Raw genomic sequence first — 55859 nt, 5'->3', positions numbered from 1 at the left:
GGGTCAGCCCGCTGGCCTCGGCGAGCCGCCGCTGCACCTCGGCGGTGGGCACGGCCTGCCCGGGCAGGCTGGCCCCGACGGCGGTGATGCCCACCCGCCCCCGGGCCGGGCTCAGTGGTGGTGTGGGGTCGAACATGCGTCGAGCTTGCCCAACGCTTCCGCCGGGCGGATGAGTAGGGGTGCTCATGTTCGTCAGGTGGCACCGGCGGCGCGCGCTCACGGGGGGCGGGGTGACGGCGGATCCGCCCGCAGCGACGCCACGGTATGGCGGGAATCACGCGCCGCGGCGGCCCGGCGGGGGTCGCCGGGCCGCCGCGCGGCGCGTCGCCAGGCCCGCTACCTGCGGAAGGGGCCGGTGATCTCGAACGTCGTGCCGGGGGCGTAGCAGTTGACGTACATGGTCCGCCGATCGTCGGCGAAGCAGGCCCCGGCGAACTCGCCGTACGACGGCGCGGACTCCGTGCCGAGGTTCTGCCGGTTGCGGGCGAACAGGTACGGCTCGCCGTCGACGGTCGTGCCCATGAGGTAGCTGTCCCCGTCGCCGTCCTGGCAGAGCATCAGGCCGCCGGCCGGGGTCATGCAGATGTTGTCGGGCGTCTTGTACAGCTCCGCGCCCGGGTCGGTGCCGCGGAACACGACGACCAGGGTCAGCGTGTTGGTGGCCGGCACGTACCGCCACACCTGGCCCTGGTGGTCGGCCTGGGAGCCGTGCTCGCGCACGGCGAAGGAGGAGACGAAGTAGGCCGCGCCGTCGGCGCCCCACCACGCGCCCTCCAGCTTCTGGGCGTGGGTCACGCCGCCCGGGCCGTAGTCCTGCAACCGCACGGGGACGCTCGCGGCGAGGGGGTCCGGCACGTCGAGCCACTCGACGCCGCCGAAGGCGGCCCCGGGCTCTCCGACGGTGGACAGGTCGGCCACCCCGGGCACCCGCATCACCTGGAGCCGCCCGCCGGCGCGCAGGCTGCCGTGGCCGGCGAGCGGCCGGCGGGGCAGGAACCGGTAGAAGCAGCCGAACTTCTCGCCGTAGGCGTCCTCGGTCTCGTACACCACGCCGGTGCGGGGGTCGACGCAGATGGCCTCGTGCGCGAAGCGGCCCATGGCCGTGAGCGGCGTCGGGTCCACGTTGCGGTCGGTGCGCCACGGGTCGACCTCGAAGATGAAGCCGTGGTCCTTCTCGTGGCCGCCCTCGCCCCGGCGGATCTCCGTCTCCTCGCAGGTCAGCCACGTCCCCCAGGGGGTCACCCCGCCCGCGCAGTTGGTCGAGGTGCCGCCCAGGCTGATCCGCTCGGCCACCCCGCGCGGCCCGACGACCAGCGTCGTGGTGCCGCCCACGGCGACGGGGTCGTAGGTCAGCTCGGCGGGCGCGACGACCGGCGCGGCGGCGCCCACCCGGTTCTCGTGGTTGCGGACGAGCCGGACGTCGCGGCCGGGGCCCGAGAAGGCGGCCATCCCGTCGAAACTGCTGGGCGCCACGCCGGCCGGCGCGGTGCCGCGCTCCCGGGAAAGGACCCGGTAACGGAATCCGCGGGGCAGGTCCAACAGCCCGGCCGGGTCGGGCACCAGTGCGCCGTATCCGCCCCCGTGGCCCGCGAGGGCGGGGGCCGCCGTGAAGAGCGCGTCAATTGTGCCCGAGAGCGCAACCCCTGCGCCCATGATTCCTGTTTGCGCGAGGAAACGTCGCCGATCGAGACCCAAGACAGCTCCTTAGTACGAGAGGGCGAGCAATCGTAACCGCTCAATACCCCGGCTGTCGTTGCGCGTTACCCGTACATCGTCCGCGCCGCTGCCCCTATTCTCCCGGGCCCCCTGTGCCGGCCGGCGGGCGGCCGGCGTCGCCCCGCGCCGGGCGGGCGCTGCTACGGTGCGAGGCGTCGCGGACCCGGAGCCGACGGGCCGTCGCACGGGGAGGGTCGGGCCGGGATGCCGCTGCGCGTCGTCACGTACAACATCTGGGGCACCGGTACGCCCCACCGGTACTGGCGCGACCGGGCCGTCCTGCGCGGGGCCCGGGCGGACAGCCCCGCCCTCGGCGAGGCCGACGAACGCCGGGTGTGGCAACGCCGGGCCGCCCTGTTGACCCGCGCGCTGGCCGACGCCGACGCCGACCTGGTCGCCCTCCAGGAGGTGCCCGCGCCGGCCGGGTCGGGGGCCGGGCGGGCGCGGGAGTTGGCCGACGGGCTGCCCGGGCGGTGGGACGTGGCGCACTCCGGCCCCGGTCGGACGCCCGGCCTGGCGGTGCTGAGCCGCGCGCCGATCCGCGCGTGGCGGGTCTTCCCCGTGCCCGGCTTCGGCGGCTTCGGCGGCCACCCGGGCGTGCTGGAGGTGTCGACGGCCGCCGTCACGGTCTGGGTGGCGCATTTGCCGGTCGGGCCCGACGAGGCGAAGGAGGCGTGCCTGCGGGGCCTGGAGGCGGCGGCCGGGGCGGCGCCGCCGGGGCGTCCGCTGCTGGTCTGCGGCGACCTGAACTGCCCGGCGGACGGCGTCCTGATGGGCCGGCTGCGCGACCGGGGCGCGCTGGTCGACGCGTGGGCGGCCGCGGGCGGCTCCCCGGGCGCGCTGACCATGCCCGTGCCGACGCCGACCTGGCGGCTCGACCACGTCCTGTACCGCGCCGCCGACCCGGTCCGCGCCACCCGCCCCGCCCTGCTCGGCACCGCCTGCGACGACAGCGGCCAGTATCCCTCGGACCATTTCGGGGTCGCGCTGTCGCTCGACCTCGGTACGCCCGCGCCGGAGCCGCCCGACGTCGCCTCGCATTGACCGACGACAAAGCGATCAGGCCGCCGACACGCGCGGGGAGAACGGCGCCAGGGGTCGCCCCCGATCGGCAACGCTGGTACCTTGACCGCGATCCACGCCGATGCCCGATCGTGACACCGCCGGCCGGAAGGAGAAGCAGTTGTCTCATGGTGGCGTGTCCGTAGCCGTCATGACGCATCCGTCCCGGCGACACCTCGCGGAGGACCTCGCGCGGCGGCTGGCTCCCTATCCGGTCGAGATCGTCCTCGACCCCGAGCCCGACGGCCCGCCGCGGACGCTGCGCACCGCCAGGGCGGCGTGGGCCGCCGCCGGGCCCGGCTGCACCCACCACCTGGTGTTGCAGGACGACGCGGTGGTGTTCCCCGGCTTCCTGGAGCACGCCTTCCGGGCCGTGCAGGCCCGGCCGGACGGCGCGGTCGCCCTGCACAGCGACTGGGGGTCGCGCAACGGCGCCGCCGTCCGGATGGCCGCGCTGCTGGGCGCGCGCTGGGTGCGCGCCGTCTGCGACTACGTGCCGACCATCGCGCTGGCCCTGCCGGCCACGGCGGCCAAGGGGCTCGTCGACTACATGGCGGGGCAGGACCCGGACGAGGCCGACGACGTCGCCGTGGCCCACTTCGCGCGGGAGGTGGGGCTGCCGGTCCACCTCACGGTGCCGAACCTGGCGGCGCACCACGACGTGCCGAGCGTGGTCGGCAACAACGACCGGGGCCGCCGCGAGGCGTCCTGCTACGTGGGCGAGCCGCCGCCGGGCTGGTCGCCCGACCCGGCGCGCACGCTCGACGGCTTCGACTGCCTGCCGTACTTCAAGCACAGCGAGCCGCGCGTCGTGGTCGAGAACGACCGGCCCACCAACGACTGGAGCCCGGTGCCGCTGGAGGCGGCCGTCGACCGGTTCGGCGTCGACGTGCCGGCGCTGCGCGAGCGGTACGCGCGCGACGTGGCGGACCCGCAGCCCTGGCTGGCCGACCTCGCGGCCCGCGTGCCGGCCGACCAGCTGTGGTCGCTGTGGGTGACGGCGTGCCTGATGGGCCTGGCCCGCACGCGGGTGGAGCCGTTCCGGTCGTTGTGGGACTCGTGGGGCCGGCCGGTCGAGCCGGCGCTGCGCGAACGGGTCCTGGCCACGCTCGCCCTCGGCGGGATGTTCCCCCGGGTGACGCACCCCGAGGTGGAGCGGCTCGGCGCGGCGCCGGCGCGGCTGGCCGCGCTGGGGCTGGCCGCGGGCGACGCCTGGGGCCGTGACTGACCGTCGGGTCGCCCGCCCTCTTGTCGTCCGGCAGATCGGAGCACAGCGCCATGGCCCCCACGGCCGCACTGGTCGAGGCCACCGGCCTCGTCAAGGAGTTCCGCCGCCCGCGCAAGGCGCCGGGCCTGGCCGGCGCGCTCCGGCACCTGGTCACCCGGCGCTTCGACGTCCACCGCGCCGTCGACGGCGTCGACCTGCGCGTCGACGAGGGCGAGTCCGTGGCGTACGTCGGCCCGAACGGCGCGGGCAAGTCCACGACCGTGAAGCTGCTGACGGGCATCCTGGTGCCCACCGCGGGCGAGGTGCGCGTCGCCGGGGTCGTGCCGCACCGGGACCGGGTCGCCAACGCGCGCAACGTGGGCGTGGTCTTCGGCCAGCGCACGCAACTGTGGTGGGACCTGCCCGTGCAGGACACGTTCGAGCTGCTGCGCGACATGTACCGCATCCCGGCGGCCGACTACCGCCGGTCGATGGACCGGCTCTGCGAGGTGCTGGAGATCGGCCCGCTGCTGCCGGTGCTGGCCCGCAAGCTGTCCCTCGGGCAGCGGATGCGGGCGGACCTCGCCGCCGCCCTGCTGCACGAGCCCCGCATCGTCTATCTCGACGAGCCGACGATCGGGCTGGACGTCTCGGTCAAGGACCGGGTGCGCGCCTTCCTGCGGCAGCTCGTCGCCGACGGCACGACCGTGCTGCTGACCACGCACGACGTGGGCGACATCGAGGAGGTGTGCCGGCGCATCGTCGTCGTCGACGAGGGGCGGATCCGGCACGACGGCCCGGTCGACGTCCTGCGGGACACCCTGGCGGGCCACTCGACGGTGCGCTTCCAGCTGGCCGCGCCCGCGCCGCTGGAGCTGATCCGTCAGCGCCTGCCCGACGCCGAGGTGAGCACCGGGGCCGGCGAGCGCGACCTGGTGGTCCGCTTCGACCGGACGCTGCGCCCGGCGGGCGCGGTCGCGTCGGCCGTGATGGGGCTGGTCGAGGTGCGCGACCTGCGCATCGACGACGAGGGGGTCGCCGACCTGATCCGCCGGCTGCACGAGCGCGACGCCCCCACCGCCCTGACCGGCGCCGGCTGATGCGGCCCTACCGGGCCATGGCGCGGATCGCCTGGCGCAACGCCCTGGCCTACCGGGTGCCGTTCCTGATGAGCCTGTCCATGCTGGTGTTCAACCTGGTGGCCATGTTCGCGCTGTGGCGGGCGCTGCTGGCCGACGGCAACTCGCTGGCCGGCTTCACCTGGCCGCAGATGAAGGCGTACCTGCTGGTGTCGTTCTTCACCAACTGCCTGGTCTCGACGTTCACCGACTTCGCGATGGCCTCCCGGATCCGCAGCGGCGCGGTGGCCGTCGACCTGGTCAAGCCGGTGGACTACCAGAAGGGCCGGTTCGCCGAGGCGCTGGGCTTCGCGCTGCTGGAGACGGCGGCGGCGGCGACCGTGTGCGCCGTGGCCCTGGTGGCCTTCGGCGGGGTGCCGCTGCCGCCGCCGGGGCGGCTCGCGCTGTTCGTGGCGAGCCTCGCCGCCGTGGTGCCGCTGAAGTTCCTCATCGTCTACATGTGCGGGCTGCTCTGCTTCTGGACGCAGAACTACCTGGGCATCAGCCTGGCCCGGGTGGCGGTCTCCGGGATCCTGTCCGGGGCCACGGTGCCGCTGGCGTTCTTCCCGGCGTGGCTGCGGCACGTCGCCGAGGTGCTGCCGTTCCAGGCCGTCACCAACACACCGGCGATGCTGTTCCTGGGCCGGTCTCCCGGGCTGCCGGGCGCGCTGGCGGTGGGGGTGCAACTGCTGTGGATCGTCGCGCTGTGGTGGCTGGCCCGGCGGCTGTGGCACGTCGCGGTCCGCCGGCTCACCGTGCACGGGGGCTGACCCGTGCACACCCTGCGCGTCTACCGGCGCTGCCTCGGCGCGCACCTGCGGGCCACCCTGGAGTACCAGGCCGACTTCTGGATTCTGGTGGTCGCCGCCGTGCTGACCCAGGGCGCGGGCCTGCTGCTCATCGCGACGATCTTCGCCCGGGTCCCCCGCATCCACGGCTGGGGGGTGTGGGAGGTGGTGTTGATCTTCGGGATGATGGTGCTCGCGCAGGGGGCCAGCGAGCTGCTCGCCGAGGGCACGTGGGGGCTGGCGGGGCTGATCAACCGCGGCGAGCTGGACCGGATGCTGCTGCGGCCGTATCCGTGCCTGTTGCAGGTGTGCAGCAGCCGGGTGGGCATGAACGCCTTCGGCAACCTGACCGTCGGCGGCGGGCTGCTCGGCACCGCGCTGGCGCACCTGGACGTGGCGTGGACGCCGGGGCGGGTGGCGCTCGCGGCGGTGCTGCTGCCGAGCGCGCTGCTGATCAAGGTGTCGCTGACCGTGGTGGCCAACTCCACGTCGTTCTGGCTGCGGGGGGCGATCAACACCTTCGCCGCCGGCCTGGACCAGCTCGGCGAGCTGACGAAGTATCCGTTGAGCATCTACTCGGTGGGCTTGCAGGCCGTGCTGGCGACCGCCCTGCCGTTCGCGTTCATCGGCTTCTTCCCGGTGTCGGCGTTCCTCGGCCACGGGCGGCTGGCGTGGGTGGGCCTGCTGACGCCGGTGGTGGCGGCCTGGTGCGTGCTGCTCGCCGTCGCCGTGTTCCGCCGGGGCCTGCGTCGCTACGAGAGCGCCGGGAACTGAGCCGGCCCTGGCCGACAGACGCCCGTCTCAGCCGACCGACGCCCGTCTCAGCCGGCCGGCGCGCCCGGCCGACGCTCCTCAGCCGACCGACGCCCGGGGGCCGTCGAGCGCGTCGAGCGCGTCGAGCGCGTCGAGCGCGTCGAGGGTGAGGGTGGCCTCGCCGGCCCGCGCGCGGATCGCCGCGACGGCCTCGTCGACCGTCAGGTCGCCGTTGTCCAGCCAGAGGCCGACGCCGGCGAGCTCGCCGGCCATCTCGTCGGCCAGGTGCAGCCAGCCGCGCAGGACCGTCTTGTGCGGGCGGAGCTCGTCGCGTGCCGCCGCGACGGCCAGGTCGGGGCGGAGCATCACGAAGCCCAGCGGCGCGGGGTGCAGCAGCTCCAGGTAGTGCCGCAGCCGCTGCCGGGACGTCACCACGTAGTCGAGGACGACCAGGAAGCCGGCGGCGAGGAACGAGCGCGCCAGCAGGCACTGGTTGCCGACGTTGAGCAGGATCTGCCGCTCGGCCTCCTCGTCGTGCTGCGGCTGCGGCGGCCGGTTGCCGGCGACGATCAGCCGTTGCAGCGCGTCGCCCTCGACGTGCACGCCCCGGGGCACGGACCGGGCCAGCGCGCGGGCGGTCGTCGACTTGCCGGCCCCCGGGACCCCGGTGACCATCCAGACCCGGGGCCCGGCCTCATCCCCCGGCACCGGCCATGACCTCCTCGCGCACGTCGCGCAGCAGCCGCAGGGCCCGGGTCAGGTCGTCCGGGTCGGCGGACAGGGCGGCGAGCGCCGCGTCGACCCCGCCGCGGAACCCGGCCGGGGTGGTCGGGAAGGTCGCCGCCTCCGCCACCGCGCCCTTCTCGTTGACCAGGTAGCGGCCGGCGGTGGCGAAGAGCACCTGGGTGAGGCAGGCGACGGCCCGGTAGGCGCAGCCGGTGACGTACGCGACGTCGCCCCGGCCGGCGGCGGTGACCGCCGTGTCGAGGGCGAACTGCGACTCCCAGCCGAACTGCCCGACGAGCGCCTTCGCCAGCGGCTCGGGGTAGGGGTCGGTGAGCGAGCGCAGCTGCGCGAGCACGCCCTGCGGGTCGTGGAACGCGACGTTGTGGTGCAGCTCCCCGGCGTAGATGACGGTGCAGAACCCGTGCGGGTGGCCGGGCTGGTAGTGGATCTCCGGCCGCCCGGCGGCGCACGCCCGCACGACGGCGCGGACGCGGTCGACCTCCCGCAGCAGGACGTCGGTCTTCACCCCGTCGACGACGAGCCAGCCGCCGCCGTTGATCCACGGCCCCCACTCGCCGTAGTCGGTGCACCCGGCGTCGCCGCTGTCGTCGATGCGGGCGAAGGCGGCGCTCAGCTCCCGGATGTCGGGTCGGCCGTCGCGGTGGTAGTAGACGCCGACGTCCACGTCGGACTTCCGGTCGGCGGTGCCCCGGGCGCGGGACCCGCCGAGGGCGAGGCCCGCGATGCCGGGCAGCCCCGAGAGCGCGTCACGGATCTTGGCGAGGATCGCGTCCTGTTCGGCGTCACCCACGGGCCGCCACCCTTTCTGTACCGTCACCGGCCGCGTGCCAACGTAGCACATCCCGGGCTCGCGCCCGGCCGTCCTCCGGGGCCGGCAATAGGGGTTTCCAGCCGTTCTCGCCGTGTCGTATAAGGGCCTCGCATCGGCACCGGGAAATCAATTCTGGACCGGTCGAAGACATTGACGTACGCTGCGGTCTGGCGACACGATGGCGTTGCCATGGCATCGAACGCCATCGACGGCCACGACCGAACCACGAACCATTGCGGGGGCTCTCATGATTCGGCCTTTGCCGTGACGGATGCGCAACGCCGGGCGCTCGCCGAGAAACTGCGCCGCCACGCGGCGACGGCCGGGCGGCCGGTGCGGGCCTTCCTGCGCCGGCCGTACCCCACGGTCTTCCCGTCCACGGCGCGGCTGCGCCGCTGGCGGCACCGCGGCCACGCCCGGCTCGCCCACGGCCGCACGTTCTGGGGCGACCGGCTGCGGGTGCGGCTGCCCGACGAGATCTCCATCGCGATCCGCCGGCACGGCTTCATCGAGTACGAGTTGAGCGCCTTCCTGCTGCGCCACCTGCGCACCGGGGCGACCTTCCTCGACGTCGGCGCCCACCTCGGCTACTTCACCGTGCTGGGGGCGCGCTGCGTCGGCGGGTCCGGCCGGGTGGTGTCGTTCGAGCCCACGCCCGCGACGTACGCGCTGCTGGCGCAGAACGTGGCCGGCCTCGGCAACGTCACGGCGGTGCCGGCAGCGGTCTGGTCGTCGCCGGGGAAGCTGTCGCTGACCGACCACGGCGTCGGCTACAGCCCCTACAACTCGGCCTACCGCTCCCGGCTGCCGGCAGCGGTCCGGCAGCGGGTGGCCACCACCGTGCACGAGGTCGCCGCGGTCGCCCTCGACGAGTTCGTCGCGGCGCGGGCGCTGACGCCCGACGTGGTGAAGATCGACGCCGAGAGCGCCGAGAAGAACGTCCTGGAGGGCATGGGCCGCCTGCTGGGCACGGTGCGCCCGGTGGTCTCGCTGGAGGTCGGCGACCTCGACGTGCCGGGCGCGGCGCGCAGCGCGGAACTCGTCGAGTTCATGGTCGGCCACGACTACCGGGCCTACGAGCTGTCCGACGGAATGCCGCGACCGCATCGACCGAGGTCATCGTATGAATACGACAATCTCGTCTTCGTCGCCGCCGAGAAAGGACACCTGTTCGATGTATGACGTCGTCGTTCGGTCCGGCACGGTCGTGGACGGCACCGGAGACGCCGCCCGGACCGGTGACGTCGCCATTTCCGACGGCCGGATCGTGGCGGTCGGCAGGGTTTCCGGCAGGGGCCGCCGCGAGATCGACGCGGACGGGTGCATCGTCACTCCCGGATTCGTCGACATCCATACGCACTTCGACGGCCAGGTGACCTGGGACCCGTTGTTGACGCCGTCCTGCTGGCACGGCGTGACCACGGTGGTCATGGGCAACTGCGGCGTCGGTTTCGCCCCGGTGACCGAGCCCAACCGGGAGTGGCTGATCGGCCTGATGGAGGGCGTCGAGGACATCCCCGGCGCGTCGCTGTCCGAGGGCATCCGGTGGGCGTGGGAGAGCTTCCCGGAATACCTGGAGGCGGTCGCCGGCCTGTCCCGGGTGATGGACGTCGGCGCCCAGGTGCCGCACGGCGCCGTCCGGGCGTACGTGATGGGCGAGCGGGGCGCCGCCAACGAGCCGGCCACGCCGGAGGACATCGCCGCGATGACGGCCATCGTCCGGGAGGCGATGCACGCCGGGGCGCTCGGGTTCTCCACCTCCCGCACGACCACCCACCTGGCGATCAGCGGCGAGCCGGTGCCCGGCACGTTCGCGGCCGAGGACGAGCTGTTCGCCCTCGGCGGGGTGCTCGGCGAGCTGGGCGCCGGCGTGTTCCAGCTGGTGCCCGCCGGGGCCGGCGGCGAGCCGATGGAGGACCAGTTCCGCGAGGTCAAGTGGATGCGGCGGCTCTCGGCGCAGGTCGGTCGGCCGATCACGTTCGGCCTGTTCCAGAACGACCACGAGCCGCACCTGTGGCGGGAGATCGTCGACATGGCGCGCCGGGCCAACGAGACCGAGGGCGCGCAGCTACGCCCGCAGATCGCCGGGCGGCCGTTCAGCGTCATCGTGGGCCTGGAGAGCACCCACCCGTTCAAGCGCCGCCCCACGTACCAGGAGCAGTTGGCGCACCTGCCGCTGGCCGAGCGGGTGGCCCGGATGCGCGACCCCGAGATCCGGCGGCGGATCCTGGCCGAGGCCCCGGCCACCGTCAACCCCCGGGCGCACCTCTTCCCCGAGGACTACGAGAAGTACTTCCCGTTCGGCCGGCAGCCCGACTACGAGCCCGGACGCGACGACAGCGTCGCCGCCATCGCGGCCCGCGCGGGCCGCGACTGCGAGGAGGTCATGTACGACCTGCTCGTCGCCGGGGACGGCACGCAGACCTTCCTGCGTCCGCTGCTCGGCTACAGCGAGTTCAGCCTCGACCCCATCCACCAGATGCTCCTCGAACCGCACTGCGTGGTCGGCCTCAGCGACGCCGGCGCGCACTGCCGGCTGATCTGCGACGCGAGCACCCCGACGTCGCAGCTCACCCACTGGGCCCGGGACCGCTCGCGCGGCGAACGGCTCGGGCTGGAGTTCGTCGTGCACAAGCAGACCTGGCAGACGGCCGCCCTGTACGGGCTGCGCGACCGGGGGCTGCTGCGGCCCGGGTTCAAGGCCGACGTCAACGTCATCGACTTCGACAACCTCGCGCTGCGGCCCCCACAGTTCGTGCACGACCTGCCGGCCGGCGGCGGCCGGCTGATCCAGCGGGCCGACGGGTACCGGGCCACGCTGGTCTCCGGCGAGGTGACGTTCGTCGACGGCGAGCACACCGGCGCGCGCCCCGGCCGGCTGATCCGGGGCGCCCGCGACACCGCCGGGGCGCGGCCGTGAGCCGGGCGCGGCGGCTGCGGGTGGGCCTCGTCGGGTGCGGCCAGATCGGCCGCATGTACGCCGAGCACCTGGCGGCGTCCGACGACGTGGCGCTGACCTGCCACGACGCGCGCGTCGGGCAGGCGGCGGCGCTGGCGGCGCAGGTCGACGGCGAGGCGTGCGACGACGTCGAGCGGCTCCTCGACGGCGCGGAGGCGGTGGTGGTGACCTCCTCGACGGAGAGCCACGACGCGCTGGTCACGCTGGCGCTGGAACGCAAGCTGCCCACGTTCTGCGAGAAGCCGCTGACGCTGGACCTGCACCGGACCCGGGAGCTGGGCCTCGCCGCCGAGTACGGCGGCACCCCGCTGTGGATCGGCTTCCAGCGCCACTTCGACGCCGGGTTCAGCGCGCTGCGCGACCGGATCGCCGACGGCGGCCTCGGCACCGTCTACACGGTGCGGATGTTCTCCCACGACGCCGCCTGGCCGCCGCTGGACCGCCTCGCCGCCTCCGGCAGCATCTTCCGGGACCTGATGCTGCACGACTTCGACATGGTGCGATGGCTCACCGGCCGGGAGGTCAGCGGCGTCGCCGCGATCGGGGACGTGCTGGCCGTGCCCGAGCTGGCCGAGCTGCACGACTACGACGCGGTGGCGGCGACGCTGGGCGTCGAGGGCGGCGGGGTCGCCGTGCTCACGGCGGGGCGGCACAGCCCGCTCGGCTACGACGTCCGCATCGAGGTGCTCGGCTCGCGGGACTGCCTGACCGTGGGGCTCGACGAGCGGACCCCGATGCGGCAGGTCACCGAGCACGGCCCCGACCGGCGCCCCCGCCACCGCGACTACCGGGACCGCTTCGCCGCCGCGTACCGCGCCCAGATCGACGGGTTCCTCGCCGCCGCCCGGGGCGGCGAACCCGACCCCCGGGCGGGCACCTGGCGCGACTCGTACGCGGCGCTGGCGCTGGCCATGGCGGCGGAGCGGTCCGTACGCACCCGGTCCTTCGAACCGCCGGTCGAGGCGACGCCGTAACGCGCGGCCCGTCGGGCGGGGCGCACCGGCCCCGGCGACGTACCGCCACCTGACTGAAGGGTTGTCCCATGACCAGACGCGCACTCGTCACCGGAGCCGGCGGCTTCATCGGCGGCCACCTGGTGACGTACCTCCAGGCCCAGGGCTGGTGGGTCCGCGGCGCCGACCTGCGGCTGCCGGAGTTCCGCGCCACGACCGCCGACGACTTCGTCGTGGGCGACCTGCGCGACCCGGAGGTCTGCCGGCGGGCGTGCGACGGCGTCACCGAGGTGTACGCCCTCGCGGCGGACATGGGCGGCATGGGCTTCATCTCGAAGGACCCGGCGACGATCCTGCGCAACAACGCGCTGATCAACCTGCACACCGTCGAGGCGGCCCGGCTGGCCGGCGCGCGGCGCTACTTCCTCGCCTCGTCCGCCTGCATCTACCCGGAGTACGCGCAGACGACGCCGGACGTGCGGCCACTGCGCGAGGCCGACGCCTTCCCCGCCGGCCCGCAGGACTCCTACGGCTGGGAGAAGCTGATGGCGGAGCGGCTCTGCGTGTACTACGCCGAGCAGTACGGCCTGGACGTCCGCATCGCCCGCTACCACAACGTGTACGGCCCCTACGGCACCTGGGACGGGGGGCGGGAGAAGGCCCCCGCCGCGCTGTGCCGCAAGGTCGCCGAGGCGCCCCCCGGCGGCGAGGTGGAGATCTGGGGCGACGGCCGGCAGACCCGGTCGTTCTGCTACGTCGACGACTGCGTCGAGGGCACCTACCGGCTGATGCGCAGCGACCACGCCGAGCCGGTGAACATCGGCTCGGATCGCCTGGTGACCATCGACGAGCTGGCCGCCCTGGTGATGACGGCCGCCGGCCGCGACGACCTGCGCCTGCGCCACGTCGCCGGCCCGCAGGGCGTGCGTGGGCGAAACTCCGACAACACGCTGGTGCGCCAGGTGCTGGGCTGGGTCCCCCGCATCCCCCTCGAGGAGGGCCTCGCCGTCACGTACCGGTGGATCGCGGGCGAGGTCGCGGCGGCGCGGGGCGCCGCGACGCCGGCATGACGGGCCCCGGCTTCGTCCTGTTCGACCTCGACGGCACGCTCATCCGGCCCGGCGCGCCGGTGCAGCGCCTGCACATGGCCACGATGGCCGCCGCCATCGCCGACGTCTGCGGCACCGCCGAGGAGTTCCGCTACGAGGGCGGCCAGCTCTTCTACGCCGACATCGACCTGGCCGGCTTCACCGACGCCGGCACGGTGCACGCGGCGCTGCGCCACCACGGCGTCCCCGCCGACCGGCTGCCCCAGCTCACCCGGCAGGTCATGGACGCCCTCGCCGCGCGCATCGGCGGGTCCGCGGCCGACGGGGGCGCGAGCGCCGGCGACCTGCTGCCCGGCTGCCGGGCGCTGCTGGAGGCGCTGCGGGGCCACGGCTGCCCGCTGGGCATGAGCACCGGCAACGCCCGGTCGGTGGCCCGCTGGAAGATGCGCCGCACCGGCCTGGCGGACCTGCTGCGCGACGGCGGCTTCGGCGACGCCGCCCGCGACCGCGACGACGTGGTGGCCGCCGGGGTGGCCGCATTGGGCGGCCACGGGCCCGGCGTGGTGGTCGGCGACACCGCCAAGGACGTCACGGCGGCGCACGCGGCGGGCCTGCGCTGCCTCGCCGTCGCCACCGGGGCCACCCCACCCGGCGAGCTGCGCGCGGCGGGCGCGGACGCGGTCGTGGCGGACCTCGGCGGCAGCGCCGCCCTCGACGCGGTGCTGCGGCTGCTCACCCCCGTTGCATCCACAGAAGGAGCCCGATGAGCGAGACACTGCCCCGCATCGACGTCGTGATGACCACCATCGGCGACGGCGAGGCGTTCCTGTCGGCGTACCGGACGCTGCTCGGCGCGGCCGACGCCTACCGGCGGGTGCGGATCGTCGTCATCCCCGACCGCAAGACCCCCGCCGCCCTGTTCGACAACGTCGAGCGGGCCCGCCGCGACGGCCTGCACGTCGTCTGCCCCACCGTCGCCGAACAGGACGCCCTGCTGGCCGACCTGAGCGCGCCCACCCTGGTGCCCTACGACTCCGACAACCGGCGCAACGTCGGCTACCTGCTGTCCTGGCAGTCCGACGCCGACTTCCTCGTCTCCGTCGACGACGACAACTTCCCCATCGACGCCGACTTCCTCACCGCCCACGCGGTCGTGGCCGCCGGCCCCCGGCCCGCGCGGGTGGTCACCGCCGCCTCCGGCTGGTGGAACCCGTGCGGGCAGCTCACCGTCGCGCCGATGCCGGTCTACCCGCGCGGTTTCCCGTACGCGCACCGCAACCCCACCCCGACCTCGGAGCGCACCGAGACGGTCGACGTGCGGATCAACGCCGGACTGTGGCTGGGCGACCCCGACGTCGACGCGATCACCCGCATCGCCGTGCGGCCCGAGGTGACCGCCATGCCCGCGCCGGCCCTGGTCTGCGACACCGACACCTGGGCGCCGGTCAACTCGCAGAACACCGCCGTGCACCGCGACGCCATCCCCGCCTACTACTTCCCGCGCATGGGCTACCGCCACCACGGCCAGGAGATCGACCGGTACGCCGACATCTTCAGCGGCTACTTCGTGCAGGCGTGCGCGAAACGGCTCGGGCACGCCGTGCGGTTCGGCGACCCGCTGGCCCGGCACACCCGCAACGAGCACCTGCTGCTGCGGGACCTGCAACAGGAACTCACCGCGATCGCGGTCCTGGAGGACGTGCTCGGCTGGCTGCACGACGCCAAGCTCGACGGCGACACCTACGCCGAGGCGTACGTGTCGCTGTCGTACCAGCTCCAGGACGCCGTCGAGGCGATGACCGGTCGGGTGTGGACCCACGAGCTGCGCGGCTTCGTCCACCAGATGGCCCACCTGATGCGGCAGTGGGTCGGCGTGCTCCAGCGCTGCCACGGCGGAACGCCGGCATGACCCGGCGCACCGTCCTCGTCACCGGCGCGACCGGGGCGATCGGTCAGGCGGTGGCGCACGCGCTGGCCGGCCCCGACGTGACGCTGGTGCTGCACTACCACCGCGACGAGGCCGCCGCCGAGCGCCTCGCGGCCGAGCTGACGCCGCACACGGCCGGCGTCGCCACCGTACGGGCCGACGTCGGCGCCGACGCGGGGGTCGCGGCCGTGCTGTCGGCGGCGCGCCGGGCCGGGCCGGTGGACGTGCTGGTCAGCAACGCGGCGGTGCTGCGCCCCGCCCCGGTGGCGCGGGTGCGCGCCGACGACTGGTCGGCCACCCTCGCGGTGAACCTGACCGCCGCGATGCTGCTCATCCGGGGCGTGCTGCCCGACATGACCGGCCGGGGACACGGCCGGATCGTGGTCACCACGTCCGTGGCGGGGCTGCGCGGCTGGCCGTTCCAGGCGGCGTACGCCAGCGCGAAGGCGGGGCTGGTGGGGCTGGTCAAGTCGGTGGCCCGGGAGACCGCCCGGTTCGGGGTGACCGCCAACGCGGTCGCCCCGGGCTACGTGCCGTCGGCGATGAGCGCGCAGGGCGGCGACCCGGCCCGCGCGGCGATCCTGGCGCAGACGCCGATGGGCCGGGCCGGCACGCCCGCCGAGGTGGCCGCCGCCATCGCGTTCCTCGCCTCCCCCGGCGCGTCCTACGTCACCGGGCAGGTCCTCGCCGTCGACGGGGGGATGAGCGCGTGACGGCCCCCCGGTACGCGCTGCTGTTCCCCGGCCAGGGCGCGCAGTTCCCCGGCATGGCCCAGCGCTTCCACGACGCCTCCCCCGCCGTGCGCGAGCTGTTCGACCTGGCGGAGTCCCGCACCGGCCTGCCGCTGCGCGAGATCTGCTTCCGCACCGAGCGCACCGACCAGGCGCGCACGGACTGGAACCAGCCGGCGGTGTTCCTCGCCGGCCTCGCCGGCTGGTACGCCCTGGTCGAACAGGCGGCGCGGCGCGGCACGGAGCACCCGCCGGTGTGCGTGGCCGGGCACAGCCTCGGCCACTTCACCGCCCTCGCGGCGGCGGGGGCGCTGTCCGCGCCCGACGCGCTGGACCTGGTGGCCCGGCGCGGCGAGCTGATGCACCGGGCCAGCCTGGTCGCCGACGGCGCGATGGCGACCCTGATCGGGCTGTCCGAGCCCACCGTCGCCGACCTCGTCCGCGCGGCCGGGGACGACGCCGTCTCGGTGGCGGCGGTGAACGGCCCCGACCAGGTGGTCGTCTCCGGCGCGGCCCCGGCCGTCGCCGCCGTCTCGCAGCGGGCCGTGGCGGCGGGCGCGGAACGGGTGGTGCCCCTCGCGATCGCCCTCGCGGCGCACTCGCCCCTGATGGCCGCCGCCGACGCCGGGTTCGCCCCGCTGGTGGCCGACGTCGACCTGCGGGAGCCCCGCGTCCCGGTGGTGCTGAACACCAGCGGGCGGGCCAGCCGCGACGTCGCGGAGATCCGGGCCGACCTGCACCGACACATGCTGGCCCCGGTGCGCTGGTGGCAGTGCCTGGCGACCGCCCGGGACGCAGGCGCCGACCTGCTGGTCGACGCGGGGCCCGGCCGCACGCTGAGCAAGGTGCTGCGCCGGGACCTCCCGGCCGACGCCGTGCACTCCCTCGACCATCCCCGTGGACTGGAGGCGCTGCTCCCATGACCCGCAAGGTCCTCTTCTGCCCCTGGTCGGCCGGCGGCGGCGCCGGGTACACGGGCCGGGCGCTCGCCGCCGCCGCGCGGCTGCGCGGGCGCTTCGAGTGCGCCTTCGGCCCGTCCGGGGTGCCCCGGATGGTCGCCGAGGGCGGCTACCGGATGATCGGGGAGCCGGCCCCGGACGGCGCGCCGAAGCGGGTGCCGGCGTTCCTGCCGTTCGCCAACGTGGAGCGCGTCTACGCGGTGACCGCGCGCTACTACCGCCGGTCGGTGCTGGCCGAGCACCTGCGGCGGGACCTGGCCGCGATCGACGAGTACCGGCCCGACGTCGTGGTCACCGACATGCAGCCCACGGCGGTGCTCGCCGCCCGGCTGCGGGGCCTGCCGCTGGTGTCGATCGCCGACACCGACTTCCTCAGCCCCGACCCGCTGGCGTGGATGCCGTGGAGCGCCGCCGACCCGACGACGCTGCTGCCGCACCCCAGCGCCCTGGACGCCCTCGACGCCGTCGCCACCGAGCACGGGCTCGACCCGGTCGGCAGCGTCCCCGAGCTGCTGTGGGGCGACCTGACGGTGGTGCCGAGCGCGCCGGAGGTGGAGCCGCCGCCGCCCGCCCCGCCCGGCCGGTCGGGTCCGGCGTACGTCGGCCCGCTGTACTGGGACCCGCCCGGCGCGCCGTACGTGCCGCGCGCCGCCGCCGGCACCCGCCGGGTGTACGTCTCCATCGGCAGCGGCGGGATGGTGGCCGACACGGCGCTGCGGGAGGTGCTGGCCGCCTGCGACCGGCCCGACCTGTCGGTGTTCCTGTCGGCCGGGTTCGCGGCCCGCGAGTGGCTGCACCGCTACCCGAACGTCGAGCTGGGCGGCTTCACCGGCATCACCGGGCCGATCGGCTGGGCGGACCTGGTGGTCAACCACGGCGGCTACTCCACGGTGCTCGCCGGCCTGCTGCACGGCAAACCGCAGGTGGTGCTGCCGTTCATGAGCGAGCAGGAGGCCAACGGCCGGCAGTTCCTCGCCGACCACGGCGCGGGCCTGGTGGCGCGGACCACCGAGGTCGAGAAGGACGGCCGGATCCGGTACGTCAACCGGCACTCGGGGGCCACCGACGACCCCGTCGTGCCGGCGGCCGACCTGGCGGCCACGATCGGAGAGGCGCTCGACGACGCCACGCTGGCGCAGCGGGCCGGCTACGCCCGCGACAGCCTCACCCGGCTGCGCGCCGAGTCCGACCTCGCGGAGTCGTTCGCGGCGCTGCTGCGCTGAGCGGCCGGCCGCTGCACTGGCGGTCCGCCGCTGCACTGGCCGGCCCGCTGGTGCGCAGAGCGGCCCGCCCCCGCGGGTCAGCGCCAGGCGTCGGCGGCCAGCCCGCGCAGCAGCTCGGCGCGCAGCAGCTTGCCGTTGACGTTGCGGGGCAGCCGGTCGACGACGACCACCCGGGCGGGCACCTTGTAGGCGGCCAGCCGCCCGTGCAGGAACGCGTACAGCGCCCGGTGGTCCAGCTCGCCGACGGTCTCGACGAACGCCACGACCTCCTGCGCGCCGCCGGGCCCCGGCGCGCCGACGACCGCGCAGTCCCGCACGGCCGGGAACGCCCGCAGCGCGTCCTCGACCTCGGCGGCCGGCACCTTGTTGCCGGCGACGTTGAGCGTGCCGCCCCGGCGGCCGAGCAGGTGCAGCCGCCCGTCGGCGTCGAGCCGGCCCACGTCGCCGGTCGGCTGGGGCCCGTCCCCGGCCGGCGCGGGAGGCGGCTCGGCGGCGTGGACGCGGGTCGGCGGGCCGGCGCAGGACACGAGGACGTCCCCGGGGCCGGGCGCGGGATCGACGGTCAGCGTCACCCCGGCGACCGGCCGGCCGACGGAGCCGGCGACCGACTCGGTGTCGAGGGTCAGCATGCCGTGCTCGGAGGTGCCGTAGTGCTCACCGATGCGCCAGCCCACCGCCTCCGCCCACCGCTGGCGGTCCTCCGGCGGCAGCGGCGCGCCCGCCGAGACGCAGAGCCGGGGCCGGTGCCGGGTGGCGAGGCCGGCGGTCGAGAACCACCGGTACAGCAGCGGCACGGACAGCAGCACCGCCACCCGGTGCCCGTCGACGGCGTCGGCCACCGTGCGGGGGCCCGGCCGCTGGTCCAGCGCCACGTACGTGCCGCCGGCGACCAGCGTCGTGACGATGCCGCCGCACAGGGCGTAGCTGTGGTGCGGCGGGGTGGTGCAGGCGACCACCTCGCCGGGGGCCAGCTCCAGCGCGGCGGCGAACGCCCGCGCGTTGGCCGTCACGGCCGGCCAGGGCCGCTCCACGCACTTCGGCCAGCCCTCGCTGCCCGAGGTGGACAGCCCCAGCCCGGCGGGCCCGTCCCCGGCCGCGAACCCGGGCGGCCCGGCGGGCGCCTGGGCGGCGAACCCGGCGGCGTCCACCGCGGCGAACCCGGCGAGCCCCTCGACCGTGAGCCGGTCGCCGTCGCCGGTGACGAGCCGGTCGGCGCGGAACAGCGACCGGGCCCGGTCCCGCTCGTCGTCGGCGGCCCGGGCGTCGCCGACGAGCAGCGGCACGTCCGCGATCGTGGCGGCCACGACCGTCACGGCGACGTCGGCGGCGCACCGCGCGACGGTGGCGGCCCGCCCGGTCAGCCCCGCCGCGAGCCGTTCGGCCCGCCGCAGCAGCTCGGCGTACGTCAGCGTCCGGTCGCCGGCGACGACCGCCGGGCGGTGCGGATGCGGGCCCGCCACCTCGGCGAGCGCGTCCGCAAGGGTGGGCGGGCCGCTCATCCGGCGAGCACCACGTCCCACGCCCCGGGCCGGCCGGCCACGACGGCCACGGCCCGGCCGGCTGCCTCCCCCTCGGCGGCGGCGGTTTCCGCGCCGGCGTCGGCGGGCGGGGCGACCGCCTCGGCGAGGGCGCACACCGGCCCGACGGCGGGCGAGGACGCCCCGCCGACCCACGTGCGGGCGCGGGGGAACGCCGCGCCGAACTCGGCGCGGGCGGCCTGCTGGACGGCGACGGTCGCGCCGCACAGCCGCACGTCGGCGACGGCCGCCGGGTCGACGCCGGCCGCGTCCAGCACGGCGGGCAGCGCCCGGCCGGACGCGACGCCCCGGGCCACCGACAGCCGGCGGCCGGCACCGGCACCGGCGGCCTCCCGGCCGAGCAGCACGGCCGCCACGTCGCCGAACTGGGCGTGGTGCGGCACGCCGAGCCGGTCCAGCGCCGCGTCCGCGAACGGGGTCAGCGCCTCGTACGCGCCGACCAGCACCGTGTCCGCCTGGCCGGTGGACAGCCGGCGCACCGCGTGCAGGAGGGCCTGCATCCCGCCGTCGCGCCCGAGCAGCGTCGTCGCCGCGCCGCCGAGCCCGTGGGCCACCGCCGCCGCCGACACCAGCGAGTGCGGCGAGTAGTAGACGAACATCTCCGGCGCGAGCCACTTCGGCCCGGCCTCGTCGAGCTGCTCGTGCATGACCTCGCCGACGCGGGCCATGCCGTACAGGGTGCCCACCGCGATCTCGGTCTCCCGGAGGGCGGCGGCGTCCAGCCCGGCGGCGGCCACGATCCGGCCAACGACGTCGGTGAACCGGTCGACCACGACGCGGGTCAGCTCTGGCTCGGCGGGCCAGCCGTCGCGCCCCCGGGCCCGGTTGCGCGCCGCCTCGTCGAGGGCGAACCGGTCGCTGCCGCCGGCCGCCAGCCGCACCGTCGTCACGGTCGCCGCCCCGACCGGCGCCGTGCTCACGCCCGCACCCACCCCGGCTCCCGTGCCCACGCCCGCGCTCATGCCCGCTCCCAGACGACCGCCGTGTTGACGCCGCCCAGGCCACAGGAGACGGAGACGGCCGACCGGGCGTCGGCCAGCTCCCGGGGCTTCGTCACGATGTCGTGCTCCCTCCACTGCGGGTCGACGGGCTCGGCCGCCGTCGTCGGGGTCAGCGTCCCGTGCCGCAGCGACAGCAGGCACGCCAGCGACTCGATGACCCCCGCCGCGCCCTGGCAGTGCCAGAGCAGGCCCTTCACGCTGTTGATCGGCAGCGTCCGGACCCGGTCGCCGAAGACGTCCGCGAGCGCCCGCATCTCGGCCACGTCGCCGAGCTTGGTGCCGGGGCCGTGCGCGTTGACGAACGAGACGTCGCCCGGCGCGAGGGCCGCGGCGGCCAGCGCGCGCCGCAGCGCCAGCTCGATCCCGGCGGACTCGGGGGCGGCCATGTGGGTGGTGAAGCTGCTCGCCCCGTAGCCGGCCAACCGGCCCAGGACGGCGTCGTCGGCGGGGCCGCCCGGGGACGGCCGGCGCAGCAGGCAGGCGGCGGCGGCCTCGGACAGCGCGATGCCCCGCCGCGCCTCGTGGAACGGCTGGCAGCCGTCCACCCCGAGCGTGCGCAGGGCGGCCAGGCCGTGGAACGCGGACTTCGACACCGTGTCCGCGCCGACGACGAGCGCCTCCTCGGCGTCGCCGGCGAGCAGCAGGTCGCGGGCGTACCCGAGGGCCACCGCCCCGGAGGCCGACGCGCTGCCCACGGTGACGGCCGCGCCGAGGCCGAGCTGCTCGGCGGCGCGCTCGGCGACCCAGCCGGCCAGCGCCGCCCGGTCGTCGCCCGCGCCGGCGAGGGCGTGGCCGAGGGCGTTGCCGCCGGTGTCGGTGGTGCCGACGACGAGCGTGACGCCGGCCCGGCGGCCCGGGTCCAGGCCGTCGAGCGCCTCCCCGGCGGCCAGGCAGACCAGGTCGAGCAGGCGGTCCGGTGCCACCACCTCGGCGGCGGACGCGCCGGCCACCGCGCCGGCCCGGTGCCCGCGCGCGGCGTCGTACGGCATGGGCAGCCGGTGCGCCCGCTCGGCCAGCAGGCCGTCCCACAGCGCCGGCACGCCGTGGCCGGTGGGGGCCACCACGCCCATCCCGACCACGTCGAGCCGGCCGCCGGGACGGTCCGCGCCGTCCGCTGCGCCGCCGACGGCCGCGTCGGCGAGGGACGCGACCGACGCCGCCGGGTCGAGCACGGCGTCGTCGGGGATCGTCAGGTCCCACCGCTGGTGCAGCTCGGCGGCGACGGTGATCAGGGTGACCGAGTCGACGCCGAGGACGGCCAGCGGCTCGTGGTCGCCGAGGCCGTCGACCTGCGCCGGGTCGCGGTAGCGGGCCAGCAGCTCGCGGACGCGGTGGACGACCTGCTGCCGGCCCGGTTCAGCCATGGGCGGCCGCCTCGGCGGCGCGGAAGCCGGCCGAGGTCGCCTCCAGCGCGGCGTCCACGTCCTCGTCGGTCATCGCGCCGCAGACGTACCAGTGGTGGTTGGGGTGCAGCAGCAGGCCCCGCCGGGTCGTCTCGGTGTAGAACGCGTCGTGCGCCCGGCCGCGCGCCGCGTCGTCGGGGTCGGTGAAGCGCAGGAACGGCATCTGCGGCACCCCCAGCACCCGGCCGGGCAGGCCGTGCTCGGCGAGCTGCTTGGCCAGCCCCGCCTGGAGTCGCTCGCCGAGGCGCTCGACGTGCGTGAGGATCGCGCCGTCGCGCAGCTGGCCGATGGTGGCGACCGCCGCCGCCATCTCGGCGCCGTTGACGTGGAACGTCGAGCTGATGTGCACCTCGCCGACGGCCCGCATGACCTCCTCGCGGCCGACCAGGGCGGAGATCGGGTAGCCGTTCGCCATGGCCTTGCTGAACGTCACGAGGTCGGCCCGGACGCCGTAGCGCTCCTGCGCGCCGCCGGGGGCCATCCGGAAGCCGGAGCGCATCTCGTCGAGGACGAACAGCGCGCCGTGTTCGTGGGCCAGCTCCGCCGCGCCGGCCAGGAAGCCGGGGGCCGGCGGGTCCACCTCGAAGGGCATCATCAGCAGGCAGGCGACCTCGCCGGGGTGGCGCTCGAACGCGGCCCGCAGGCTGTCCAGGTCGTTGTAGTCGAAGCTGTCCACCACGGCCTGCGCCTCGGTGGGCACCCCGCCGGGGCGGGTGGCGCACCAGTCGTGCCAGCCGTTGTAGCCCCAGCGGATCACCCGGGTCCGCCCGGTGTGCACGCGGCTGAGCCGCACGGCGGCGCTGGTGGCGTCCGAGCCGGTCTTGAGCAGGAAGACCTTCTCGGCGTGCGGAATCACCTCCGTCAGCAGCTCCGCCAGCTCCACCTGGACCCGCTTGCGCAGTGTGATGGCGAAGCCGTCGCGGATCTCCCGCAGGACCGCCTCGGTGACCACCGGGTCGGCGTGTCCGAGGATGATCGTGCCGTAGGCCAGGATCAGGTCGAGGTAGCGGTTGCCGTCGACGTCCCAGATGTGGGCGCCGCTGGCGCGCTCGCCGTACAGCGGGTACGCCCCGTCGACGAGGCGGTCGCGGGCCAGCACGTAGCCCTCGTAGGCGAGGGTGGCGTCGACGGCCACGGCGCGCCGCCGCAGCGCCTGGGACTGGCTCAGGTCGAGTGGGCCTTCTGCGGTCATCGGTTCCTCTCCTCGTCCCGGTGCTGGTCGGCGGGCGCGACCCGGTCGGCGTAGCACCACGCCTGGTTGCGCAGGATCCGCCGCCAGACGCCCTCGTCGTCGCCGCTGGCGTCGGGGGCCGGCGTCGGCAGGCCGAGCTGGCGGTGCAGCTCGTCGCTGAGCCGGGCGAGCGCCGCCTCGCACGCCTCGAAGACGCCGAGCACCGGCGCGTACACGGAGGTGTCGTCGGCCTGCGCGCCCGCCCAGCGGTGCGCGCCGATGAGGGTCCGGCCGAGCTTCTGCGCCGCGCGGGACGCGGCGAGCAGCTCGGCGGCCAGCGCCGGGTACGCCTGCTCGACGGCCAGGCCGGTGAGGAACAGCGACGGCTGGACCGCGCCCAGCACGACCACGTGCAGGGCCCGGGCGGCGGGCCCGGTCAGGCCGTCGCGCCGCCAGCGCCGGGCGACGGCACGCAGCGCCGGCAGGTCCTCGGCCAGCGCCACGGCGGTCGGCTCCAGCAGCGTGGCGCGCAGCGCGGCGGCGTCGTCGCGGGGCGGGGTGAAGTGCACGGTGGCGAACCGGCAGCAGCCCCGGACCACGTCGGGGGTGACCGGGATCCGGCGGCGGTACCCGTCGGCCGGCGGGGCGTCGGTGTCCAGCACCTCCAGCACCTCGCCGTCGTACGCCACGGCCAGCACCATGTGGTCGAGGAAGTGCGCGACCCCCTCGAACTCGTCGCCCGGCCAGTAGTAGCGGTCCGGCATCAGCACGCACGGGGTGCCCGCGGCGACCAGCGCGGTGAACTCGTCCCAGTGCTCGTGGCCGTCGACGGCGTTGCGCCAGTCCAGCCGGCCGTGCCGGAACCAGGAGGACTTGCGCCGGTCGCCGCGCAGGTCCAGCGGCACGGCGAGGGCCTGGGCGATCTCCCGGTTGTCGAAGCCCTCGGCCCGCAGCGCCGACTCGACGCAGCGCAGCAGGCAGCTCAGCCCGTCCAGGGGGCCGTCGTCCCAGCCCAGCGACAGCGCCGGGTCCAGCACCGGGGGACGGCGGGTCCGCGTCGCGCCCTCAGCCATTGATCCGCGCGTCGATCGCCTTGGCCAGGTCGCCCACGGTGACGTACCGGCTCAGCTCGAAGTCCTCGTCGGCGAAGTCGGCGTCGTGCTGGCGCTCGAAGTGCGACATCAGGTACGCCATGTCGATCGAGTCGACCGCCAGGTCGAGCAGCCGGTCGTCGGGGCCGATCGAGTCGACCGGGTTGCCCTGGCGGCGCAGCAGCAGCGTGACGAGCTGGTCGAGGGTGCTGTCGGCGTCGGTCATCTCAGTTCTCCTTGATCGATTCGCTGACCGGGATGCCCACGTGGCGGCCGGGCACGGCGGCGATCGCCAGCATCCGGTCACCGACGGCGATGGCGGTGCAGTTGGTCACCGCGCCGGCCGCGTCGAACAGCCGCACGTGCCAGTCGTCCTGCACGATGGTGTTGATCGTCGAGTCGCCGATGCGGCACTCGATCAGGCGCAGCGGACGCATCTCGGTCTTGATCCGGCCGACCAGGACCGGACGGGCGCGCCCGGCGGTGTTCACGGCGAGGACCTGCTCGCCGGCGCTGAGGTCGGTGATGTACGCGGTGCGCCCGGCCGGCGTCCACACGTAGGAGTGCACGGCGCCGGCGTTGACCCGGAAGGGCCGCAGGTTCATGTACGGCAGATAGTGCACCTCGGCGCAGACCAGCAGCCCGCCGGAGGAGGTCGAGCCGACCAGGATCCCCTCGTCGGGCTCGAACAGGTCGGTCGTGTCCACGCAGCCGCGCATGCCCATGCCGATGGACCGCACCGCCGTCACCTCGGCCTCGACCAGGTCGAGCTGCTCCGTGCGCCGCTCCAGCAGCTCCCGGGCCAGCCGCACCACCTCGCCGGGGGTGGAGACGCGCAGCAGCATCGCGTCCGGGCCGTGCTGGAGCACCCCCCGGGTGACCAGGGCGTCCACGGAGTTGTGGACGCGCTTGACGACCGTGGTGCGCTGCGACTGGGCCTCGGCGACGATGAGCTCCAGCGGGATGTTCGTCTCGTCCGCGAAACTGACCAGCAGGACGTCGACGTGGCCGAGCGCCGCCACGGCCTCCTGCATCGTCTCGGCGTCGGTGACGTCGATCCAGCGCCCCCGCCGCCAGCGGCCCCCGTGCGGCACGGCGGCGAGGGTGGCCTGGTCGGCGGCGATGACGGTCAGCGGCCGGGCCGGGTCGAGCTTGTCGAGCTGGGCCGGCTCGGTGACGAGCACCGCCACCTCGACCCGGTCGGGCAGGGCGGTGTCGGGCACCGCGTCCGGCGGGACCATGACGCCCCGCACGGGCGCCTGGACGACCGCCGCCACCATGTCGGGCAGGCCCTCGCGCAGGTGCGACAGGTCGCACCAGAGCGGGATCAACGCGTCACTGTCGGACACGGTCGTGCCTCCTTCGTCGGGGTCAGCCGGGGTTGTTGGCGTGCACCAGCGCGTGCAGGTCCGCGAGGGCCGCCTCGGGCGCGGCGTGCTGCTGCACCTTGCGCCCGATGCAGACGCCCGCCGCGCCCGCCGACAGCGCGTCCTTCACGTCGAGCAGGACGTCCTCCCAGGAGTCGGACGGCTCGCCGCCGGCCATGACGACCGGGGCGAAGCAGCCGTCGACGACCGTGGCGAACGAGTCGGCGGAGCCGGTGTAGGGGACCTTGACGATGTCGCTGCCCAGCTCGGCCGCCGCGCGGGCGGCGTGGGCGATCTTCTCCGGGGCGGCGGCCGGGTCGACGCCGGCGACGTACACCATCGCCAGCAGCGGCATGCCCCACTGGGCGCACGCGCCGGCGAGCTGCGCGAGGTCGTGCAGCATGTCGGTCTCCTCGGGCACGCCGAAGGTGACCTGCGCCGACACGGCGTCGGCGCCCATCCGGACGGCCTCGACGACGTCGCCGGTGAGCTTCTTGACGTGCCCCCGGCCGGACAGGGCGGTGCCGGCGGAGAGGTGCATGACGACGCCCGTGGACCGGGCCGCCTCCGCGGGCACCCGCCGCAGCACCCCCCGGTGGCCGATGATGCCGTTGGGCGCGCCCGCCAGCAGCCGGACGAGCTGGGAGTCGATCGCGTCCAAGCCGGCGATCGGGCCCATCGTCACGGGCTGGTCGATCGGCATGAGCACGGTGCGCCCGCTGGTCGGACCCCACAGCCGCCGTAGCCGCCGCTCACGACCCGTTGACTCCATGTGTGCCTCCTTCAGGCGACGATGACCCGGACCCGGGCGACCGCGGACTCGCGTGGTTGGCCAGGACGTGCGCGAACGGGCTGCGGGCGCCGTCCGCCGGCCGTGGACGCGCGGTCGGGGCGGGGCGTGGGCATCGCCCGCCCAGGGCACGCCCGCTCGGCGGACGGCCACTCAGGGGGCCGGCACGGCCGGGTCAGGTGTCGGGGCCGGGATCACCGGCAAACGGCGTGGGCCGCGACTTCGCCATTCCCCCGTGTACGTCAGCATGGTGGGTAGCCAACCGCCCGTCGTATCCGATTCGAGTCGCCGCCACATCCGCAAAGCCCAGCAAGCATTGTGGGACATTTGCCGGCGTCAGTGTAGCGAGGATCAGGACGCGGTACACCCCTTAGTCTCGACCCCTAACATCGCCGCGCCCGCCGCGCCGCGACACAGCGGTCTACAGATCGACGCCGATCACGCGGATCCGCTCCCGGCCGATGGACCTGAACCCTCTCCCACCTGCCCAGACAGCGGCCGGAGCCGCGCGCCGCCGCCACCGGACAGCGCCACGGGGAGCACACCACCGGCCGGGGAGACGGCATTTGTCGGCATGACGCGCGTCAATGACAGCGGTAGTCTGAGCAACGCCGGTAAACCATTCGGCCGCACACCTGCGGCGGGGTTCAGCCGCGCCGTGCCGGCGGCGAAAGCTGCCGGTCGTGCAACCGGCTGAGCAGGGCCAGCGACGTGATAGCGCCGCACAGCGCCAGGAACATGTCCCACTGGGTGTCCCAGACGTCCCCCTGGGTGGCGAGGAAGTCGTCGGCGGCCGAGCCGCCGGCCACCGCCGCCCACCACTCGATCATCTCGAAGAAGGCGCTGAAGGCCAGGCAGGCGCAGACCACGAGCGGGGCGAGCCAGCGGCTGCCCCGCAGCGGCGAGCGGCGCACCAGGATCTCCCGCACCAGGATGGCCGGCACGAAGCCCTGCGCGAAGTGCCCGAGCCGGTCGTACGGGTTGCGGGACAGGTCGAACAGGTCGCGCGCCCAGTCGCCCAGCGGGGTGCGCGCGTACGTCCAGTGCCCGCCGGCGATGAGGATCAGCGCGTGGGCCGCGAGCAGGCAGCACAGCAGCGTGCTCAGCGGGAAGCGCCGCCAGGTGAGCAGCACCACCGGCACGCCGACGATCACCCACACCGTCTCCAGCAGCCAGGTGAGCCGGTCGTACGGCCGGATGCCGGACGCCACCAGCGCCACCAGGACGAGGGCCAGCAGTGCCGGGGGAAGGACCGCGCGCGCTCGGGACACCGACGACCGCCTGTTCGGTTGTGCCAGGCCGGCAGCCGCCGGTCGGTCGCCGACGATATCGCCCGCTGATCGGCCGCTCGGCGGCAGGGCGGGCGCGCGCCGGGGGTCAGCGACCGGGGGTCAGCGGCCGGGGGCGACGCCCGCCTTCAGGGCGGCCACGAAGCCGCCCCACGCCGCCGGGTCGAATGCCAGGGCCGGACCCGCGATGTCCTTGGAGTCGCGTACGCCGACCGCGCCGCCGCCGAGCCGCACCTCGACGCAGTTGGCATTGCTGGAGCTGCGGGACGACTTGAACCAGTCGCTACGAGGGGCGCTCACGTCATCTCCTTGGCGATGCGGCGGATCAGGTCGACCGACTCGGCCGAGCCTAACGCGAGTTCCCGGGTCTCGGCGAAGGTGACGATGTAGTCGGGCAGCCGGGGCGAGGGAAACGACAGGATCTCGAACGGCCCGCCGAACGCGGGATGCGCCCCGGCGCTGAACGGCAGCACCCGCACCTCGATCTGCTCGGGCCGCTCGGTGGCCAGCCGGACGAGGTGGTCGAGTTGGCGGCGCATCACCTGCGGGCGGATCCGGTACAGCAGGCACTACTTTCTGGCCCCGCCGGTGCCGGCGGCCCGCTGCGGTGCCCTACTGTCGCTGCTGTCCTGCGGGGAGGGGGCGACGATGGCGTCGGACGAGCACGACCCACCCGGCGCGGCTGCCGCCCGCCGGTGGACGCCGGCCGCCCGGGTCCGCGTCAGCCTCGACGCGGTGGAGCGCCTCGTCGGCGGGCTCGGCACCGCCGTCCTCGCCCTGTCCACCCTGGCCCTGCTGACGGTCACGGCGCTGACCTGCCTGGTCGGCGTCGGCCTGCCGGCGGTGCCGTACGCGCTGCGGGCGCTGCGCCTGGCCGCCGACCGGGAACGCGCCCGCCTGTCCCGCACCGGCCCGCACATCGCCGCCGGACTGCCGACGCCGGAGACCCTGCGGTCCGCCGTGGCCGACCCGACCGTACGCCGGGAGGCGCGCTGGCTGGTCACGCACGCCACCCTCGGGCTGTTCCTCGGCCTGCTCGGGCTGACGCTGCCGATCAACGTGCTGCGCGACGGCACGTTCCCGCTGTGGTGGCGGCTGCTCCCGGCGGGCGAGGCGACCTCGGCGCTGGGCTTCCCTGTCGTGACCGACACCGCCGGGGCGCTCGGGGTGGGCCTGTTCGGCCTCGGCTGGCTGGCCCTCGTCGGCTACGCCACGCCCGCCCTGGCCCGCCTCCAGGAGCTGCCCGGCCGCCGGCTGCTCCCGCCCGACCCGGACGCCGACCTGGTGCTGCGCGTCGCGGAACTGACCGCGACCCGGGCCGCCGCGCTCGACGCCCACGCCGCCGAGCTGCGGCGCATCGAGCGGGCCCTGCACGACGGCACGCAGAACCGCATCGTCGGCGTCACCGTGCTGCTCGGCGCGGCCCGCCGGGCGGTGGCCCGCGACCCGGCCGACGCCGACGCCCTCCTGGAGCGGGCGCAACGCGCCGCCGAGGACGCCCTCGCCGAGCTGCGCGCGGTCGTCCGCGGCATCCTGCCGCCCGTGCTCACCGACCGCAGCCTGCCCGACGCGCTGCTGTCGCTGGCCGCCACCTGCCCCGTCCCGGTGCGCGTCGACGCGGACGTGCACGGCCGGTGCGCCGCCTCCGTGGAGGCCACGGCATACTTCGTGGCCGCCGAGGCGCTGACCAACGTCGCCCGGCACAGCGGGGCGCGGCGGGCCACGGTGACCGTGCGCCGCGCCGGTGACCGGCTGCGCGTGACGATCGTCGACGACGGTCGCGGCGGCGCGGACGAGCGCGCCGGCTCGGGGCTGTCCGGCATCCGGCGGCGCGCCGAGGCACACGACGGAAAACTGACCCTGACCAGCCCACCGGGCGGTCCGACCACTGTGGAGGTGGACCTGCCGTGCGGATCGTGATCGCCGAGGACGACGCGCTGCTGCGCGAGGGGCTGGCGCTGCTGCTGCGCGCCGAGTCGCTGGACGTCGTCGCCACCGCCGACAACCCGACCACGTTCCTGGCCGCCGTCGACGCGCACGCCCCGGACGTGGCGATCGTCGACGTGCGGATGCCGCCGACCCACACCGACGAGGGGATCGTCGCCGCCGTCGAGGCCCGCCGCCGCCGGCCCGGCCTCGCCGTCCTGGTGCTCTCGGCGTACGTCGAGCAGGCGTTCGCCACCGACCTGCTCGCCCGCGGCGGGGCCGGGCTCGGCTACCTGCTCAAGGAGCGGGTGGGCCGGGTGGAGGAGTTCCTGGTCGCCCTGCGCCGGGTGGCCGGCGGCGGCACGGCCATCGACCCGGACGTGATCGCGCAGTTGCTGGTCCGCAGCCGGCCCGACACCCGGCTGGACCGGCTCAGCCCCCGCGAACGCGACGTGCTGGCGCTGATGGCCGAGGGGCTGGGCAACGCGGCCATCGCGGAGCGGCTCTTCGTCACCGACGGGGCCGTGCACAAGCACATCCGCAGCATCTTCGCCAAGCTCGACCTCCCACCCACCGACCGCACGGACCGCCGCGTAGCCGCCGTCCTCCACTACCTCAACACCCCCACCCCCACCTGACCCACCCACCCCACCCCTCCGCCCGCCCCCGCCCCCACCTCCCCGCCCCCTCCCGCCCCGGTGATCAAGAGGTTTGCGTCAACTTTGATCTTCGGCGTGACGCAAACCTCTTGATCACGGGGATCCGCCCGCGCCGCCGGGCGGGCGGTGGGGCGGCGTGGGGTGGGTGGGTGGGTGGGTGGGTGAGTGGGTGAGTGGGTGAGTGGGGCGGGGGGTCGGGTGGTGTTGGCCACTACGATGAGTGCTCGTCGGTATCGCGCTTCGGGGGGATTCGCGTGTCAACTTCCGGATCCGGAGGAAGACGGGGCCGTCGCAGGCCACGGGCACCACAGCCGACGGACACGCCGACGGCGACGCCGCCGGGCCCCAGGGAGCCCGCCCCGGCCAGCCCTGCCCAGCCGCAGCCGGCACCGGCACCGGCACCCGACCCGGCCAGCCCTGCGCAGCCACCACAGACACCGGTGCCCAGGGCGGGGCGGGCGGCCCCCGAGAGCGTCCGGTCGCTGCCCGGGGCGGCTGCGGAGCGCGCCACGGAGCAGACCGGGGGGCCGCCGGCCCAGTTCTCCCGGCGCGCCGTGCTGTGGGCGGCCGGCGGCGGCCTGGCGAGCGCGGTCGTCGGCGCGGTCGTCGCCGAGGTGGCCAGCAGGCTCACCTCCCCCGACCAGGCGGTGCGCGACGACCGGGCGGTCGAGGCGGCGAAGCAGTCGGCCGCGCAGCAGAAGCCGCCCCTGTCCGTCAACGCCTACTACTACGACCGCTCCGACGACTCCGGGGTCTGTCTGTTCCCGGGGCCGCTGACCGCCGAGCAGCGGCACCGCCTGCTCGACCTGCCGAGGACCCCGACCACCGTGACCGACCTGGCCGCCACGGGCGACGGCGTCAACACCGTGTGGCCGGGCGACCCGCGGCACCCGTACCGGCTGTTCACCCGGGTCCGGCTGTCGGTGGTCGGCCAGTGGACCGGCCCGGTGTTCGTGACCCAGATCCGGGCCCGGGTGCTGCGGCGTTCCGCGCCGCTGTCCGCCGCGTACGTGTTCGTGGGGAGCCAGGGCGGCGGGGAGCCGCTGAAGATCGGCTTCGACCTGGACGAGCCGGACAGCATCGCGCGCGTCATCACGGAGGAGCTCGAACTCGGTGCGGCGTACGTGGACGGGCACTCGCTGACGCTGTCGCCGGGCGAGCCGCTCACCGTGGACGTGCAGGCGCAGACGGACCGGTCGTACTGCGAGTGGGTCATCGAGCTGGACGTCGACCTCGGCGGCGAACGGCGGGTGCTCACCGTCGACGACGACGGCCGGCCGTTCCGCAGCAGCAGCCTCGCCCGCCGCTACCAGGAGCGGTACCACGCGAAGATCACGGGCGGCTGGGGGGCCGACGGCCCCGGGCCCTTCGAGGCCCGGGCGTGAGCGCCGGTCGGCGGCTGTTCCGGGTCGTCGCGATCGGGGTGCTGCCGGCGGTGCTGGCCTTCGCCGCGGTCTCCGCGCTGCGGTCGGGAGACGGTGGCGACCGGGCCGGTCCGGGCCGCACCACGGCCACCGGCGGCGTTCCGCCGGGCCGGGCGGACGGGAGCGGGCAGCCGGCCGGCTCGGCAGGCTCGGGCGGGGCGGTCGAGCTGGCCGCCACGCTCTCCGGCACCGCCTACAGCACGGAGCTGACGTTCGAGGTGCCGCAGGCGCGGGCGCGGGTCGGTCCGCCGGAGTGGGTGCGCGACTGCGGCCAGTTCGCGGCGTGGGCGCGGGACAACGGCGGCGTACCGGTCGGCGCCGAGCCCGTGCACACGCTGACGCTGCGGGCCCGGCGCAGCGTGGACGTGCAGGTCAACGCCGTCCGGGCGGTGCAGGTCGCGCGGGTGAACCGCGCCGGGGAGCAGGGGCCGTGGGTCGAGCTGGCCTGCCGCGACGCCACCGCCTCCCCCACCGCGTCCCCGCCCGGCCGCCGGCGCGGCGGCGAGCTGCCGCACCCCCTCGCCGCCGGGCAGACGCTGGAGATACCGGTCGAGCTCGACGGGCTCGACGAGTCGGGCAGCCCCGCCGCCCCGTTCCCGGGCGGCGTGTCGGACTACCGGCTGCGGGTCGAGCTGGAGGTCGACGGGACGCCGCGGACCTTCGACCTGCGCGACGGGGACCGCGACTTCCGGTGCTGCGGGCGCATCACCTACATGGGATACCAGGCCGCCCGGTACGAGTGGACCCTCTCCCCCGCCCGCGCGCTGCGGTACTGCGCCGAGCTGCGGTACGCCGGCAAGCCGCCGCCGCGCACGTGCGGGCCCCGCGAGCCGGCCTGAGCGGGTCGGCCGGCCGGGCGCACGCCGGCCGGTCGGGGCGGGCACGCCGGACGGGCGGGGCAGGCGGCGGCCGGGCGGGTAGCCGCCGATCGAACGAGGCACGCGGCGGCCGGCTTCGACCCGGGTCCCTATGATCCGGTGATGGCGCTGCTGCACCGGGCGGAGATCCGCCCCACGAAGCTCGAACTGTTGTCGGCCTGGCTGCCCCGCCGTCCGTGGTTCCTGGGGGACGCCGACGCCGCGGTCGAGCGCGTCGCGGCGTACCGCTTCGACGACCCCGCCGGGGAGGTGGGGATCGAGACGCTGCTGGTGCGGGCCGGCGACGGGCCGGTGCACCAGGTGCCGCTGACCTACCGGGGCGCGCCGCTGGGCGGGGCCGACGCGTGGCTCGTCGGCACCTGCGAGCACTCCGTGCTGGGGCCGCGCTGGGTGTACGACGCCTGCGGCGACCCCGTCTACGCGGCGGCCCTGGCCGGGGCGGTCCTCACGGGCACAGGCCAGGCGCAGGAGTACTTCGAGGTGGACGGCCGGCGCGAGGAGCGTACGCCGAGCATGGGGATCGCGGTCGACGGCGCGGGCCTGGCCGGGGTGCCGGGGATCGGCGCGCTCGACGGGGTCGACGACGGCGATCCGGCCCGCATCCTCGCCGCCGCCGTCGAGCTGGCCGTCCTGCGGCGGCTCGGCGACGATCCGGGCCTGCCCGGGGCCCGGCTGACGGGCACGTGGGAGGGGCAGCCGACGCCGCTGCCGCTGGCGTACGTGTCGCCGCGCTGACGCCGGGCGGCCCGCCGCGCTGACGCCGGGGCGGACGGCGGGAGGCGACCGGCCCAGAGGGCGGGCGCGGGGCCACCGTCGCAGCCGCGCAGCGACGGTGGCCCCGGAACCGGGCCGGGTGGTCAGGCCCGGCCGGCGGGCGGGCGGCTCCCGCGGCCGGCGTCGACGGCCACCTGGTCGAGGGCGGGCGCGCCGTCGACGGCGTCGGCGGCCACGGCGGCCGACCTGGCCGCGTCGGGCAGGTCGAGGCTGGTGCGCAGGGTGACCGGCTTGAGCAGCAGCGCCGCGACGACGCCGACGACGGCGATGGCCGCGGAGATCAGGAAGATGTGCCCGGTGGCGTCGCCGTACGCGGCCCGGACGATCACGCGCACGGGCTCGGGCAGGACGTCGAGGTTGAGGCTGCCGCCGCCGGAGCTGCCCGAGACGGGGATGCCCGCGGCGGCGAGGTCGTGGGTGATCCGGTCGCTGACCCGGCGGGCGAGGACCGCGCCGAGCACGGAGACGCCGATGGTGCCGCCGAGGGAGCGGAAGAACGCGACGCTGGAGCTGGCCGCGCCGATGTCTCGCAGCGACACGGTGTTCTGCACCGCGAGCACGAGGTTCTGCATGGTCATGCCGACGCCGGTGCCGACGACGAACATGGCCACGCCGACCAGGACGAGCGACGTCTCGTGGTCGATGGTGCCGAGCAGGGCGAAGCCGGCGACGAGGAGGATCGCGCCGACGACGATGTAGGGCTTGATCCGCCCGGTCCTGGTGATCATCCGGCCGGCGACGATCGACGAGCCGAGGACGCCGGCCATCATCGGGATGGTGAGCAGGCCGGCCTCGGTGGGGCTGTAGCCGCGCCCGATCTGGAAGTACTGGCCGAGGAAGACCGCGCCGCCGAACATGGCCATGCCGACGGCGAGGCTGCCGAGGATGGCCAGGGCGGTGGTGCGTTCGCGGACGATGCCGAGCGGGACGACCGGCTCGGCGGCCCGGGACTCGACCCAGGTGGCCAGGGCCAGCAGGAGCACCGCGCCGCCGACCATCGCGGCGGTCTGCCAGGACAGCCAGGCGAACGAGTCGTCGACGAACGAGATCCAGATCAGCAGCACGCTGACGCCGGCGGCGATCAGGCCCGCGCCCAGGTAGTCGATCTTGACGTTGTCGCGGCGGATGGTGGGCAGCCGCAGGGTGAGCTGGAGCAGGACGAGCGCGATCAGGGCGACGGGCACCCCGACGAAGAAGCACCAGCGCCAGCCGAGCCAGGACGTGTCGACGATGAGGCCGCCGAGCAGGGGGCCGCCGACCGTCGCGACGGCCATGACGCCGCCGAGGTAGCCGTTGTAGCGGCCCCGCTCGCGCGGCGGGATCATCGCCGCGATGGCGACCTGGACGAGGGCCTGGAGGCCGCCGACGCCGATGCCCTGGAAGGCGCGGGCGGCGATGAGCTGGCCGGCGGTCTGGGAGAAGCCGGCGACCACGGAGCCGGCGAGGAAGACGACGATGGCGACCTGCACCAGCGTCTTCTTGTTGAACAGGTCGGCCAGCTTGCCCCAGATCGGGGTGGTGGCCGTCGCCGTGAGCAGGGTGGCGGTGACCACCCAGGTGTACTGGGTCTGCGAGCCGTCCAGCGCCCCGATGATCTTCGGCAGCGCCGTCGAGACGACGGTGCTGCTGAGCATGGCGACGAAGAGCACCAGCAGCAGGCCGCTGAGCGCTTCGAGGGTCTGCCGATGGGTCATCGGCGCGGCTTCGGCCGTCGTGGTGGGTGCGCTCATCGCGCGGCCTCCAGGTTGTCGTCGTCTGCGGGGACGGCCCCGAGGTTGTCGTCGTCGGCGGGGGCGGGGACGGCCCCGAATTTGTCGTCGTCGGCGGGGGCGGGCCCGAGGTGGGGCTTGCCGCCGAGGGCGGCCCCGAGGTCGCGGGTGAACCGGCCCAGCGCCGAGCACAGCGCCGCCACCTCGCCGGGTGTCCAGTCGGCGAGCGCCCGGTCGAGCAGTTGGCCGTACCAGCCGTAGGCGTCCGCGAGGGCCGCCCGGCCGGCGGGGGTGACGGCCAGGCAGCTGGCCCGCCGGTCGGTGGGATCGGCCCGCCGTTCGACCAGGCCGTGTGCGACGAGCGAGGCGACGGCGCGGCTGACGGTGGACGGGTCGAGCCCGGTGTGTTCGGCCAGCTCCCGGGCGTGGGCCCCGGCGGCGAGCTGCTCGATCTGGGTGAGCATGCCGACCAGCCCGAGCGGCACGGACGGCCGGTCGTCGGCGCGCCGCTGCTTGATCAGCCGCACGCTCTTGAGCAGGTCGTACAGCCGCGCGCCCAGCTCCCGGGTGGTCTCCACGCCGCCCTCCCCACAGTGATGGTTGCTGCAAGCAACTATCCGCCAATCTTTCCCGGCGGGCAAGTTTGCGCGTTGAGAAGTAAATCACCGGCCGCGTATCGTGACGCTCATGGACGAGGCCACCGGGCTGCGCGAGCGCAAGAAGGCGGCCACCCGGCTCGCCCTGCACGAGGCAGCCCTGCGCCTCGCCGCCACCGAGGGGCCCGACCGGGTGACCGTCGAGGCCATCGCCGACGCCGCCAACGTCTCCCGCCGCACGTTCTCCAACTACTTCTCCAGCAAGGAGGAGGCGTTCTTCCACGGCGACGCCGTGCGGCTGCGCCGGATGCGGGAGCTGATCCGCGACCAGGCCCCCGACGCGCGGCCGTGGACGGTGCTGAGCCGGGCGGCCGAGCGCCTCACCGCCGAGGTGTACGGCGACGCCGACCCGGCCTGGCTGGCGCACCGCCGGCAACTGCGGGCGCACCCGAGCCTGCTCGCCCACCACCTCGCCGCGTACACGACGGTCGAGCGGGAGGTGGCCGCGGAGCTCGCGTCCCGGCTCACCGGCCCGGACGCCGCGCTGCGGTCCCGGGTCCTGGCCGCGACCTTCCTCGCGGCGCTGCGGGTCGCCATCCAGCACTGGATCGACCACCCGGACGGCCCGCTGCTCGACACGATCCGCACCGCGCTCGCCGAGGCGGAGCCCGCCGGGCCGCCGACCCACCACGACTGACGGCGGCGCCGACGGCGGCCCGCCGCGCCGGTCGGCGCCGCCTTGAGCATCCGGCCACGGGCATGAGATTCTTGTGTGTCGATGACCAGCCGCGCGCGGGGCTGACCGTCGTCCAATGGGCAACCGGTGGCCGGCGCGGCCTCCCGGGGGACGGCGACATCTGCGACCAACGCCAGATCAGTCCGTCCAGAGCCGACCGCCGACGCGGCGGCGCTCTGCCCGTGGTCAAGAAGGAACAGCATGAACAACCCGAGCACGTACGGGTATCCACGCCACACCCCGCCGCCGCGCCTTCGCCGACGCCGGTGGACCGCCCTCGCGGCGGGCGCGCTGCTCGCCGCCGGGGCCCTCGCCGCGATCACTCCCCCGGCCGCCGGCGCGGCTGCCGACCCGGTCGTCGTCACCGTCAACGCCAAGGCGGGGCTGGCCGGCGTACCGAACACCGCGCTCGGCGTCAACCAGGCCATCTGGGACGCCAACCTGGGCACGGACGAGACGTCGGACCTGCTGCGCGCCGCCGGCGTCCAGATGCTGCGCTACCCGGGCGGCTCGTACGCCGACATCTACCACTGGAAGACCCACACCGCGCCCGGCGGGTACGTGGCCCCGAACACCGACTTCGACACCTTCATGGCCGGCGCGAGGCGGGTCGGCGCCCAGCCGATGATCATCGCGAACTACGGCACCGGCACCCCCGCCGAGGCCGCCGACTGGGTGCGCTACGCCAACGTCACCAAGAAGTACGGCGCGAAGTACTGGACCATCGGCAACGAGAACTACGGCAACGGCCTCTACGGCTCGGCCTGGGAGGCCGACGACCACCCGGACAAGAGCGCGACCTACTACGCGAACCTCGTCGTCGAGTACGCCGACGCGATGAAGGCCGTCGACCCGACCATCAAGGTCGGCGCGGTGCTGACCATGCCGGGCAACTGGCCCGACGGGATCACCGCCGGCAGCGACCCCGGCCCGTGGAACCAGGCGGTGCTGTCCATCGCCGGGCCGAAGGTCGACTTCGTGGACGTGCACTGGTACCCGGGCGGCAGCGCCGCCGAGTCCCTGGCCCGCACCGCCCACATCGACGAGGCGGCCCACCTGCTGCGCCAGCAGATCGCCCGGTACGCGGGGCCGAACGCCGCCCGCATCGGCATCAGCTTCACCGAGCTGAACGTCGACACCGGCCGCACCACCCAGCCCGGCGCGCTGTTCCTCGCCGACGCGTACAGCGAGCTGCTGGAGAACGGCGTGTTCACCGTCCAGTGGTGGAACGTGCACAACGGCATCGACAAGGTGTCGCAGGTGGCCGGCCACACCGACTACGGCGACTTCGGGCTGCTCTCCAGCGGCACCTGCACCTCCGACGGCACCGTCTGCGAGCCGCCGCTGAACACCCCGTTCGCCCCGTACCACGGGCTGTCCATGATGAACCTGCTCGCCGGGGCCGGCGGCCAGTTCGTCCGGGCCGCCACCGACGAGGCGCTGGTCACCGCGCACGCCGTGCGCCGGCCCAACGGTGACCTCGCCGTCATGCTGGTCAACAAGGACCCGGACAACGCCCGCCCGGTCACCATCGACTACGCCGGGTTCGCCCCGTCGGCCGCCGCGCCGACCGTGCACACCCTCACCAACGGCGCGACCGCCATCGCCACCAGCCAGTCCGGCAGCGCGACCAGCCGCACCCTGCCGCCGTACTCGCTGACGACGCTGGTGCTGCGCCCGGACGCGGTCGTCACCGGCGCGCCGGGCGCGCCCGCCCAGCCCACCGTCGCCGACGTCACCGACCGGGGCGCGACGGTCTCCTGGCCCGCGCTGCCCCCGGCGGCCGGCGGGCCCCTCAAGTACGAGGTGTACCGGCAGAACGGCGCCGTCAGCGAGCAGCTCGGCGAGACCACCGCCACCTCGCTCGCGGTCGGCAACCTCGTGCCGGGCACCCGGTACACCCTCAACGTGCTGGCGCGCGACGGCGCGGGCCGGCTGTCCTGGTCGTCGCCGCCGGTGACCTTCACCACCGCCGGCCCGGCGGAGAGCACGTGCGGCGTGCGCCTGCGCGACACCAACGACTGGGGCAACGGATACGTCGGCAGCCTCGACATCGTCAACAACGGCACGCACGCGATCGACGGCTGGACGCTCACGTTCACCTGGCCGACCACCTGGCAGCGGGTGGACAGCGGCTGGAGCGCCACCTGGGCGCAGAGCGGCCGGACCGTGACGGTCACCAACACCGCCGACAACGCGAAGATCGCCGGCGGCGGGGGCAGCACGAGCGCCGGCTTCGTCGGCGCGTACAGCGGCCCGAACGTCTGGCCCACCGCGTTCACCCTCAACGGCGCCCCGTGCGCCGTGCTGTGACGCGCCCGCCGACCCGCCCCGTCGGGGTCGGCTGACCTGGCCGTCGCCGCCGGCGGAGCCCTCCGGGCCCCGCCGGCGGCACCCGGGCCGGAGGCGACGAGGCGCTCGCCGACATGATCGAGGTCATCCGGCAGGGGCCCGAAACAGGGCGGTAGTCGGGCAGAGCGGTCGTTAGCCTGGGTCGGTGCCTCCCCGGATCCCCCACCCCGAGCCCGGCGTCCCCGACACGTCGGGGCCGCTGCGCTACATCTGGTGGCTGATCCGCTGCCAGCCGTGGCGGGTGCTGCGCGGCAGCCTGTTCGGGACGGTGTGGATGGTCGGGCTGTCGGTCCGCCCCTACCTGATCGCCCGCGCCATCGACGACGGCCTGCGCACCGGTGACGGGCGGGCGCTGCTGTGGTGGGTCGCCGCGATCGTGGCGGCCGGCTTCGCGCTGGCCTGGCTGGGCATCATGCGGCACCGCACGATGACGTTCATCCGGGAGGACGCCAGCGCCCGCTCCGCCGAGGTGCTGCTGCGCGCGCTCTCGCGCGTCGGCGCGGTGCTCCCCCGCCGGCTGGCCGCGGGCGACGTCGCCACCGTCGGCGGGTACGACATCGTGCGCACCTCGCACGTGCTGACGCTCAGCGGCCCCGGGGTGGGCGCCGTCATCGCGTACGGGGTCGTCGCCGTGCTGCTCTGGTCGGTGGATCCGCCGCTCGCGGCGCTGGTGCTGCTGGGCGTGCCGGCGATCGCGGTGTCCGTCGGGCCGCTGCTGCGCCGCCTCGAGCGCGCCGAGTCGGCCTACCGGCAGCAGCAGGGCGAGCTGACCACCCGGGCCGACGACATCGTCGCCGGCCTGCGGGTGCTGGCCGGGGTCGGCGGTCGCCACCTCTTCGCCCGCCGGTACGCGGCCCGCTCCCGGGCCCTGCGGGGCGAGGGCTACCGGGTGGGCGCGGTGGCGAGCTGGATCGACGCGCTGACGCTCACCATGCCGGGGCTCTTCCTCGCGGCCGTGGTGTGGCTCGCCGCGCGCACGGCGGCGAACGGCGACATCACCGTCGGGCAGCTCGTCGCCGTCTACGGCTACACGGCGGTCCTCGTCGTGCCCGTCTGGTTCCTGCTGGAGGGCGGCTACATGCTCATCCAGGGGCGGGTCGCGGCCCGCCGCATCGTCGGCCTGCTGCGGTTGACCCCCGACCGGGCGGGCGGGCCGGTGACCGCGACCGCGCCGCGGCAGCCGGCCGAGCTGTGCGACCCGGCCACCGGGCTGGTGGTGCCGCCGGGCCGGCTGGTGGGCGTCGCCGCCGACGACCCGGCCGAGGCCGTCGCCCTGGCCGACCGGCTCGGCCGGTACGTCGCCAGCGACGTCACCTGGGGCGGCGTGCCGCTGGCCGGGGTCGACCTCGACGAGGTGCGCGCCCGGATCCTGGTCGCCGACCACGACGGCTACCTCTTCGCGGGCACCCTACGGGAGATCCTGCGCGGCCGGGCGGCAGCCGGCGACGCGCGCCCCGCCACGGACGGCGACGACGCGGCCGGCACCGGGCCGGCCGGCGACGAGACGGCCGGCGACGAGACGGCCGGCGACGCCGACGTCCGGGCCGCGTTGCACGCCGCGTCGGCGCAGGACGTGGCCGACGCGCTGCCCGACGGCCTCGACACCCCGATCGGGGCCCGGGCCCGGACGCTCTCCGGCGGCCAGCGGCAGCGGGTGCGCCTCGCCCGCGCCCTGCTGGCCGAGCCGGAGGTGCTGATCCTCGTCGACCCGACGTCCGCCGTGGACGCCCACACCGAGGCGCGCATCGCGCAGCGCCTGCGCGAGGCGCGGGCCGGGCGCACCACGATCGTGCTGGCCACGTCCCCGCTGCTGCTGGGGCACGCCGACACGGTCGCGCACCTGAGCGCCGGCCGGATCGTCGCCACCGGCGCCCACGCCGACCTGCTCGCCCGCGACCCGGGCTACCGCGCGCTGGTGTCCCGCACCGAGGGCACCACCGACGGCGAGCCCGCCAAGTCCGCCGAGGACAGGACCGCCGAGGACAGGGCCGCCGAGGACAGGGCCGCCGGCGACGAGGCCGTCGAGGCCGGGCGGGCGGGGCGGTGACGAAGCTTCCGGTGGCGGGCCGGGCCGCCGTACGCCGGGCCGCCCTCGACCTGATCGCGCGGGACCGGCGGGCCGTGGCGGTCGTGCTGGCGCTGCACGTCGCCGCCACGGTCGCCGGGCTCGGCGCGCCGTGGCTGCTCGGCCGGATCGTCGACGAGGTCTCCGCCGGCGCGGGCGTCGCCGCCGTGGACCGGCTGGCGCTCGCCATCGCCGCCTGCGTGCTGGCCCAGGGCCTGCTCTCCCGCTACGCGCAGTACGCCGGGCACCGGTTCGGCGAGCGGGCCGTCGCCCGGCTGCGGGAGGAGTTCGTCACCCGGATGCTCGCCCTGCCCGTGTCCGTGGTCGAGCGCGCCGGCACCGGCGACCTGGCCACCCGCAGCTCGGTCGACGTGACGACGGTCGGCACCACCGTGCGCGAGGTCGTGCCGACGGTCGTCATCGCCGGCACGCACCTGCTGCTGCTGTTCGCGGCGGTGTTCCTGCTGGACCCGCTGCTCGGGCTCGTCGCGCTGGCCGGGCTGCCGTCGATCTGGGCGGTGACCCGCTGGTACCTGCGCCGGGCCGGGCCCGCCTACCTCGCCGAGGGGGCGGCGACGGCCGAGCTGACCGAGGCGCTGACCACCACGGCGGAGGGCGCGCGCACGATCGAGGCGCTGCGGCTGGGGGCCGACCGCGTCGCGTACGGCACCGGTCGCGTCGCCGGGGTGTGGGCGGCGCGGCGGGCCACGCTCACGCTGCGGTCGGTGTTCTTCCCCGGTGTGGAGGGCAGCTACGCGCTGCCGATCGCCGCCGTGCTCGGTGTCGGCGGGGTGTTCCTGTCGCGCGGCATGGTCAGCCTCGGCGAGGTGGTCGCCGCCGCGCTCTACCTCCAGCAGGCGATCGACCCGCTGGACCGGCTGTTGCAGTGGGTCGAGCAGGCGCAGCGCGGCATCGCCTCGCTCGCCCGGGTCCTCGGCGTGGGGCTGGTGCCGCCGGAGCCGCGCGGGCGCGCCGACGCGCCGCACGGGCGGCGGCTCGTCGTGCGGGGCGCGCGGTTCTCGTACGCCGAGGGGCACGAGGTGCTGCGCGGCATCGACCTGGCGGTCGAGCCCGGGGAACGCCTCGCCGTGGTCGGCCCCTCGGGTGCCGGGAAGTCCACCCTGGCCCGGCTGCTCGCCGGGATCGACGCCCCGCAGGAGGGGGTGGTGAGCCTCGGCGGCGTCGCGGTCACCGACCTCGACCCGGCCGAGCGGCGTCGCCGGATCGCGCTCGTCACGCAGGAGCACCACGTCTTCATCGGCTCGCTGCGTGACAACCTCGCGTTCGCCGCCCCGGACGCCACCGACGAGCGAATGCGCGCCGCCCTGGACACGGTCGGCGCGGACTGGCACGCCGGCCTGCCCCACGGCCTCGACACGCAGCTCGGGGACGGCGCCCGGGGTCTCGGCGCGGCGGAGGCCCAGCAGTTGGCGCTGGCCCGGCTGGTGCTGGCCGACCCCGACACGCTGATCCTCGACGAGGCGACGGCAGCGCTGGACCCGACGACCGCCCGGCGCACCGAACGGGCGCTGGCGGCGGTACTCGCCGGGCGGACCGTCATCGCCATCGCGCACCGGCTCAACACCGCGCACGACGCCGACCGGGTGGCGGTGCTGGAGGACGGCCGGATCACCGAGATCGGCGGCCACGACGAGCTGGTCGCCGCCGACGGCGTGTACGCGTCCCTGTGGCGCTCCTGGCACGGCTCGTAAAGCCGCGCTTCGTGAAACCTGAGGGCGGCGTGGCGCGTCACACCCGCGCGGGACACCGTTCGGCGGCACCGTCCGGGGCACCCGGCGCTCCCGCCGGGGCGGGTATCGTCCAGCCACCATCGTCCACGAAGGAGCCCATGTGCGTCTGACTCATCCAGCGAGAACGCTGAGCCGTCTGCTGGTGTTCGTTGTGGGGGCCACCGCGCTGGTCGCGGCGCCGGCCTCGGCGGCCCCGGCGCAGAGCTGGGGCCGGCCGCAGCTTCCGCCGGCCTCCGGCTGGACCCCGGTCCCCGGCGACGCCGGGGCGAAGTCGGGGCCCGCCGCCACCGTCTACGGCGGCGACCTGCACCTGTTCGCCCGGGGCGCGGGCGGCGCCGTCCGGTTCGACCGCTACAACCTGGGCACCGGCACCTGGTCGGGCTGGGCCACGGTGCCCGGCACCGCCGGGGCGAAGTCCGCGCCCGCCGCCACCATCTACGGCGGCGACCTGCACCTCTTCGCGCAGGGCGCAGCCAACACCATCCGCACCAACCGCTACAACGCCTCCACCAACACCTGGGCCGGCTGGACCACCGTCCCCGGCACCGCCGGAGCCACATCCGCACCCGCCACCACCATCTACGGCGGCGACCTGCACCTCTTCACCCAGGGCACCGGCGGCACCGTGCGGACCAACCGCTACAACCTCACCACGGGCGACTGGACCGGCTGGGCCACCATCCCCGGCACCGCCGGAGCCAGATCCGCACCCGCCACCACCATCTACGGCGGCGACCTGCACCTGTTCGCGCAGGGCGCGGCCAACACCGTGCGCACCAACCGCTACAACCTCGCCACCGACGCCTGGTCCGGCTGGACCACCGTGCCCGGCCCCGCCGGGGCGAAGTCGACGCCGGCGGCGGTCGTCTACGGCGGCGAGCTGCGGCTCTTCGTCCGCGGCGCGCAGCACCGGATCCACCAGGCGCGGTTCGGGCTGTAGCCCGTCCGGCGCGTTCACCGGGCCGGGGAGGACTGATCGTTCCTCCCCGGCCCGCTGCGCGTCTCGGGGGCACCCGTTCGGTGGCCGGCTGCGGTGCAATCGCGTCGGCGTGTCGTATAGCGGAGACAGCCAACGATCGGCCGGCCGGGTTCGCGGCGGCGGCCACCGATCGGTCAGGGGCGCGGCGGAGCCGCGCGGGCGGCGAGGATGGCCAGGGTTTCGCGGCGTACCTCGTCGGGCTCGTGCACGAGGCGACGGTGGGCGAAACGGACCACCAGGATGCCCAGGGTGGCCAGCAGGGCGTCCCGGCGCAGGTCGATCTCCCGCTGTCGCGGGTCGCCGTGCGTCGTCGCGCCGTCGAGTTCGATGTTGACGCGTTCTCGCTCGGCCAGCAGGTCCAGGTACATGGTGCGCTGCCCGACCCTGACCCGCACCTGCCGGCGGAAGGATGGCATTCCGGGGCCGGTGAAGACGTGCTCGTGCCCCCAGATCTCCAGCGGGCTGCGGCAGCCCTCGCCGAGTCGGGTCAGTAGGGTGCGCAGGGCCGGCCGGTCGGGAAGCCTGGGCGCGCCGGCCAAGGCGCGCCACAGCCGTTCGGCGGTGGTGAGCCGGTCGTTGACGGCGCGGATCACCGGTGCCCGGCGCTCGGCGTGCGGCAGCAGGGGCCACGAGTCCACCAGGGTCTGGTCGAGGCGGGTCACCGGCAGGCCGCCGCGCCTTACCACCTGCGGCGGCCCGACGACGAAACCTTGGCGGCGGTGTACGCGGACACCGGGTCGGGTGCGGATGGCCGGGTGCACCGGTGCGCTCAGGTGCAGGACGTCGCCGGCCCCCTGCCGGTGCAGGCCCCACACGTGCAACGCGCTGAGATGGCTGAGCGCGGCCCGCCCGCCGGCCCAGGCGCAGACCGCCCGGTGGCCGAGGGCGGGGTGCAGGCGACCGAGGGCGGGCAGGGTGCCCCGATCCGCCTCCTCGCTCAGCAGGCCGGCCGCGACGAACACCTCGGGCAGCACCCGCACCAGGTGACCGGCCGCGCACGCGTGCTGAAGGGTCCACGGGGGCACCACCTGTGTCGCCATCGCCCGGGTGACCAGCCCGCCGCCGCGCCGCACCAGGTCCCGCAGCACCTCGTCCATGCCGGGACCGTGCCGGCCGGCGCGGCGGGTCGCAACCGGCCACCGGCCGGGTCTGTGGACAGTCGGCGGGCTGTGGACAGCACCCGGCGCGGCGGGGCGTCTGCTATGGAGCCGGGGCGACGCCCGGGTTGTGGAGTCATCGGAGTTTGCCTATGGTGCTCGGTAACCGGTTACTGAAACCGGTTACCGAGGGCGCACGACGGAGCGAGGGAGCCCATGGGCAGCGATCGGCTGACGGTCCGGGAGATCGCCCGGCTGGCCGGGGTGTCGGTCGCCACCGTCTCCCGGGTGTCCAACGGCGTCGGTCAGGTGTCGGAGGAGACCCGGCGGCGGGTGCAGCGGGCCATCGAGGAGCACGGCTACCGCCCCGACCACCTCGGCCGGGCCCTCGCCGCCGGCCGGCACGGCGCGGTCGGCCTGGTGTTCCCGGGGCTGTCCGGCCCGTACTTCTCGGAGCTGATCCAGGGCTTCGAGGCGGAGGCGGTGCACACCCGCACCAGCGTCCACATCCTCTGCACCCACCTGCGGGACGACTCCGACGCCGAGGTCGTGGAGATGGCCCGCCGGGTGGACGGGCTCGCCGTCTTCGGCGGCACCGTCTCCCCCGACACGCTGCGGGAGCTGGCGGCACTCGTGCCCGTCGTGGTCCTCGCCGGCGAGGGGCCGCCCGGCGTGCCCTCCGTACGCGCGGAGAACGTCGCGGCGGCGACGGCGCTGACGCGGCACCTGCTGGCCGACCACGGGCTGCGCGGGCTGGTGTTCGTGGGCGACCCCCGCAACTCGCCGGACGTGACCGGCCGTTGGGAGGGTTTCCGCGACGCGCACCGACAGCTCGGCCTGCCGCTGCCCCGCGCGCCGCTGCGGGTCGGCCTCGAACAGCACGACGGGGTGTTCGCCGCCGACCAGTTGCTCAGCCGGGCGGCCCCGCCCCGGGGCGTGGTCTGCGCCAACGACGAGACCGCGCTCGGGATGCTCGTCGGCGCGGCGGCCCGGGGCGTGCGGGTGCCCGCCGACCTGGTCGTCACCGGTTTCGACGACATTCCGATGGCGGCGCTCGTCAGCCCGGCCCTCACCACCGTCCGGCAGCCGGTGCGCGAGCTGGCCGGGCGGACCGCGCGGTTGCTGCTGCGCGCCGCGGCCGGCGAGGACGGAGCGTCCGATGGCGCTCTGGTGCTCCCGACCGACCTCGTCGTCCGGCGCAGCTGCGGCTGCGCCGCGAACACCGGGGCCGGCCCCGCCGCCGAGCACCGCCCCGCCACCGAGCACACCACCATTACCGAGCACACCACCACCGAGCACGACCCCACGGCGGCCGGACACCGTCCGGCGGCGGGTTCCCGCACCGCGCGGTGACCCGGCCGTGGCGACCCATCCCCCTCAGGAGGCGCTATGAGGCACTGGAGACACGCGACAGCGGTCGTGGCCGCGCTCGCGCTGGGCGTGACCGGCTGCGGCCGGGACGACGGCGGGCCGGGGTCCGGCGGGCCGGCAGCCGGCGGGGCGGTCGCGGAGGGCAGGGCCACCGGCGAGATCACGGTCTGGGCGATGGGCGCCGAGGGGGAGAAGCTGCGGGCCCTGGCCGACGACTTCACCCGGGAGAACCCGGCGGCCAAGGTCACCGTCACCGCGTTCCCGTTCGACGCCGCCCACGACAAGCTCGCCACCGCGATCGCGGGCCGGCAGACGCCGGACGTGAGCATGATGGGCTCCACCTGGATGGGCGAGTTCGCCAAGACCGGGGCCCTGGACCCGACGCCCGCCGGGCTGTTCGACCGCGCCGCGTTCTTCCCGGGCGCGTGGGACACGACGGTGGTCGACGGCACCGCCTACGGCGTCCCCTGGTACGTCGAGACCCGGCTGATCTACCACCGCACGGACCTCGCCGCGACGGCCGGGGTCGGCAAGCCCGCCAACTGGCAGGAACTGACCGCGTTCGCCAAGGGGCTCAAGGAGGCCGGCGGGGCGAAGTGGGGCATCTCGCTGCAACCGGGCGGCACCGGCGCGTGGCAGTCGTTCCTGCCGTTCGCCTGGCAGGCGGGGGCGGACGTCCTGGCCGACGGGAAGTTCACCCTGGACACCCCGCAGATGCGGGCGGCGCTGGAATACTACGCGTCGTTCTTCCGGCAGGGGCTCGCCCCGAGCCAGGTCGCGCCGGGCGCGCAGGAGAGCGGCTTCGTCTCCGGCGACATCGGGGCGTTCGTCTCCGGCCCCTGGCACATGAGCATCCTGCGCGAGCAGGGCGGCGCGGCGCTGGAGGGCAAGTGGGACGTCGCGCCGATGCCCCGCGAGCAGGCCGGCACCTCGTTCATCGGCGGTGCGGACCTGGTGGTCTACCGGGACACCGACAACCGCGACACGGCCTGGAAGTTCGTCCGGTACCTCACCTCGCCGGCCGCCCAGCAGAAGCTCTACGACCTGGTCGGCAGCCTGCCGGCGGTGACGGCGACCTGGCAGTCGGGCAAGCTCGCCGACGACCCGCTGCTCAAGGCGTTCGGCGCGCAGCTCGCCGACGCCAAGTCGCCGCCGGCGATGGCCACCTGGGAGCAGGTCGCCGACGTCATCGACGACGGCATCGAGCGGGTGGTGCGGGGCGTGACCGACCCGGCCACCGCCGCCCGGGAGATGCAGGCCAAGGCGTCGGCCATCGGCACCGGGAGCTGAGGTGGCGTCCGCCCTCGCGCGGCGGGCCGCGCCTGCCGTCGGCGCGCGGCCCGGCCGGCGCGGCACCAGGTGGCCCGGCCGGCACGGCAACACCGGCCGGCGGCCGGGCCGGCGCGGCGTCACCCGCCGCCAGCGGATCGCCGGGTGGGGCCTGGCGCTGCCGTTCCTGCTGATCTTCGCCGTGTTCATGGCGGGCCCCGTGCTGGCCTCGGCCGCCATGAGCTTCACCGACCTGCGCAGCGCCGACCTGCGCGACCCGCTCGCGGTCGACCCGGTGGGCGTGGACAACTACGTGCGGCTGTTCGGCGACGAGACGCTGCGGCGGGCCGCCGCCAACACGGCGTGGTTCGTGCTGCTCGGCGTGCCGCTGACGATGGTGCTGGGGCTGGCCGCGGCCGTCGCCCTCGACGCGGGGATCAGCAGGTTCCGCACGTTCTTCCGGGTGGGCTACTACCTGCCGGTGGTGACCAGCATTGTCGCCGTCGCCGTGGTCTGGCGGTTCCTGCTCGAACCCGACAGCGGGCTCGTCAACACCCTGCTCGCCCACCTCGGCGTCGACGGCCCGGCGTGGCTGTCCGACACCCGCACGGCGCTGCCGTCGCTGGTGGTGATGGCGGCCTGGCGGAACATGGGCTTCCTGATGGTGGTCTTCCTCGCCGGCCTGCAGGCGATCCCCGGCGAGCTGCACGAGGCGGCGGCCATCGACGGCTGCGGGGCCTGGGCGCGGTTCCGGCACGTCACCCTGCCCCTGCTGCGCCCCACCCTGCTCTTCGGCGGGGTGGTGACCGGCATCGGCTACCTGCAGTTCTTCGAGGAGCCGTTCGTGATGACGGGCGGCGGGCCGCTGGACAGCACCCTGTCGGTGGCCTTCTACATCTACCAGCAGTTCGGCTTCGGCAACTACAGCTACGCGGCGGCGATCGCGTACGTGCTGTTCGTCGCCGTCGTCGGGCTCACCGCCGCGCAGTTCCGGCTGATGCGGTCGAAGACGTGAGGAGGTCGCCATGACGACGACCGCGAAGAGACGGGAACGGGGCCAGCCCTGGGTGTACGTGGTGCTGGCCGGCGGCCTCGTGGTGCTGGTCGGCCCGTTCGTGTGGATGCTGCTCGGCTCGGTCAAGCCGGACGCGGAGATCCGGCGGACGCCGCCGACCTGGCTGCCGGAGGCGCCGACGCTCGACAACTACCGGCACCTGTTCACCGAGCTGGACTTCCCGGCGTTCTTCCTCAACAGCGTCCTGGTGGCCGGCGCCGTCACCGTGGGCAACCTCGTGTTCTGCTCGATGCTCGGCTACGCCCTGGCGAAGCTGGAGTTCCCCGGCCGGCGCGTGGTGTTCGCGCTGGTGCTCGGCATGCTGATGGTGCCGGGGATGGTCACCTTCGTGCCGCTGTTCATCCTCGTGAGCCGGCTCGGGCTGGTGGACAGCTACGCCGGGCTGATCCTGCCGTGGCTGGCCAGCCCGTTCGGGGTGTTCCTGATGCGCCAGTTCATCACCGGGCTGCCCGACGACCTGATCCAGGCGGCCCGGGTCGACGGCGCGGGCGAGCTGCGGATCTTCGCCCGGGTCGTGCTGCCGCTGTGCGGGCCGGCCCTGGCCACCCTCGGCATCCTGACGTTCCTGTCGTCGTGGAACAACTTCCTCTGGCCGCTCGTCGTCGCGCAGTCGGAGGACCGATACACCCTGCCGGTGGCGCTGGCCCTGTACGCCATCGGCGAGAACAACACCCGCTACGGGCTGCTGATGGCGGGCTCGGTGGCCGTCATCGTGCCGGTCCTACTGGTGTTCGTCGCGCTGCAACGGCACTTCGTCCAGGGCATCGCCACGACCGGCCTGAAGTGAGCCACCGTCCCACCTGACCTGACCGGCCTCCAGTGAGGAGTCTCCTCGTGCGATCCAGGTCCCATCCGTTCCGCGCCGCGGCGGTGCTGCTGGCCCTCGGGCTGACCGCCGCCGTGGCCCCGCCGGCCGCAGCCGCGCCGCCGGCCGCCGCGCCCGGCGGATCACCGGCCGCCGCGCTGCGCCAGTACGCCGCCGACACCTGGCGGTCGATGGCCGCCATGGTCGACCCGGGCACCGGGCTGGCGGCCGACAACGTCGGCGGCGACCTCGACCCGGCCGACCGCGCCGGGTACACGTCGCCGACCAACGTCGGCGCGTACCTGTGGAGCACCGTGGCGGCCCGGGAGACCGGCCTGGTCAGCGCCGGCCAGGCCCGCGACCGCATCGCCCGCACCCTCGCCACGCTGGGCCGGCTGGAGGTCCACGAGCCGTCCGGCATGTACTACAACTGGTACGACCCGGCGACCGGGGCGAAGCTGACCACCTGGCCGGTCGACGGCAGCGCCGTGCACCCGTTTCTGTCCAGCGTGGACAACGGCTGGCTCGCCACGGCGCTGACGGTGGTGCGGCAGGCGGTGCCGGAGCTGGCTGGTCGCGCCGACGCGCTGCTGCGCCGGATGGACTTCGGCTACTACTACGACCCGGCGCAGCGGCAGCTGCGGGGCGGGTTCTGGGCGGAGCCGCCGCCGGGCTGCTCGGTGGCCGGCAACTACCGCACCGGGCCGGACGTGTTCTACACCTGCCACCACTACGGCGCGTTCAACACCGAGCCGCGCATCGCCGGCTACCTCGGCATCGCGGCCGGGCAGATCCCGCCGGAGCACTACTTCGGCACGTACCGCACGTTCGACCCGGAGGGCTGCGACTGGGCGTGGACGGAGCAGCGGGCCGTCGGCCAGTGGCGCACCTACCTGGGCGTGCGGGTGTTCGAGGGCGCCTACCGCTACCGGGGGTTGCAGCTCGTGCCGAGCTGGGGCGGGTCGATGTTCGAGGCGCTGATGGTGCCGCTGTTCGTGCCCGAGGACCGGTGGGGCCCGCGTAGCTGGGCGGTCAACCACCCGACGTACGTGCGGGCGCAGATCGAGCACGGGCTGCGGGAGGCCGGCTACGGCTACTGGGGCTTCTCCCCCGCCAACGACCCCGATGGCGGCTACCGGGAGTACGGCGTGGACCAGATCGGCATGGACGGGCCGGGCTACACCTCCGACCAGGAGCGCACCTCGGTCGACCCCGGGTACGGCGAGTGCCGGCCCGCCCAGCCGCCGCCGGCGGGCTACGGCCGGGGCGTGATGACCCCGCACGCCTCCTTCCTGGCGCTGCGCTACGCGCCCGACGACGCCCTGCGCAACCTGGCGAACCTGCGGCGGGACTTCGACGCGTACGGGCCGGGCGGGTTCTACGACTCGGTGGACGTGACCACCGGGCGGGTGTCGAAGCGTTACCTGGCGCTGGACCAGGGGATGGTGCTGGCGGCGCTGGGCAACGCCCTGGCCCACGACGTGCTGCGCCGGCCGTTCGAGCAGGGGCCGATGAAGCAGCGGGTCGCGCCGCTGATGCGGATGGAGGAGTTCTCCCTCCCGCAGGGTGGGGGGCAGCGATGACGGGCCGCCACGACATCGCAGGCCACCGCGCCGGGAACCACGAGGCGGGCGGGGGCCAGGCCGCGGGCGTCGACGCCCGGGGCGACTGGACGCGGCGCATCGCGCTGCGCAGCGACGAGCGCGGGGCGGCGGGCGGCACCCCGGACCTGCCGCCGCCGGCCGGGCTGGCCGCGGTCGCCGGGGTGGGCCAAGTGCGGCTGTCCTGGTCGCCGGTGCCCGACGCCGTCGGCTACCTGGTGCACCGGGCCCCGCTGCGCGATGGGCGGCCCGCCGGCACGTTCGCCCCGGTCGACCACCAGGGCGGCGACGTGCTCGCCGTGCCCGACACCTGGTACGTCGACACCACCGGCGAGCCCGGCCGGCCCTACGCGTACGCCGTGGCCGCCGTGCCCGAGGTCACCGTCACCGGCGCGCTGGGCGACCCGGTCGTCGCCGCCGCGCTGCCGGCCGCCGACGGCCCGCCGCCGACGGTGGACGTGCGCGTCGACGCCGCCGCGCCGGGCACGCCGCTGCACCGGCCCTGGCAGCCGATGATCGGCAGCGAGCGGCTGTCCCAGCTCCTGTGCGCCGACACCAGCGGCGGCCGGGAGATCGGGGCGGAGCTGCTGGCGGCGCTGCGCCGCGTCCGCGCGGAGGTGGGCGTCGAGGCCGTGCGGGCGCACGCGATCCTGCACGACGACCTGGGCGTCTACCGGGAGGTCGACGGCCGGCCGGTGCACGACTTCGCCGGCGTGGACCGCGTCTACGACCTGCTGCTCTCGGCCGGGCTGCGGCCGGTCGTGGAGATCGGCTTCATGCCCCGCGACCTGGCCCGCGACCCGGAGCGGACGGTGTTCGCCTACCGGGGGGTGATCTCGCCGCCGAAGGACTGGGACCGCTGGGCGGAGCTGGTCCGCGCGCTCGTCGCGCACCTGCTCGACCGGTACGGCGAGGCGGTGCTCGGCTGGGACTTCGAGGTGTGGAACGAGGCGAACCTGGAGGTGTTCTGGGCCGGCACCCGCGAGGAGTGGATGCGGCTGTACGAGGTCACCGCCCGCGCGGTCAAGGACGTCGACGACCGCATCGCCGTGGGCGGGCCGTCGTCGGCCGCCGCCGGCTGGGTCGACGCCCTGCTGGAACACGCCGCGCGCACGGGCGCACCGGTCGACTTCGTCTCCACCCACACGTACGGCAGCCCGCCGCTGGACCTGCGGCCCACCCTGCGCCGGCTCGGCTTCCCGCACGCCCGGCTGCTGTGGACGGAGTGGGGCGTCACGCCCACCCACTTCCATCCCGTCAACGACGGCGCGTCGGCGGCGACGTTCCTGCTCGGCGGCATGCGGTCGGCCGCCGGCCGGGTCGACGCCCTGTCCTACTGGGTGGCCAGCGACCACTTCGAGGAGCTGGGCCGCCCGCCCCGGCTGCTGCACGGCGGGTTCGGCCTGATCACCGTCGGCGGCATCGCCAAGCCCCGCTACCACGCCCTGCGGCTGCTCGCCCGGCTCGGCGACACGGAGCTGCCGGTGCGGGCGTCCGGGGACGGCGCGGACGGCCTGGTGCAGGCGTGGGCGAGCCGGCACGCCGACGGCGGCCTCGCCGTGCTGGTCTGGGTGTCGACGCTCGACCAGTCGAAACGCGACGGCGATCCGGCGCTGGCCCGGCTCGTCCGGTTGAGCGTGGCCGGCGGGCCCGGCGGCGGCGCGACGGTGACGAGGCTCGACCGCGAGCACGGCGACGTCACCACCCTCGCGGGCCGGCTCGGCGTCGGCGACTGGCCGACCGACGGGCAGTGGGACGCGCTGCGGGCCGCCGACACGCTGCCGGCCGAGCCCGTCGAGCCGGACGTGGTCGACGGGGTGGCGACGGTGGAGCTGCTGGTGCCCCAGCCGGGCGTCGTGCTCGTCGAGTTCGCGCCGCCTGAGCCGGCGGGCTGAGCCGGGCCGAGCCGGGCCGAGCCGGGCTGAGGCGTCGGGCGGAGCCGCCGGGCTGAGGCGGGCTGGGCCGGCGGCCCGCGACGTCGGGCTGAGAGATCGGGCTGGGGCGGGGCGGGGTCAGACGGCGAGCGCGGCGCGCACGGCGCGCTCGGCGTCGGCCCCGCCGTCGCCGGTCGAGGTGACCCGGCCGGACTCCAGCACGTAGTAGCGCTGGGCGACCCGCAGCGCGAAGCCGAGGTGCTGCTCCACGAGGAGCACCTGGATGCCGGCGCGGGCGGTCAGCTCGACGACGCGGTCCTGGATCTCGGCGACCACCGAGGGCTGGATGCCCTCGGTGGGCTCGTCGAGCAGCAGCAGCTTCGGCCGGGTGATCAGCGCCCGGGCGATGGCGAGCTGCTGGCGCTGGCCGCCGGAGAGCAGCCCGGCCCGGCGGCGCAGCAGCGGGCGCAGCGCCGGGAACAGGTCCAGCGCCTCGGCGGTGGCAGCCGGGCCGTCGCGCCGGCCGTCGGCGACCAGCCGCAGGTTCTCCCCCGCCGTCAGGTGCGGGAAGCACTGCTGCCCCTGCGGCACGTACGCCATGCCCCGGGCGACCCGCTGGTGCGGGGCGAGGCGGGTGACGTCCTCCCCGGCCAGCTCGACGGTGCCGGCGCGGGGCCGCAGCAGGCCCACCGCGACCCGCAGCAGGGTGCTCTTGCCCGCCCCGTTGTGCCCCAGCATGGCGGCGACGCCGTCGGCGGGGACGGCGAGGTCCACGCCGTGCAGGACCTGGCTGCGGCCGTACCCGGCGTGCACGCCGCGCAGTGTCAACATCACGCCTCCGTGGGAGCGTCGACGGGGTGGCCGAGGTAGACCTCCTGCACCCGCGGGTCGGCCTGGACCTGGGCGACGGTGCCCTCGCTGAGCACGCGCCCGGCGTGCAGCACGGTCACGGTGCGGGCGAAGCGGCGCAGGAAGTCCATGTCGTGTTCGATGACCACGACGGTGCGGTCCCGGCTGACGGTCTCCAGCAGCGCGCCGGTGGCGTCGCGCTCGTCGTGGCTCATCCCGGCGACCGGCTCGTCGAGCAGCAGCAGCCGGGCGTCGGAGACGAGCAGCATGCCGATCTCCAGCCACTGCTTCTGCCCGTGGGCGAGGGTGCCGGCGAGATGGTCGGCCCGGCCGGCGAGGCCGATGGTGTCGAGGGCGGCGACGACCGCGTCGGGCAGCTGCCGCCGGCGGCGGGCCAGGGTCCACCAGCTCCGCCCGGCCCCGGCGGCGATGTCGAGGTTCTGCGCGACGGTCAGCTCCTCGAACACGGCGGCGGTCTGGAAGGTGCGGCCGACGCCGAGGCGGGCGATGCGGTGCACGTCCCGGCCGAGCAGTTCCCGGTCGCCGAAGCGCACCGAGCCGGTGGCCCGGACCAGCCCGGTCACGGCGTCGACGAGGGTGGTCTTGCCCGCGCCGTTGGGCCCGATGAGGAAGCGCAGGTCACCGGCGGGCACGTCCAGGTCGACGCCGTCGACGGCGGTGAAGCCGTCGAAGCTGACCCGAAGGCCCCGCACGCACAGGCCGTCCGTTCGTTCGTCGGTCATGCCGCCGGCGCCTCCGTCCGGGTCCGGCCGCTGCGGGCGGGCGGGAACCGCCGCCACCACGGCGGCCGTCCGGGCGTCGCGCCCCGGGTGCGCCGCAGCGCCCACAGCGACGCCAGGCCGCCGGGGAGGAACGCCACCACCAGCACGAACAGCAGCCCCTGCAGGTACGTCCAGGTGCCCGGGAACCGCTCGGACAGCGCGGTACGGGCCCAGGCCACCGCGACCGCGCCGAGCACCGGGCCGAGCAGGGTGGCCCGCCCGCCGACGGCGACGCCGATGACGAACTCGATGGACGGCACGATGCCGATCAGGGCGGGCGAGATGATGCCGACGGCGGGGACGAACAGCGCCCCGGCGAGCCCGGCCATCCCGGCGGCCACCACGTAGGCGACGACCTTGACGGTGGCCGGGTCGTAGCCGAGGAACCGGACCCGCTCCTCCCCGTCGCGCACGGCCACCAGCAGCTCGCCGTAGCGGCTGTGGATGAGCTGGCGGGCCAGCGCGAGCAGCCCCAGCAGGGCGGCGGCGATCAGGAAGTAGACCGTGCGCTGGTTGACCGGGTCGTCCAGGTCGTAGCCGAAGAAGCCCTGGATGTCGGTCAGGCCGTTGGTGCCGCCGGTGGTGCCCTGCTGGCCGACCAGCAGGATCACCATCGCGGCGGCGAGGGCCTGGCTGAGGATGGCGAAGTAGGCGCCCCGCACGCGGCGGCGGAAGACCAGCGAGCCGAGCCCGAAGGCGACGATCATGGGCAGCAGCACGGTGGCGGGCAGGGCGAACCAGGGGCTGGCGAACGGCCGCCACCACCACGGCAGCTCGTCGAGCTGCCCGTACAGCTGCATGAAGTCGGGCAGCGCGCCGGGGCCCGCGTCGGCGAGCTTGAGGTGCATGGCCATCGCGTAGCCGCCGAGGCCGAAGAAGACGCCCTGGCCGAGGGTGAGCATGCCGCCGCGGCCCCAGGCGATGCCGATGCCGACGGCGACCATCGCGACGCACAGGTATTTGGCCAGCAGCGCCAGCCGGAAGTCCGACAGCAGCAGGGGGGCCGCGCCGAACAGCAGCGCCGCGCCGACGGCGAAGCCGAGCGCCGCGCGGGCCCGGCCGCCGGTGCGGCGCGCGGGCGGCGGCGGTGCGGCGGGCCCGTCGGTGGCGGTGGCCGGGCCGGTCACGGTGGTCATGCGAGGCTCCTGGTACGCAGGGTGAACAGGCCCTGTGGCCGCCACTGGAGGAACGCGACGATCGCCACGAAGACGATCACCTTGGCGACGCTGAGGGTGGTGAGGTATTCACCGGTGGCCTGGAGCACGCCGAGGGCGAAGGCGACGATCACGCTGCCCTTGAGCTGGCCGATCCCGCCGACCACGACCACCAGGAAGGCGTCGATGATGAGGTTGGTGCCCATCGTCGGGCCGATCGGCCCGAGCAGGGTCAGCGCGACCCCGGCGACGCCGGCCAGGCCGGAGCCGACGAAGAAGGTGGTGCGGTCGACCCGGGCGGTGGCGATGCCGGAGACGGCGGCGAGGTCGCGGTTCTGCACCACGGCGCGGATGCGGCGGCCCAGCGGGGTGAGCCGCAGGGCGAGGGTCAGCGCCGCCACGGCCGCCACGGCGAGGCCGAGGATGAACAGCCGGTTGTTGGCGACGGTGATGCTGCCGGGCAGCGCCACGTTGCCGGTG

Annotated in this window: 52 protein-coding genes (2 of these 52 cut by a window edge); 30 read left to right on the top strand and 22 right to left on the bottom strand. The window is 75.4% G+C overall.

Annotated elements, in window-relative coordinates; translation table 11 throughout:
* Together ACFYWL_RS23220 and ACFYWL_RS23215 are read right to left on the bottom strand one after the other, a co-directional pair.
* A protein-coding gene (locus ACFYWL_RS23220; protein ID WP_386976066.1) for a 3-oxoacyl-ACP synthase III family protein crosses the window boundary here: on the bottom strand, positions 1-136 show its 5' end (the start). Its footprint begins 896 nt before the window's first position; only the first 136 of its 1032 coding nucleotides appear in the window; the start codon lies at positions 134-136; its stop codon lies beyond the left edge, outside the window.
* Positions 137-336: 200 nt separating this feature from the next.
* The gene (locus tag ACFYWL_RS23215) at positions 337-1653 is read right to left on the bottom strand and encodes an alkaline phosphatase PhoX (protein ID WP_386976063.1); all 1317 of its coding nucleotides are present in this window, start codon (positions 1651-1653) and stop codon (positions 337-339) included.
* 267 nt (positions 1654-1920) lie between these two features.
* Here ACFYWL_RS23215 and ACFYWL_RS23210 point away from each other — a divergent pair, with 267 nt between their 5' ends.
* The 5 genes from ACFYWL_RS23210 (at position 1921) to ACFYWL_RS23190 (ending at position 6665) form a co-directional block, all read left to right on the top strand.
* Positions 1921-2760 carry an endonuclease/exonuclease/phosphatase family protein gene (locus tag ACFYWL_RS23210; RefSeq protein ID WP_386976060.1) on the top strand — a complete coding sequence of 280 codons (840 nt, stop codon included), beginning with the start codon at positions 1921-1923 and terminating at the stop codon, positions 2758-2760.
* A 154-nt stretch (positions 2761-2914) separates the two neighbouring features.
* The gene (locus ACFYWL_RS23205; RefSeq protein WP_386976058.1) at positions 2915-4006 is read left to right on the top strand and encodes a hypothetical protein; all 1092 of its coding nucleotides are present in this window, start codon (positions 2915-2917) and stop codon (positions 4004-4006) included.
* A gap of 50 nt (positions 4007-4056) precedes the next feature.
* Positions 4057-5085: an ATP-binding cassette domain-containing protein gene (locus ACFYWL_RS23200; protein WP_386976055.1), complete on the top strand. Its 1029-nt coding sequence runs from the start codon at positions 4057-4059 to the stop codon at positions 5083-5085.
* The gene (locus tag ACFYWL_RS23195) at positions 5085-5873 is read left to right on the top strand and encodes an ABC transporter permease (protein ID WP_386976052.1); all 789 of its coding nucleotides are present in this window, start codon (positions 5085-5087) and stop codon (positions 5871-5873) included. The genes ACFYWL_RS23200 and ACFYWL_RS23195 overlap by 1 nt, the downstream gene beginning before the upstream one ends.
* A gap of 3 nt (positions 5874-5876) precedes the next feature.
* Positions 5877-6665: an ABC transporter permease gene (locus ACFYWL_RS23190; protein WP_386976049.1), complete on the top strand. Its 789-nt coding sequence runs from the start codon at positions 5877-5879 to the stop codon at positions 6663-6665.
* A gap of 78 nt (positions 6666-6743) precedes the next feature.
* On the opposite strand, the gene ACFYWL_RS23185 is transcribed toward ACFYWL_RS23190, so the two are convergent.
* Together ACFYWL_RS23185 and ACFYWL_RS23180 are read right to left on the bottom strand one after the other, a co-directional pair.
* Positions 6744-7352, bottom strand: coding sequence for an AAA family ATPase (locus ACFYWL_RS23185; RefSeq protein ID WP_386976046.1), 609 nt, complete (start codon positions 7350-7352; stop codon positions 6744-6746).
* Positions 7339-8181: a nucleotidyltransferase domain-containing protein gene (locus ACFYWL_RS23180; RefSeq protein ID WP_386976043.1), complete on the bottom strand. Its 843-nt coding sequence runs from the start codon at positions 8179-8181 to the stop codon at positions 7339-7341. The genes ACFYWL_RS23185 and ACFYWL_RS23180 overlap by 14 nt, the downstream gene beginning before the upstream one ends.
* 285 nt (positions 8182-8466) lie before the next feature.
* On the opposite strand from ACFYWL_RS23180, the gene ACFYWL_RS23175 reads away from it, so the two are divergent.
* From ACFYWL_RS23175 to ACFYWL_RS23135, 9 genes are all read left to right on the top strand, one after another.
* Positions 8467-9384 carry an FkbM family methyltransferase gene (locus tag ACFYWL_RS23175; protein WP_386976040.1) on the top strand — a complete coding sequence of 306 codons (918 nt, stop codon included), beginning with the start codon at positions 8467-8469 and terminating at the stop codon, positions 9382-9384.
* Positions 9377-11122 (top strand): amidohydrolase family protein, encoded by a 1746-nt coding sequence (locus ACFYWL_RS23170; protein ID WP_386976037.1) that lies wholly within the window; start codon positions 9377-9379, stop codon positions 11120-11122. The genes ACFYWL_RS23175 and ACFYWL_RS23170 overlap by 8 nt, the downstream gene beginning before the upstream one ends.
* The gene (locus ACFYWL_RS23165) at positions 11119-12135 is read left to right on the top strand and encodes a Gfo/Idh/MocA family oxidoreductase (RefSeq protein WP_386976034.1); all 1017 of its coding nucleotides are present in this window, start codon (positions 11119-11121) and stop codon (positions 12133-12135) included. Before ACFYWL_RS23170 ends, ACFYWL_RS23165 begins: the two co-directional genes overlap by 4 nt.
* A 68-nt stretch (positions 12136-12203) precedes the next feature.
* On the top strand, positions 12204-13184 hold the full coding sequence (locus ACFYWL_RS23160; protein WP_386976031.1) for an NAD-dependent epimerase/dehydratase family protein: 981 nt from the start codon (positions 12204-12206) through the stop codon (positions 13182-13184).
* Entirely contained in the window at positions 13181-13930 is a 750-nt protein-coding gene (locus ACFYWL_RS23155; RefSeq protein WP_386976028.1) for an HAD family hydrolase, read from the top strand. The genes ACFYWL_RS23160 and ACFYWL_RS23155 overlap by 4 nt, the downstream gene beginning before the upstream one ends.
* The gene (locus ACFYWL_RS23150; protein WP_386976025.1) at positions 13927-15072 is read left to right on the top strand and encodes a hypothetical protein; all 1146 of its coding nucleotides are present in this window, start codon (positions 13927-13929) and stop codon (positions 15070-15072) included. The genes ACFYWL_RS23155 and ACFYWL_RS23150 overlap by 4 nt, the downstream gene beginning before the upstream one ends.
* Positions 15069-15803 carry an SDR family oxidoreductase gene (locus tag ACFYWL_RS23145; RefSeq protein ID WP_386976022.1) on the top strand — a complete coding sequence of 245 codons (735 nt, stop codon included), beginning with the start codon at positions 15069-15071 and terminating at the stop codon, positions 15801-15803. Before ACFYWL_RS23150 ends, ACFYWL_RS23145 begins: the two co-directional genes overlap by 4 nt.
* Positions 15800-16744 carry an ACP S-malonyltransferase gene (locus ACFYWL_RS23140; protein WP_386976019.1) on the top strand — a complete coding sequence of 315 codons (945 nt, stop codon included), beginning with the start codon at positions 15800-15802 and terminating at the stop codon, positions 16742-16744. Before ACFYWL_RS23145 ends, ACFYWL_RS23140 begins: the two co-directional genes overlap by 4 nt.
* Positions 16741-18003, top strand: coding sequence for a glycosyltransferase (locus ACFYWL_RS23135; RefSeq protein ID WP_386976017.1), 1263 nt, complete (start codon positions 16741-16743; stop codon positions 18001-18003). The genes ACFYWL_RS23140 and ACFYWL_RS23135 overlap by 4 nt, the downstream gene beginning before the upstream one ends.
* A 77-nt stretch (positions 18004-18080) precedes the next feature.
* Here the strand turns inward: ACFYWL_RS23135 and ACFYWL_RS23130 are convergent, their stop codons facing one another.
* The 11 genes from ACFYWL_RS23130 to ACFYWL_RS23080 all read right to left on the bottom strand — a co-directional run bounded on the left by ACFYWL_RS23130 (position 18081) and on the right by ACFYWL_RS23080 (position 28192).
* The gene (locus tag ACFYWL_RS23130) at positions 18081-19502 is read right to left on the bottom strand and encodes a class I adenylate-forming enzyme family protein (protein ID WP_386976014.1); all 1422 of its coding nucleotides are present in this window, start codon (positions 19500-19502) and stop codon (positions 18081-18083) included.
* Positions 19499-20503, bottom strand: coding sequence for a beta-ketoacyl synthase N-terminal-like domain-containing protein (locus tag ACFYWL_RS23125; protein ID WP_386976011.1), 1005 nt, complete (start codon positions 20501-20503; stop codon positions 19499-19501). Before ACFYWL_RS23125 ends, ACFYWL_RS23130 begins: the two co-directional genes overlap by 4 nt.
* Entirely contained in the window at positions 20500-21906 is a 1407-nt protein-coding gene (locus ACFYWL_RS23120; RefSeq protein WP_386976008.1) for a beta-ketoacyl synthase N-terminal-like domain-containing protein, read from the bottom strand. Before ACFYWL_RS23120 ends, ACFYWL_RS23125 begins: the two co-directional genes overlap by 4 nt.
* Entirely contained in the window at positions 21899-23137 is a 1239-nt protein-coding gene (locus tag ACFYWL_RS23115) for an aspartate aminotransferase family protein (protein ID WP_386976005.1), read from the bottom strand. The genes ACFYWL_RS23120 and ACFYWL_RS23115 overlap by 8 nt, the downstream gene beginning before the upstream one ends.
* Positions 23134-24189: a hypothetical protein gene (locus ACFYWL_RS23110; RefSeq protein ID WP_386976003.1), complete on the bottom strand. Its 1056-nt coding sequence runs from the start codon at positions 24187-24189 to the stop codon at positions 23134-23136. The genes ACFYWL_RS23115 and ACFYWL_RS23110 overlap by 4 nt, the downstream gene beginning before the upstream one ends.
* Positions 24182-24433, bottom strand: a complete 252-nt coding sequence (locus ACFYWL_RS23105) for an acyl carrier protein (RefSeq protein WP_386976000.1) — start codon at positions 24431-24433, stop codon at positions 24182-24184. Before ACFYWL_RS23105 ends, ACFYWL_RS23110 begins: the two co-directional genes overlap by 8 nt.
* A 1-nt stretch (position 24434) precedes the next feature.
* Positions 24435-25556 carry a 3-dehydroquinate synthase II gene (locus tag ACFYWL_RS23100; protein WP_386975997.1) on the bottom strand — a complete coding sequence of 374 codons (1122 nt, stop codon included), beginning with the start codon at positions 25554-25556 and terminating at the stop codon, positions 24435-24437.
* 22 nt (positions 25557-25578) lie between these two features.
* Positions 25579-26346, bottom strand: a complete 768-nt coding sequence (locus tag ACFYWL_RS23095) for a class I fructose-bisphosphate aldolase (protein ID WP_386975994.1) — start codon at positions 26344-26346, stop codon at positions 25579-25581.
* Positions 26347-27011: 665 nt separating this feature from the next.
* Positions 27012-27635 carry a DUF2238 domain-containing protein gene (locus ACFYWL_RS23090; RefSeq protein ID WP_386975991.1) on the bottom strand — a complete coding sequence of 208 codons (624 nt, stop codon included), beginning with the start codon at positions 27633-27635 and terminating at the stop codon, positions 27012-27014.
* 120 nt (positions 27636-27755) lie between these two features.
* Positions 27756-27953: a DUF397 domain-containing protein gene (locus ACFYWL_RS23085; RefSeq protein WP_386975988.1), complete on the bottom strand. Its 198-nt coding sequence runs from the start codon at positions 27951-27953 to the stop codon at positions 27756-27758.
* A complete protein-coding gene (locus ACFYWL_RS23080) occupies positions 27950-28192 on the bottom strand; it encodes a Scr1 family TA system antitoxin-like transcriptional regulator (RefSeq protein WP_386976101.1) in 243 nt (80 codons plus the stop codon). Before ACFYWL_RS23080 ends, ACFYWL_RS23085 begins: the two co-directional genes overlap by 4 nt.
* Positions 28193-28301: 109 nt before the next feature.
* Here ACFYWL_RS23080 and ACFYWL_RS23075 point away from each other — a divergent pair, with 109 nt between their 5' ends.
* From ACFYWL_RS23075 to ACFYWL_RS23055, 5 genes are all read left to right on the top strand, one after another.
* Positions 28302-29573 carry a sensor histidine kinase gene (locus ACFYWL_RS23075; protein WP_386975985.1) on the top strand — a complete coding sequence of 424 codons (1272 nt, stop codon included), beginning with the start codon at positions 28302-28304 and terminating at the stop codon, positions 29571-29573.
* Entirely contained in the window at positions 29561-30217 is a 657-nt protein-coding gene (locus ACFYWL_RS23070; protein WP_386975982.1) for a response regulator, read from the top strand. The genes ACFYWL_RS23075 and ACFYWL_RS23070 overlap by 13 nt, the downstream gene beginning before the upstream one ends.
* Positions 30218-30678: 461 nt before the next feature.
* A complete protein-coding gene (locus ACFYWL_RS23065; RefSeq protein ID WP_386975979.1) occupies positions 30679-31623 on the top strand; it encodes a hypothetical protein in 945 nt (314 codons plus the stop codon).
* A complete protein-coding gene (locus ACFYWL_RS23060; protein ID WP_386975976.1) occupies positions 31620-32501 on the top strand; it encodes a hypothetical protein in 882 nt (293 codons plus the stop codon). Before ACFYWL_RS23065 ends, ACFYWL_RS23060 begins: the two co-directional genes overlap by 4 nt.
* A gap of 141 nt (positions 32502-32642) precedes the next feature.
* Positions 32643-33275: a hypothetical protein gene (locus tag ACFYWL_RS23055; protein WP_386975973.1), complete on the top strand. Its 633-nt coding sequence runs from the start codon at positions 32643-32645 to the stop codon at positions 33273-33275.
* A 122-nt stretch (positions 33276-33397) separates the two neighbouring features.
* On the opposite strand, the gene ACFYWL_RS23050 is transcribed toward ACFYWL_RS23055, so the two are convergent.
* Together ACFYWL_RS23050 and ACFYWL_RS23045 are read right to left on the bottom strand one after the other, a co-directional pair.
* Positions 33398-35044: an MDR family MFS transporter gene (locus ACFYWL_RS23050; protein ID WP_386975970.1), complete on the bottom strand. Its 1647-nt coding sequence runs from the start codon at positions 35042-35044 to the stop codon at positions 33398-33400.
* Complete coding sequence (locus ACFYWL_RS23045; protein ID WP_386975967.1) at positions 35041-35601, bottom strand: MarR family transcriptional regulator; 561 nt, start codon at positions 35599-35601, stop codon at positions 35041-35043. The genes ACFYWL_RS23050 and ACFYWL_RS23045 overlap by 4 nt, the downstream gene beginning before the upstream one ends.
* A 109-nt stretch (positions 35602-35710) precedes the next feature.
* Here ACFYWL_RS23045 and ACFYWL_RS23040 point away from each other — a divergent pair, with 109 nt between their 5' ends.
* The 5 genes from ACFYWL_RS23040 to ACFYWL_RS23020 all read left to right on the top strand — a co-directional run bounded on the left by ACFYWL_RS23040 (position 35711) and on the right by ACFYWL_RS23020 (position 43463).
* On the top strand, positions 35711-36316 hold the full coding sequence (locus tag ACFYWL_RS23040; RefSeq protein WP_386975964.1) for a TetR/AcrR family transcriptional regulator: 606 nt from the start codon (positions 35711-35713) through the stop codon (positions 36314-36316).
* A 240-nt stretch (positions 36317-36556) separates the two neighbouring features.
* A complete protein-coding gene (locus ACFYWL_RS23035; protein ID WP_386975961.1) occupies positions 36557-38668 on the top strand; it encodes a cellulose binding domain-containing protein in 2112 nt (703 codons plus the stop codon).
* Positions 38669-38852: 184 nt separating this feature from the next.
* The gene (locus ACFYWL_RS23030; protein WP_386975958.1) at positions 38853-40754 is read left to right on the top strand and encodes an ABC transporter ATP-binding protein; all 1902 of its coding nucleotides are present in this window, start codon (positions 38853-38855) and stop codon (positions 40752-40754) included.
* Positions 40751-42484 (top strand): ABC transporter ATP-binding protein, encoded by a 1734-nt coding sequence (locus ACFYWL_RS23025; RefSeq protein WP_386975955.1) that lies wholly within the window; start codon positions 40751-40753, stop codon positions 42482-42484. Before ACFYWL_RS23030 ends, ACFYWL_RS23025 begins: the two co-directional genes overlap by 4 nt.
* A gap of 181 nt (positions 42485-42665) precedes the next feature.
* Positions 42666-43463: a hypothetical protein gene (locus tag ACFYWL_RS23020; RefSeq protein WP_386975952.1), complete on the top strand. Its 798-nt coding sequence runs from the start codon at positions 42666-42668 to the stop codon at positions 43461-43463.
* A 173-nt stretch (positions 43464-43636) separates the two neighbouring features.
* On the opposite strand, the gene ACFYWL_RS23015 is transcribed toward ACFYWL_RS23020, so the two are convergent.
* Positions 43637-44599, bottom strand: a complete 963-nt coding sequence (locus ACFYWL_RS23015; protein ID WP_386975949.1) for a DUF559 domain-containing protein — start codon at positions 44597-44599, stop codon at positions 43637-43639.
* Between the two features lie 216 nt (positions 44600-44815).
* Between ACFYWL_RS23015 and ACFYWL_RS23010 the strand changes: the two genes are divergently transcribed.
* From ACFYWL_RS23010 to ACFYWL_RS22985, 6 genes are read left to right on the top strand one after another with little or no spacing between them, the layout of a single operon-like run.
* Complete coding sequence (locus ACFYWL_RS23010; protein ID WP_386975946.1) at positions 44816-45952, top strand: LacI family DNA-binding transcriptional regulator; 1137 nt, start codon at positions 44816-44818, stop codon at positions 45950-45952.
* 36 nt (positions 45953-45988) lie between these two features.
* Positions 45989-47260 carry a sugar ABC transporter substrate-binding protein gene (locus tag ACFYWL_RS23005; RefSeq protein ID WP_386975943.1) on the top strand — a complete coding sequence of 424 codons (1272 nt, stop codon included), beginning with the start codon at positions 45989-45991 and terminating at the stop codon, positions 47258-47260.
* Between the two features lies 1 nt (position 47261).
* Complete coding sequence (locus ACFYWL_RS23000) at positions 47262-48254, top strand: carbohydrate ABC transporter permease (RefSeq protein ID WP_386975940.1); 993 nt, start codon at positions 47262-47264, stop codon at positions 48252-48254.
* Between the two features lie 10 nt (positions 48255-48264).
* Positions 48265-49101, top strand: a complete 837-nt coding sequence (locus ACFYWL_RS22995) for a carbohydrate ABC transporter permease (RefSeq protein ID WP_386975937.1) — start codon at positions 48265-48267, stop codon at positions 49099-49101.
* 47 nt (positions 49102-49148) lie between these two features.
* Positions 49149-50702: a glucoamylase family protein gene (locus tag ACFYWL_RS22990; RefSeq protein ID WP_386975934.1), complete on the top strand. Its 1554-nt coding sequence runs from the start codon at positions 49149-49151 to the stop codon at positions 50700-50702.
* A complete protein-coding gene (locus ACFYWL_RS22985; RefSeq protein ID WP_386975931.1) occupies positions 50699-52615 on the top strand; it encodes a xylan 1,4-beta-xylosidase in 1917 nt (638 codons plus the stop codon). The genes ACFYWL_RS22990 and ACFYWL_RS22985 overlap by 4 nt, the downstream gene beginning before the upstream one ends.
* 117 nt (positions 52616-52732) lie before the next feature.
* On the opposite strand, the gene urtE is transcribed toward ACFYWL_RS22985, so the two are convergent.
* The 4 genes in view from urtE to urtB are tightly spaced (each overlapping or abutting the next) and all read right to left on the bottom strand, a layout consistent with a single transcriptional unit that may run on beyond the window.
* A complete protein-coding gene (urtE, locus tag ACFYWL_RS22980) occupies positions 52733-53425 on the bottom strand; it encodes an urea ABC transporter ATP-binding subunit UrtE (RefSeq protein ID WP_386975928.1) in 693 nt (230 codons plus the stop codon).
* A complete protein-coding gene (urtD, locus tag ACFYWL_RS22975; protein WP_386975925.1) occupies positions 53425-54186 on the bottom strand; it encodes an urea ABC transporter ATP-binding protein UrtD in 762 nt (253 codons plus the stop codon). The genes urtE and urtD overlap by 1 nt, the downstream gene beginning before the upstream one ends.
* Positions 54183-55361 (bottom strand): urea ABC transporter permease subunit UrtC, encoded by a 1179-nt coding sequence (gene urtC / locus ACFYWL_RS22970; RefSeq protein WP_386975922.1) that lies wholly within the window; start codon positions 55359-55361, stop codon positions 54183-54185. Before urtC ends, urtD begins: the two co-directional genes overlap by 4 nt.
* Positions 55358-55859, bottom strand: partial view of an urea ABC transporter permease subunit UrtB gene (gene urtB / locus ACFYWL_RS22965; protein ID WP_386975919.1) — the 3' portion only. Its footprint extends 386 nt past the window's final position; 502 of the gene's 888 nt are visible here — the last part of the coding sequence; the start codon falls outside the window, past its right edge — the gene reads right to left on this strand; its stop codon occupies positions 55358-55360. Before urtB ends, urtC begins: the two co-directional genes overlap by 4 nt.

It is taken from the genome of Micromonospora sp. NPDC002575, assembly GCF_042889525.1.
Classification (GTDB): Bacteria; Actinomycetota; Actinomycetes; order Mycobacteriales; family Micromonosporaceae; genus Micromonospora; species Micromonospora carbonacea.
This window is presented reverse-complemented; position numbering and strand designations above follow the sequence as displayed.

What these genes read in the sequence shown, in the direction of transcription:
- ACFYWL_RS23075 (WP_386975985.1), top strand. Translation starts at nt 28,302, where the DNA reads ATGGCGTCGGACGAGCACGACCCACCCGGCGCGGCTGCCGCCCGCCGG.
- ACFYWL_RS23015 (WP_386975949.1), bottom strand. Translation starts at nt 44,599, where the DNA reads ATGGACGAGGTGCTGCGGGACCTGGTGCGGCGCGGCGGCGGGCTGGTC.
- ACFYWL_RS23135 (WP_386976017.1), top strand. Translation starts at nt 16,741, where the DNA reads ATGACCCGCAAGGTCCTCTTCTGCCCCTGGTCGGCCGGCGGCGGCGCC.
- ACFYWL_RS23080 (WP_386976101.1), bottom strand. Translation starts at nt 28,192, where the DNA reads ATGCGCCGCCAACTCGACCACCTCGTCCGGCTGGCCACCGAGCGGCCC.
- ACFYWL_RS23195 (WP_386976052.1), top strand. Translation starts at nt 5,085, where the DNA reads ATGCGGCCCTACCGGGCCATGGCGCGGATCGCCTGGCGCAACGCCCTG.
- ACFYWL_RS23035 (WP_386975961.1), top strand. Translation starts at nt 36,557, where the DNA reads ATGAACAACCCGAGCACGTACGGGTATCCACGCCACACCCCGCCGCCG.
- ACFYWL_RS23040 (WP_386975964.1), top strand. Translation starts at nt 35,711, where the DNA reads ATGGACGAGGCCACCGGGCTGCGCGAGCGCAAGAAGGCGGCCACCCGG.
- ACFYWL_RS23110 (WP_386976003.1), bottom strand. Translation starts at nt 24,189, where the DNA reads ATGGCTGAGGGCGCGACGCGGACCCGCCGTCCCCCGGTGCTGGACCCG.
- ACFYWL_RS23160 (WP_386976031.1), top strand. Translation starts at nt 12,204, where the DNA reads ATGACCAGACGCGCACTCGTCACCGGAGCCGGCGGCTTCATCGGCGGC.
- urtC (WP_386975922.1), bottom strand. Translation starts at nt 55,361, where the DNA reads ATGACCACCGTGACCGGCCCGGCCACCGCCACCGACGGGCCCGCCGCA.
- ACFYWL_RS23055 (WP_386975973.1), top strand. Translation starts at nt 32,643, where the DNA reads ATGGCGCTGCTGCACCGGGCGGAGATCCGCCCCACGAAGCTCGAACTG.
- ACFYWL_RS23115 (WP_386976005.1), bottom strand. Translation starts at nt 23,137, where the DNA reads ATGACCGCAGAAGGCCCACTCGACCTGAGCCAGTCCCAGGCGCTGCGG.
- ACFYWL_RS23130 (WP_386976014.1), bottom strand. Translation starts at nt 19,502, where the DNA reads ATGAGCGGCCCGCCCACCCTTGCGGACGCGCTCGCCGAGGTGGCGGGC.
- urtD (WP_386975925.1), bottom strand. Translation starts at nt 54,186, where the DNA reads ATGACCGACGAACGAACGGACGGCCTGTGCGTGCGGGGCCTTCGGGTC.
- ACFYWL_RS23150 (WP_386976025.1), top strand. Translation starts at nt 13,927, where the DNA reads ATGAGCGAGACACTGCCCCGCATCGACGTCGTGATGACCACCATCGGC.
- ACFYWL_RS23005 (WP_386975943.1), top strand. Translation starts at nt 45,989, where the DNA reads ATGAGGCACTGGAGACACGCGACAGCGGTCGTGGCCGCGCTCGCGCTG.
- ACFYWL_RS22995 (WP_386975937.1), top strand. Translation starts at nt 48,265, where the DNA reads ATGACGACGACCGCGAAGAGACGGGAACGGGGCCAGCCCTGGGTGTAC.
- ACFYWL_RS23200 (WP_386976055.1), top strand. Translation starts at nt 4,057, where the DNA reads ATGGCCCCCACGGCCGCACTGGTCGAGGCCACCGGCCTCGTCAAGGAG.
- ACFYWL_RS23120 (WP_386976008.1), bottom strand. Translation starts at nt 21,906, where the DNA reads ATGGCTGAACCGGGCCGGCAGCAGGTCGTCCACCGCGTCCGCGAGCTG.
- ACFYWL_RS23125 (WP_386976011.1), bottom strand. Translation starts at nt 20,503, where the DNA reads ATGAGCGCGGGCGTGGGCACGGGAGCCGGGGTGGGTGCGGGCGTGAGC.
- ACFYWL_RS23215 (WP_386976063.1), bottom strand. Translation starts at nt 1,653, where the DNA reads ATGGGCGCAGGGGTTGCGCTCTCGGGCACAATTGACGCGCTCTTCACG.
- ACFYWL_RS23105 (WP_386976000.1), bottom strand. Translation starts at nt 24,433, where the DNA reads ATGACCGACGCCGACAGCACCCTCGACCAGCTCGTCACGCTGCTGCTG.
- ACFYWL_RS22985 (WP_386975931.1), top strand. Translation starts at nt 50,699, where the DNA reads ATGACGGGCCGCCACGACATCGCAGGCCACCGCGCCGGGAACCACGAG.
- ACFYWL_RS23210 (WP_386976060.1), top strand. Translation starts at nt 1,921, where the DNA reads ATGCCGCTGCGCGTCGTCACGTACAACATCTGGGGCACCGGTACGCCC.
- ACFYWL_RS23095 (WP_386975994.1), bottom strand. Translation starts at nt 26,346, where the DNA reads ATGGAGTCAACGGGTCGTGAGCGGCGGCTACGGCGGCTGTGGGGTCCG.
- ACFYWL_RS23010 (WP_386975946.1), top strand. Translation starts at nt 44,816, where the DNA reads ATGGGCAGCGATCGGCTGACGGTCCGGGAGATCGCCCGGCTGGCCGGG.
- urtE (WP_386975928.1), bottom strand. Translation starts at nt 53,425, where the DNA reads ATGTTGACACTGCGCGGCGTGCACGCCGGGTACGGCCGCAGCCAGGTC.
- ACFYWL_RS23170 (WP_386976037.1), top strand. Translation starts at nt 9,377, where the DNA reads ATGTATGACGTCGTCGTTCGGTCCGGCACGGTCGTGGACGGCACCGGA.
- ACFYWL_RS23050 (WP_386975970.1), bottom strand. Translation starts at nt 35,044, where the DNA reads ATGAGCGCACCCACCACGACGGCCGAAGCCGCGCCGATGACCCATCGG.
- ACFYWL_RS23145 (WP_386976022.1), top strand. Translation starts at nt 15,069, where the DNA reads ATGACCCGGCGCACCGTCCTCGTCACCGGCGCGACCGGGGCGATCGGT.
- ACFYWL_RS23155 (WP_386976028.1), top strand. Translation starts at nt 13,181, where the DNA reads ATGACGGGCCCCGGCTTCGTCCTGTTCGACCTCGACGGCACGCTCATC.